55 protein-coding genes, 5 pseudogenes and 1 riboswitch (1 of these 61 running past the window's edge) are annotated in these 57,671 nt (G+C 45.9%); of the genes and pseudogenes, 40 read left to right on the top strand and 20 right to left on the bottom strand.

Annotated features, from left to right (window positions below; all coding sequences use genetic code 11):
• Nucleotides 1-220 (top strand): hypothetical protein (locus LIX84_RS09480; protein WP_226421155.1); only part of this gene is annotated, 220 nt, incomplete at its 5' end.
• A gap of 64 nt (nucleotides 221-284) precedes the next feature.
• Here the strand turns inward: LIX84_RS09480 and LIX84_RS09485 are convergent.
• Nucleotides 285-809 (bottom strand): DUF3087 domain-containing protein, encoded by a 525-nt coding sequence (locus tag LIX84_RS09485; RefSeq protein WP_046875566.1) that lies wholly within the window; start codon nucleotides 807-809, stop codon nucleotides 285-287.
• A 160-nt stretch (nucleotides 810-969) separates the two neighbouring features.
• Here LIX84_RS09485 and trmY point away from each other — a divergent pair, with 160 nt between their 5' ends.
• Nucleotides 970-1,569: a tRNA (pseudouridine(54)-N(1))-methyltransferase TrmY gene (gene trmY, locus LIX84_RS09490; protein ID WP_053809662.1), complete on the top strand. Its 600-nt coding sequence runs from the start codon at nucleotides 970-972 to the stop codon at nucleotides 1,567-1,569.
• Nucleotides 1,570-1,651: 82 nt separating this feature from the next.
• Here the strand turns inward: trmY and LIX84_RS09495 are convergent, their stop codons facing one another.
• Together LIX84_RS09495 and LIX84_RS09500 are read right to left on the bottom strand one after the other, a co-directional pair.
• Nucleotides 1,652-2,995 carry a TldD/PmbA family protein gene (locus LIX84_RS09495; RefSeq protein WP_226421156.1) on the bottom strand — a complete coding sequence of 448 codons (1,344 nt, stop codon included), beginning with the start codon at nucleotides 2,993-2,995 and terminating at the stop codon, nucleotides 1,652-1,654.
• Nucleotides 2,995-4,380, bottom strand: a complete 1,386-nt coding sequence (locus LIX84_RS09500) for a TldD/PmbA family protein (RefSeq protein WP_048625558.1) — start codon at nucleotides 4,378-4,380, stop codon at nucleotides 2,995-2,997. Before LIX84_RS09500 ends, LIX84_RS09495 begins: the two co-directional genes overlap by 1 nt.
• Nucleotides 4,381-4,692: 312 nt before the next feature.
• Nucleotides 4,693-4,800: riboswitch (TPP riboswitch) on the top strand.
• Nucleotides 4,801-4,896: 96 nt separating this feature from the next.
• Between LIX84_RS09500 and thiD the strand changes: the two genes are divergently transcribed.
• The 8 genes from thiD (at nucleotide 4,897) to LIX84_RS09540 (ending at nucleotide 11,383) form a co-directional block, all read left to right on the top strand.
• Nucleotides 4,897-5,757 carry a bifunctional hydroxymethylpyrimidine kinase/phosphomethylpyrimidine kinase gene (gene thiD / locus LIX84_RS09505; protein ID WP_226421157.1) on the top strand — a complete coding sequence of 287 codons (861 nt, stop codon included), beginning with the start codon at nucleotides 4,897-4,899 and terminating at the stop codon, nucleotides 5,755-5,757.
• Nucleotides 5,747-6,505, top strand: a complete 759-nt coding sequence (locus LIX84_RS09510; RefSeq protein WP_226421158.1) for an ABC transporter ATP-binding protein — start codon at nucleotides 5,747-5,749, stop codon at nucleotides 6,503-6,505. Before thiD ends, LIX84_RS09510 begins: the two co-directional genes overlap by 11 nt.
• On the top strand, nucleotides 6,498-7,298 hold the full coding sequence (locus LIX84_RS09515) for an ABC transporter permease (protein ID WP_005391855.1): 801 nt from the start codon (nucleotides 6,498-6,500) through the stop codon (nucleotides 7,296-7,298). The genes LIX84_RS09510 and LIX84_RS09515 overlap by 8 nt, the downstream gene beginning before the upstream one ends.
• A 22-nt stretch (nucleotides 7,299-7,320) precedes the next feature.
• Nucleotides 7,321-8,271 carry an ABC transporter substrate-binding protein gene (locus LIX84_RS09520; RefSeq protein ID WP_226421159.1) on the top strand — a complete coding sequence of 317 codons (951 nt, stop codon included), beginning with the start codon at nucleotides 7,321-7,323 and terminating at the stop codon, nucleotides 8,269-8,271.
• Between the two features lie 54 nt (nucleotides 8,272-8,325).
• Complete coding sequence (gene tenA, locus LIX84_RS09525; protein ID WP_226421160.1) at nucleotides 8,326-8,988, top strand: thiaminase II; 663 nt, start codon at nucleotides 8,326-8,328, stop codon at nucleotides 8,986-8,988.
• Between the two features lie 18 nt (nucleotides 8,989-9,006).
• The gene (gene thiM / locus LIX84_RS09530) at nucleotides 9,007-9,798 is read left to right on the top strand and encodes a hydroxyethylthiazole kinase (RefSeq protein WP_226421161.1); all 792 of its coding nucleotides are present in this window, start codon (nucleotides 9,007-9,009) and stop codon (nucleotides 9,796-9,798) included.
• A gap of 62 nt (nucleotides 9,799-9,860) precedes the next feature.
• On the top strand, nucleotides 9,861-10,475 hold the full coding sequence (thiE, locus tag LIX84_RS09535) for a thiamine phosphate synthase (RefSeq protein ID WP_226421162.1): 615 nt from the start codon (nucleotides 9,861-9,863) through the stop codon (nucleotides 10,473-10,475).
• Nucleotides 10,476-10,657: 182 nt separating this feature from the next.
• Entirely contained in the window at nucleotides 10,658-11,383 is a 726-nt protein-coding gene (locus LIX84_RS09540; RefSeq protein WP_005487073.1) for a phosphatase PAP2 family protein, read from the top strand.
• A 70-nt stretch (nucleotides 11,384-11,453) separates the two neighbouring features.
• On the opposite strand, the gene LIX84_RS09545 is transcribed toward LIX84_RS09540, so the two are convergent.
• Complete coding sequence (locus LIX84_RS09545) at nucleotides 11,454-13,901, bottom strand: trimethylamine-N-oxide reductase 2 (RefSeq protein ID WP_226421163.1); 2,448 nt, start codon at nucleotides 13,899-13,901, stop codon at nucleotides 11,454-11,456.
• A gap of 22 nt (nucleotides 13,902-13,923) precedes the next feature.
• Nucleotides 13,924-15,018 (bottom strand): NapC/NirT family cytochrome c, encoded by a 1,095-nt coding sequence (locus tag LIX84_RS09550; RefSeq protein WP_005391870.1) that lies wholly within the window; start codon nucleotides 15,016-15,018, stop codon nucleotides 13,924-13,926.
• Nucleotides 15,019-15,288: 270 nt separating this feature from the next.
• On the opposite strand from LIX84_RS09550, the gene LIX84_RS09555 reads away from it, so the two are divergent.
• The 5 genes from LIX84_RS09555 (at nucleotide 15,289) to LIX84_RS09575 (ending at nucleotide 18,149) form a co-directional block, all read left to right on the top strand.
• Complete coding sequence (locus LIX84_RS09555) at nucleotides 15,289-15,804, top strand: GNAT family N-acetyltransferase (protein ID WP_005391871.1); 516 nt, start codon at nucleotides 15,289-15,291, stop codon at nucleotides 15,802-15,804.
• A 9-nt stretch (nucleotides 15,805-15,813) separates the two neighbouring features.
• Nucleotides 15,814-16,545 (top strand): glucose 1-dehydrogenase, encoded by a 732-nt coding sequence (locus tag LIX84_RS09560; protein WP_006740993.1) that lies wholly within the window; start codon nucleotides 15,814-15,816, stop codon nucleotides 16,543-16,545.
• Between the two features lies 1 nt (nucleotide 16,546).
• On the top strand, nucleotides 16,547-17,017 hold the full coding sequence (locus LIX84_RS09565; RefSeq protein WP_074190227.1) for a GNAT family N-acetyltransferase: 471 nt from the start codon (nucleotides 16,547-16,549) through the stop codon (nucleotides 17,015-17,017).
• A gap of 118 nt (nucleotides 17,018-17,135) precedes the next feature.
• On the top strand, nucleotides 17,136-17,603 hold the full coding sequence (locus LIX84_RS09570) for an HAD family hydrolase (RefSeq protein WP_226421164.1): 468 nt from the start codon (nucleotides 17,136-17,138) through the stop codon (nucleotides 17,601-17,603).
• 33 nt (nucleotides 17,604-17,636) lie between these two features.
• Complete coding sequence (locus LIX84_RS09575) at nucleotides 17,637-18,149, top strand: GNAT family N-acetyltransferase (protein WP_074190229.1); 513 nt, start codon at nucleotides 17,637-17,639, stop codon at nucleotides 18,147-18,149.
• On the opposite strand, the gene LIX84_RS09580 is transcribed toward LIX84_RS09575, so the two are convergent.
• From LIX84_RS09580 to LIX84_RS09590, 3 genes are all read right to left on the bottom strand, one after another.
• Entirely contained in the window at nucleotides 18,133-18,660 is a 528-nt protein-coding gene (locus LIX84_RS09580; RefSeq protein WP_054866721.1) for a hypothetical protein, read from the bottom strand. The genes LIX84_RS09575 and LIX84_RS09580 overlap by 17 nt on opposite strands.
• Before the next feature lie 238 nt (nucleotides 18,661-18,898).
• Nucleotides 18,899-19,183 (bottom strand): hypothetical protein, encoded by a 285-nt coding sequence (locus LIX84_RS09585; RefSeq protein WP_226421165.1) that lies wholly within the window; start codon nucleotides 19,181-19,183, stop codon nucleotides 18,899-18,901.
• A 67-nt stretch (nucleotides 19,184-19,250) separates the two neighbouring features.
• Nucleotides 19,251-20,150 carry a DMT family transporter gene (locus LIX84_RS09590; protein WP_152813794.1) on the bottom strand — a complete coding sequence of 300 codons (900 nt, stop codon included), beginning with the start codon at nucleotides 20,148-20,150 and terminating at the stop codon, nucleotides 19,251-19,253.
• Nucleotides 20,151-20,242: 92 nt separating this feature from the next.
• On the opposite strand from LIX84_RS09590, the gene LIX84_RS09595 reads away from it, so the two are divergent.
• Nucleotides 20,243-21,679, top strand: coding sequence for an aminotransferase-like domain-containing protein (locus LIX84_RS09595; protein ID WP_226421166.1), 1,437 nt, complete (start codon nucleotides 20,243-20,245; stop codon nucleotides 21,677-21,679).
• Nucleotides 21,680-21,775: 96 nt separating this feature from the next.
• Here the strand turns inward: LIX84_RS09595 and LIX84_RS09600 are convergent, their stop codons facing one another.
• The 3 genes from LIX84_RS09600 to LIX84_RS09610 form a co-directional block, all read right to left on the bottom strand.
• The gene (locus LIX84_RS09600) at nucleotides 21,776-22,912 is read right to left on the bottom strand and encodes a glycerate kinase (protein ID WP_226421167.1); all 1,137 of its coding nucleotides are present in this window, start codon (nucleotides 22,910-22,912) and stop codon (nucleotides 21,776-21,778) included.
• 16 nt (nucleotides 22,913-22,928) lie between these two features.
• Complete coding sequence (locus LIX84_RS09605) at nucleotides 22,929-24,281, bottom strand: GntP family permease (RefSeq protein ID WP_006740985.1); 1,353 nt, start codon at nucleotides 24,279-24,281, stop codon at nucleotides 22,929-22,931.
• Between the two features lie 158 nt (nucleotides 24,282-24,439).
• Nucleotides 24,440-25,582 (bottom strand): sugar diacid recognition domain-containing protein, encoded by a 1,143-nt coding sequence (locus LIX84_RS09610; RefSeq protein ID WP_226421407.1) that lies wholly within the window; start codon nucleotides 25,580-25,582, stop codon nucleotides 24,440-24,442.
• A 234-nt stretch (nucleotides 25,583-25,816) separates the two neighbouring features.
• Between LIX84_RS09610 and LIX84_RS09615 the strand changes: the two genes are divergently transcribed.
• A complete protein-coding gene (locus tag LIX84_RS09615; protein ID WP_226421168.1) occupies nucleotides 25,817-25,990 on the top strand; it encodes a hypothetical protein in 174 nt (57 codons plus the stop codon).
• Between the two features lie 69 nt (nucleotides 25,991-26,059).
• On the opposite strand, the gene LIX84_RS09620 is transcribed toward LIX84_RS09615, so the two are convergent.
• Nucleotides 26,060-26,422: a hypothetical protein gene (locus LIX84_RS09620; RefSeq protein ID WP_047009761.1), complete on the bottom strand. Its 363-nt coding sequence runs from the start codon at nucleotides 26,420-26,422 to the stop codon at nucleotides 26,060-26,062.
• Nucleotides 26,423-26,705: 283 nt separating this feature from the next.
• Here LIX84_RS09620 and LIX84_RS09625 point away from each other — a divergent pair, with 283 nt between their 5' ends.
• The 5 genes from LIX84_RS09625 (at nucleotide 26,706) to LIX84_RS09645 (ending at nucleotide 30,929) form a co-directional block, all read left to right on the top strand.
• Entirely contained in the window at nucleotides 26,706-28,553 is a 1,848-nt protein-coding gene (locus LIX84_RS09625; RefSeq protein ID WP_226421169.1) for a M3 family metallopeptidase, read from the top strand.
• A gap of 65 nt (nucleotides 28,554-28,618) precedes the next feature.
• Nucleotides 28,619-29,155, top strand: a complete 537-nt coding sequence (locus LIX84_RS09630; RefSeq protein WP_104972182.1) for a DUF924 family protein — start codon at nucleotides 28,619-28,621, stop codon at nucleotides 29,153-29,155.
• 25 nt (nucleotides 29,156-29,180) lie between these two features.
• Complete coding sequence (locus tag LIX84_RS09635) at nucleotides 29,181-29,891, top strand: HAD family hydrolase (protein WP_031819196.1); 711 nt, start codon at nucleotides 29,181-29,183, stop codon at nucleotides 29,889-29,891.
• Between the two features lie 96 nt (nucleotides 29,892-29,987).
• Nucleotides 29,988-30,305, top strand: a complete 318-nt coding sequence (locus LIX84_RS09640; RefSeq protein WP_226421170.1) for a DUF4144 domain-containing protein — start codon at nucleotides 29,988-29,990, stop codon at nucleotides 30,303-30,305.
• A gap of 138 nt (nucleotides 30,306-30,443) precedes the next feature.
• Entirely contained in the window at nucleotides 30,444-30,929 is a 486-nt protein-coding gene (locus LIX84_RS09645) for a VOC family protein (RefSeq protein WP_226421171.1), read from the top strand.
• A 72-nt stretch (nucleotides 30,930-31,001) separates the two neighbouring features.
• On the opposite strand, the gene LIX84_RS09650 is transcribed toward LIX84_RS09645, so the two are convergent.
• Complete coding sequence (locus LIX84_RS09650) at nucleotides 31,002-31,916, bottom strand: LysR family transcriptional regulator (protein ID WP_180765796.1); 915 nt, start codon at nucleotides 31,914-31,916, stop codon at nucleotides 31,002-31,004.
• Nucleotides 31,917-32,057: 141 nt separating this feature from the next.
• Here LIX84_RS09650 and LIX84_RS09655 point away from each other — a divergent pair, with 141 nt between their 5' ends.
• The 6 genes and pseudogenes from LIX84_RS09655 to LIX84_RS09680 all read left to right on the top strand — a co-directional run.
• Entirely contained in the window at nucleotides 32,058-32,195 is a 138-nt protein-coding gene (locus LIX84_RS09655) for a hypothetical protein (RefSeq protein WP_226421172.1), read from the top strand.
• Nucleotides 32,196-32,332: 137 nt separating this feature from the next.
• The gene (locus LIX84_RS09660; RefSeq protein WP_226421173.1) at nucleotides 32,333-33,646 is read left to right on the top strand and encodes a site-specific integrase; all 1,314 of its coding nucleotides are present in this window, start codon (nucleotides 32,333-32,335) and stop codon (nucleotides 33,644-33,646) included.
• A 145-nt stretch (nucleotides 33,647-33,791) separates the two neighbouring features.
• A complete protein-coding gene (locus LIX84_RS09665) occupies nucleotides 33,792-35,279 on the top strand; it encodes a hypothetical protein (RefSeq protein ID WP_226421174.1) in 1,488 nt (495 codons plus the stop codon).
• Between the two features lie 4 nt (nucleotides 35,280-35,283).
• Complete coding sequence (locus tag LIX84_RS09670) at nucleotides 35,284-37,698, top strand: hypothetical protein (RefSeq protein WP_226421175.1); 2,415 nt, start codon at nucleotides 35,284-35,286, stop codon at nucleotides 37,696-37,698.
• The gene (locus tag LIX84_RS09675) at nucleotides 37,673-38,095 is read left to right on the top strand and encodes a hypothetical protein (protein ID WP_069546419.1); all 423 of its coding nucleotides are present in this window, start codon (nucleotides 37,673-37,675) and stop codon (nucleotides 38,093-38,095) included. The genes LIX84_RS09670 and LIX84_RS09675 overlap by 26 nt, the downstream gene beginning before the upstream one ends.
• A 136-nt stretch (nucleotides 38,096-38,231) precedes the next feature.
• Nucleotides 38,232-38,429: pseudogene (locus LIX84_RS09680) on the top strand (transposase); the annotation flags it as partial.
• 335 nt (nucleotides 38,430-38,764) lie between these two features.
• On the opposite strand, the pseudogene LIX84_RS09685 reads toward LIX84_RS09680, so the two are convergent.
• The 3 genes and pseudogenes from LIX84_RS09685 to LIX84_RS09695 form a co-directional block, all read right to left on the bottom strand.
• A pseudogene (locus tag LIX84_RS09685) lies at nucleotides 38,765-40,291 on the bottom strand (ISNCY family transposase).
• Nucleotides 40,292-40,661: 370 nt separating this feature from the next.
• Nucleotides 40,662-40,817 (bottom strand): hypothetical protein, encoded by a 156-nt coding sequence (locus tag LIX84_RS09690; protein ID WP_167394233.1) that lies wholly within the window; start codon nucleotides 40,815-40,817, stop codon nucleotides 40,662-40,664.
• Nucleotides 40,818-41,020: 203 nt separating this feature from the next.
• Complete coding sequence (locus tag LIX84_RS09695) at nucleotides 41,021-41,230, bottom strand: cold-shock protein (RefSeq protein ID WP_069543965.1); 210 nt, start codon at nucleotides 41,228-41,230, stop codon at nucleotides 41,021-41,023.
• A 366-nt stretch (nucleotides 41,231-41,596) separates the two neighbouring features.
• Between LIX84_RS09695 and LIX84_RS09700 the strand changes: the two are divergent.
• The 4 genes and pseudogenes from LIX84_RS09700 to nhaA form a co-directional block, all read left to right on the top strand.
• Nucleotides 41,597-41,899, top strand: a pseudogene (locus LIX84_RS09700) (integrase); the annotation flags it as partial.
• 416 nt (nucleotides 41,900-42,315) lie between these two features.
• Entirely contained in the window at nucleotides 42,316-43,374 is a 1,059-nt protein-coding gene (gene hflK, locus LIX84_RS09705) for an FtsH protease activity modulator HflK (protein ID WP_024703480.1), read from the top strand.
• Nucleotides 43,371-44,363 carry a protease modulator HflC gene (hflC, locus tag LIX84_RS09710; RefSeq protein WP_047009879.1) on the top strand — a complete coding sequence of 331 codons (993 nt, stop codon included), beginning with the start codon at nucleotides 43,371-43,373 and terminating at the stop codon, nucleotides 44,361-44,363. The genes hflK and hflC overlap by 4 nt, the downstream gene beginning before the upstream one ends.
• Nucleotides 44,356-45,699 (top strand): Na+/H+ antiporter NhaA, encoded by a 1,344-nt coding sequence (gene nhaA / locus LIX84_RS09715; protein ID WP_226421176.1) that lies wholly within the window; start codon nucleotides 44,356-44,358, stop codon nucleotides 45,697-45,699. The genes hflC and nhaA overlap by 8 nt, the downstream gene beginning before the upstream one ends.
• Before the next feature lie 76 nt (nucleotides 45,700-45,775).
• On the opposite strand, the gene acnA is transcribed toward nhaA, so the two are convergent.
• Together acnA and LIX84_RS09725 are read right to left on the bottom strand one after the other, a co-directional pair.
• Nucleotides 45,776-48,499, bottom strand: coding sequence for an aconitate hydratase AcnA (acnA, locus tag LIX84_RS09720; protein ID WP_031815845.1), 2,724 nt, complete (start codon nucleotides 48,497-48,499; stop codon nucleotides 45,776-45,778).
• Between the two features lie 243 nt (nucleotides 48,500-48,742).
• On the bottom strand, nucleotides 48,743-48,955 hold the full coding sequence (locus tag LIX84_RS09725; protein WP_005378997.1) for a cold-shock protein: 213 nt from the start codon (nucleotides 48,953-48,955) through the stop codon (nucleotides 48,743-48,745).
• 475 nt (nucleotides 48,956-49,430) lie between these two features.
• Between LIX84_RS09725 and LIX84_RS09730 the strand changes: the two genes are divergently transcribed.
• Nucleotides 49,431-49,595 carry a hypothetical protein gene (locus LIX84_RS09730; RefSeq protein ID WP_165603430.1) on the top strand — a complete coding sequence of 55 codons (165 nt, stop codon included), beginning with the start codon at nucleotides 49,431-49,433 and terminating at the stop codon, nucleotides 49,593-49,595.
• A 225-nt stretch (nucleotides 49,596-49,820) separates the two neighbouring features.
• Here LIX84_RS09730 and LIX84_RS09735 read toward each other — a convergent pair.
• Nucleotides 49,821-50,030, bottom strand: a pseudogene (locus LIX84_RS09735) (hypothetical protein).
• A 770-nt stretch (nucleotides 50,031-50,800) separates the two neighbouring features.
• Here LIX84_RS09735 and LIX84_RS09740 point away from each other — a divergent pair.
• From LIX84_RS09740 to LIX84_RS09770, 7 genes and pseudogenes are all read left to right on the top strand, one after another.
• The gene (locus tag LIX84_RS09740) at nucleotides 50,801-51,280 is read left to right on the top strand and encodes a DUF1456 family protein (RefSeq protein ID WP_226421177.1); all 480 of its coding nucleotides are present in this window, start codon (nucleotides 50,801-50,803) and stop codon (nucleotides 51,278-51,280) included.
• 631 nt (nucleotides 51,281-51,911) lie between these two features.
• Nucleotides 51,912-52,361, top strand: coding sequence for a hypothetical protein (locus LIX84_RS09745; protein WP_226421178.1), 450 nt, complete (start codon nucleotides 51,912-51,914; stop codon nucleotides 52,359-52,361).
• A gap of 404 nt (nucleotides 52,362-52,765) precedes the next feature.
• Nucleotides 52,766-53,956 (top strand): annotated as a pseudogene (locus LIX84_RS09750) (DUF1254 domain-containing protein); the annotation flags it as partial.
• A gap of 151 nt (nucleotides 53,957-54,107) precedes the next feature.
• On the top strand, nucleotides 54,108-54,659 hold the full coding sequence (locus LIX84_RS09755) for a LysR family transcriptional regulator (protein ID WP_226421179.1): 552 nt from the start codon (nucleotides 54,108-54,110) through the stop codon (nucleotides 54,657-54,659).
• Complete coding sequence (locus tag LIX84_RS09760) at nucleotides 54,631-54,951, top strand: hypothetical protein (RefSeq protein WP_226421180.1); 321 nt, start codon at nucleotides 54,631-54,633, stop codon at nucleotides 54,949-54,951. The genes LIX84_RS09755 and LIX84_RS09760 overlap by 29 nt, the downstream gene beginning before the upstream one ends.
• Before the next feature lie 154 nt (nucleotides 54,952-55,105).
• The gene (locus LIX84_RS09765; protein ID WP_005391937.1) at nucleotides 55,106-55,531 is read left to right on the top strand and encodes a VOC family protein; all 426 of its coding nucleotides are present in this window, start codon (nucleotides 55,106-55,108) and stop codon (nucleotides 55,529-55,531) included.
• A gap of 59 nt (nucleotides 55,532-55,590) precedes the next feature.
• Nucleotides 55,591-56,103: an O-acetyl-ADP-ribose deacetylase gene (locus tag LIX84_RS09770; protein WP_046875590.1), complete on the top strand. Its 513-nt coding sequence runs from the start codon at nucleotides 55,591-55,593 to the stop codon at nucleotides 56,101-56,103.
• 133 nt (nucleotides 56,104-56,236) lie between these two features.
• On the opposite strand, the gene ygjK is transcribed toward LIX84_RS09770, so the two are convergent.
• Nucleotides 56,237-57,671, bottom strand: partial view of an alpha-glucosidase gene (gene ygjK / locus LIX84_RS09775; RefSeq protein WP_226421181.1) — the 3' portion only. It continues 1,256 nt past the right edge of the window; the window shows 1,435 of its 2,691 coding nt (coding positions 1,257-2,691); its start codon lies off the right edge, out of view; it ends in the stop codon at nucleotides 56,237-56,239.

Below are 57,671 nucleotides of genomic sequence, written 5' to 3' on the forward strand. Positions count from 1 at the left end.
TTGCTTCGTAAGCTTTGCTATCGAAGCGGAGGCGTATTCTAAGGAATTAATTCTTAGTGTCAAACACTTTTTAAAATTAATTTTTAGAAGCTTTCTTTCGCCTTATTGCCAATTGCTTTTGCGTTTCCGCTTTGCCCTGACAACGGAGGCGCATTATAGGGAGATGATTTTTCTTAGCAACCCCTTTTTAGAAAAAAATTTAAAAAAAAGCGTCGAGTGATTAAATCTCACTCAAACGCTTATTTTTAGCACTCAGTTGTTAACTTCAAGTAGCAAATAAGCAATCAGTATGTGTCTACCCAGCGCTCTTTAAAGCTGGTGATATCAAGATCCAGTGATTGCTCCGCTTCGATTTGCTCAATTGCCTCTAATTCTTTATTTACACTACTCATCGTCAATGTGTTGTTGTCTAACTCAAACACTTGTTGTTGAGTTTTGTAATAGAACTTAAGCGTAGTGAGCGCTTTTACATCGTCATTGCTCGCGGCTGCTTTAATGCTTTTTAGTTTACGAAATATTTTGTTGTGCAGTTGCTTGAGCTTCCAAACGTACAACACCTCTTCCATGTATGGCCGAGTTTTAATTTGATTCAATAAAGAGAGGGAAGTTGCGACTGCGAGAACGACACCAATCAAATTCCAATGGAAGTTTCCCGTTGATTGTTCAGGTACGACTTCAGTGTTACCAAACAAAACAATAAGCAAGGTACTAAAGGCAAGAGATGAGATAGCGAGCAACGCAACAAAACCGCCAATCACCAGGTTTACTTTCTTTTTATAAATGTCTTTATTTATCTTTTTGATTTCCATATACCGCTCCTAACAGGGTTGCCTCCTATTCTAACCAGCACACTCCGCACGACAATCGAAGCTTTGTAAGTAAGTTCACATTTACTATTAAACTCGCATCCGTTCCCTGCTTGGGTATATACTTCCGCGCATTCACTCTTCCTACATAGAGGCTAAACTCATGCGCTCTTTTGTTTTACGAGCTCGCGCGGCGCCAACCACCAGCAAAGCACTATTAGAAGGTGTTGGTAACGAGGCGCATACCGAGATCCTTGCTCATACCATGATGAACACCATGTTCGTGGCACAATCTCACCGTGAAGATGTGGTTGTCCACTTGGTATTAGAGAGCACGAAGGATTACTCGCGCACAATTACCATTCGTTCAAACGACATTACCAATATTGGCGGTTTTCACGAGTCAACGTTGATCGCTGCCGTTGCCCGTGCGTTGGACGCATCTGTTGGTATGGGTAAAGAGCAGCTTCGTGAAGTCGAACCTGGTATCACCGTTCGTACAGTGAGCTTCGAACGCTTGGTTCAAGAACTAGCCGAAGATCACCAGCTTTATATGTTGGACAAGAAAGGCGAATTTGTTCGTGACACAGAAATTGGTGAAAACCCATGTTTCTTGCTAACCGATCACATCCCGATGCCGAAGAAGTCGTTCAACAGCTTGAAGCGCCTAGGTACTGAGAAGATCAGCTTAGGTCCTAAGATGCTTTTCGCTTCTCAGTGTGTGGTATTGATCCACAATGAGTTGGACATCCGCGAATTTTAGTTATTCGCGTACACGTTGCTAGATGATGAAAGAGGACTCGATTGAGTCCTCTTTTTTTTGTTTCTGACTTTCTATGCAACGCTTATTTACCACCAATGCTCAAACGAGCAAAGCGAACGTCTGGCGAGAAGAAAGTGCGGCTATCGTTGATTAGCTGAGTATCACCTACTGCCTCAACTTCTTGCAGCATCTTGTAGAAGTTACCCGCTACCGTGATCCCACGAACTGGTTGAACACGTTGACCATCACGGCACAAGAAGCCACTCGCACCAAATGAGAAATCACCACTCACTGCATCCGCACCAGAATGGACACCTTGAAGCTCGACTAACTCTAGGTACTCACCCGCTTTTACTTCTGACGCACTGCTGTTGCCTGTCGCAATCACTTTGTGATTGGCTGATACGTCTAAGCTCGATTTAGCACCGCGAGCTGCACTTGCTGTCGAGACTGCGCCCAAATAACTTGCAGTCTGGCTGTTGTGTAGCAAGGTTTTCAACTCACCATTAGCAATCATCACATTATCTTGAGTAGCGAAGCCTTCACTATCAAACCCTGCGATAGCCATACCATTGGGCATGTATGCCGCATCGGTAAAGGTGAGAAGTTCACTTGCTACGCTTTGACCAAGCTTATCACCCAGTGGCGTAATGCCTTTCATCGCGCTTACGCCAGAGAAAGCACTGCCGAAAGCACCGAATAAACTTGCTAGCGCATTAATGTGGAAAATAGCAGGGTAGTTACCCGTCGCAACCGGTACACCTTCAAGAAGATCACGAGCAAGGTTATAACCGCCTTCTATACAATAAGCTGGATCCAACTCATCAAAACGGCGACCTAGCGACATTCTACCTGCCATCGACTGTTTGCCGTCTTTTTCAAACAGGGTATACGCGTAACAAGTGAACGATCGCTCGAAATGTTGACATAACGTACCTTGAGTATTCGCGATGATGAGCTGAGTTTCACCGTCACTGTAACCATTGTATGGTGAGCTTGAAGCGTGAGGCAGAGCCACAACACCTTGCTCAAGCGCAAGGGACAGTTCAATTTTCTCATCGACCGATGTGGTATCGTCTTGCGCAATTTCTGCAATATCAGTGGTGATTTGGCTGTTCACGCAACTAATGCTCTGATGTTCATCTTGCTTGGAAAAGCGAGCACTTTGCAGCGCGTTTGTGAGCATCAAATCTAAACTTGGTTGCTCGAGTGATTCAGAATAACTTGTCGCGACACGAGCATCTTTAATAACTCGAACACCCAGCACTTGACTTGAGCTTACTTTGTACTCATCCAGCTTGCCTTGGTTTGCTTTCAGCGAAAAGCTGCTGTTGCAGTTTACAATGACGTCCGCTTCTGCGCCTTGACGCTTTGCTTCTGATAGTACGTAATCAACCGCATTAAGAAGTTGTTTTTCTTGGCTCATTAGTTACCGCCTCCTACCAGAATATTATCTACTTTCAGTGTTGGCTGACCGACTGTTGTTGGTACTGAACCACTTACTGAACCACACATGCCCGGCGCAAGCGCCATGTCTTTGCCGACCATGCTGATTTCTTTCAACACTTTTGGACCCGTGCTGATCAGCGTTGCTGTTTTCAGAGGTTTGGTGATTTTGCCATTTTCAATGAGGTAAGCTTCACGAACAGCAAAGTTAAACTCGCCCGTTCCCGGTTGAACCGAGCCGCCGCCCATCTTCTTCGCATAGATACCACGTTCGATACCTGCCAGCATGTCGTCAAGTGAATGCTCGCCTTCTTCGATAAAGGTGTTACGCATCCGCGAGGTTGGTGCGAACTTGTAGTTCTGACGACGACCAGAACCCGTAGGCTCATAACCTGTCTTCATGCCACCCATTTTATCGACCATAAAGCTGGTTAGCTTACCGTCTTTGATCAATTGAGTTCGCTGAGTCTTCATGCCTTCGTCATCAACATGAATCGAGCCCCATTCGTTGGTCATGGTGCCATCATCGACAGCATTCACTGCAGTGTGAGCAACCATTTCGCCCATTTTGTCGTGGAATACGGACGCTTTCTTCGCAACCGAAGTGGTTTCGAGTAAGTGACCACACGCTTCATGGAAGATAACGCCGCCAAAGCCGTTACCAATTACCACTGGCATTTCACCTGATGGACAAGCATCCGCGCCAAGTTTCACTAACGCTTGCTGCGCGATAGTTTGACCCAGCTCTTTCGCATCAAGCTGTTCGCTGAACTCCCAACCAGCAAGAGCGCCAGGACCTTCCATACCAGAAGACTGCTCATTACCTTTTTGAGCAACGGTGTTACCCGCCACACGAATGTAGTGACGCGTATCGTCTACATGCAAACCTTCTGAGTTGAAGATAGACACTTGCTGCTCGCGCTGAAGCACACTACCAATGAACTGGCTGATGTACTCACTTTCTGCACGCGCAGCTTGGTCAACTTTCAATAGAAACGCGATTTTTGAATCTAAGTTGGCATCCTGACTTAACGGCATGCGGCAACCGTGTTGGATTGGGTAGCGGTTCAAATTCAAAGAACCTGCTGACGCGATTTGTTCACGCTTGTCTTTTGCCGCAAGCAATGACGTTACGCGTTTTAGCTCGGCTTCGTCCGTGCTATTGGTGTATCCATAAAGCACTTTGTGACCGAAGAAGAGGCGAATGCCGATACCAAAATCAATCCCCGAATTGATCTTATCCACCTCACCAGATGCGATCTGGACGGTGTTAGTTTGATGATGTTCAACGAATAGTTCAGCGAAATCAGCCCCTAAAAAGAGAGCGTGATCGATCACTGACTTCGCTGTTGCAGAATTAAGCATGAAGTCTCCTTGCTCGATGATCGTCTTAGCCTTCCTAATTAACTGTCGAAAAGTTCAACACAGTTAAATTGGCAACGCGTTAAATTTTAACAGTTTTTTAACCTTGTTTTGTGCTAATCCTTGCTTAGCGAGACCACGATTATTTATTAAATATTCCAGGTTCAGCTCTTTCACCAGAGCGTTGCACTAGTAAATTCCACACGACGAACCATTTAGATGCTTACTCTATCACTCACCTCGCATAATTGAATACTCAATAATAATTACTCTCAAAAAACGTATCTCTTCTACAAGGGTCCTGCTATCATCCGAGCGAAATAGTCGGGGGGCCACGCGATAAGCGTTGGCTGAGATCGAGATTCGAGACCCGTTGAACCTGATTCAGTTAGCACTGACGTAGGGAACTATGCGCACTTTGCCTTTCGCCGCTCCTCTTTGGCGAGCGAAACGATCGAACAATCGATCTATCCACAACGGTCAAAGTTAGTTCCTATACGTCTTGTAGTAGGAGCGACCATGACGCAGCAATCACAGCCATCGTTACACCAGGCACAATCACCTATAACCACCCCTGTTGTCTTAACCATCGCAGGCTCCGACAGCGGCGGCGGCGCAGGCATCCAAGCCGATATCAAAGCGATGTCCGCAACTGGCAGCTTTGCCTGCTCAGTGATTACCGCCATCACTTCGCAAAACACGCAAGGCGTTTCTGCCATTTTCCCTATCCCACTTGATCACGTTGAAAGCCAACTCGATGCGGTGTTTACCGACCTCAACATCGTTGCAGTCAAAGTGGGCATGCTGGCAGATTCCAACATCATCAAAGTCGTTGCAGACAAGATTAAGCAATACCAACCTAAACATCTTGTGATTGATCCCGTCATGGTCGCCACCAGCGGCGATTTGCTACTTGAGCAATCAGCAATCAGCACATTAAAAGAAGAGTTAATTCCACTGGCAGACATCATCACCCCTAACCTGCCAGAAGGTGCAGCATTGACGGGTAAGCCAGTGCCTCAATCAGAATCTGAAATGAACGATATGATTACCGACCTTCGTGCACTTGGTGCCAAAGCTATTCTGCTCAAAGGCGGTCATCTTGAAGAAAATGAAAACAGCAACGATCTGCTAATCATGCAAGACTGTGCCGAGTTAATCAGCGCCAAGCGTTTTCCGACCAAAAACACCCACGGTACGGGCTGTACACTGTCTTCCGCCATTGCGTCTTACCTTAGCCAAGGCAACAACCTACACAAAGCGGTGCACCTTGGTAAGCAGTACATCAGCCAAGCTATCGCACACGCTGATGAATTGGATGTCGGTAAAGGTCACGGCCCTGTGAATCACTTTTTTTCGGGTCATACTTATGTTCGCTAACGCGATTGGCATTCAGCTTTCCGACGCCAGTTTGCAATACAAAGACAGCCAAACACCGACTTTAGCGGGAGTGAACATGACCATTCCTGTCGGTCAATGGACGGTATTACTCGGACGAAGTGGCTGCGGGAAAACCACAATATTGCGTTACTTAGCAGGCCTACTGGATGACCAAGTTGACTGGCATGGCGAACTCATCACAACCGATGGCGCTGCACTGCATGACCGTATCGCTTACATGGCTCAGCAGGATTTATTGCTACCGTGGCTTAACGTGCTGGATAACGTCTGCCTCAGCTCGCGCTTTTCTCACGCCAATTCAAATCCAGCGGATGAGAAACAACGCGCTCTCAACTTGTTAGAGCACGTTGGGTTGGCAGATTACGCTTACGCCAAACCCGCTCAACTCTCCGGAGGTATGCGACAGCGCGTAGCCCTTGCTCGCACTCTGATGCAAGACAAACCTTTGGTTTTGATGGATGAACCTTTCTCGGCATTGGACGCCGTGACTCGCCACAAATTGCAAACTCTCTCTGCCGAGCTACTAAAGGACAAAACCGTTGTCTTGATTACGCACGACCCACAAGAAGCGGTGCGATTGTCACACCAACTCTATGTGTTGCAAGGCACGCCTGCTCAAGCGCAGCACTTGGTTGTTCCGGACTCCAAGCCACCAAGATCTCTCGATGGAGAGTGCGCAGCGCTACAGCAGGCGATTTTGGATCAGTTGGAGAAAGACTATGAGTGATATGACTCAGTACAACTCCGTTTCGGCGCGTATTAGTAAAAAGGAACGCGTAACTCATCCGGCGTTGCGTCTGCTGATCAGCGCAGCCGTGATCTTAGGTTTGTGGCAACTCATTGTAGTGGTGTTTGACATGCCAAGCTTCATCTTGCCTTCGCCAATTGAAGTATTGGATAGATTAGTCACTCGATACGACGTGCTACTCAAACACACTTGGGTAACGGCACAAGAGATCCTACTTGGCCTCGCACTCGGCTTATCGATGGGTTTGCTATTCGCTTTGCAAATGCTGATGTTCGAGCCGCTCAAACGCTGGCTATTGCCGATTCTTATCGCTAGCCAAGCCATTCCAGTATTTGCTATCGCGCCCGTGTTGATGCTGTGGCTCGGTTACGGCATCGCATCGAAAGTAGTAATGGCGGCGATCATCATCTTTTTCCCCGTCACGACATGTTGCTACGACGGTTTACGCAATACACCAACTGGTTACCTCGATCTTGCCAAAACCATGGGCGCATCGAAATGGCAATTACTGCGCCATATTCAACTCCCTGCCGCCCTACCAACGTTAGCGTCTGGTATTCGTGTTGCCGTGGTTATTGCGCCGATTGGTGCCGTGGTAGGTGAATGGGTCGGCTCAAGTGAGGGCTTGGGCTATCTGATGCTGCAAGCCAACGCTCGCATGATCATCGATGAGATGTTCGCGGCACTGTTTATTCTCGCCGCGCTGTCTATCGCACTCTATTTCACCACTGACAAATTACTGAAAAAAGCCATTCCCTGGGAAAACAAATAGGGAAAGAAAAAGGAAGAACCCCGTGAATAAAAACAAACTTATGAGCGCTGCTGCTCTGCTCGCTTCAATGGTTTCAACTAACGTACTTGCTGCCGAAAAAGAGCTGACTTTAATGCTGGATTGGTTCGTTAACCCGAACCATGGCCCTATCGTGATCGCACAAGAGCGCGGCTACTTTAAACAGCAAGGTTTGAAGGTAGATATCCAAGAACCCGCCGACCCAAGCACACCACCCAAACTAGTTGCGGCTGGCAAAGTCGATATGGCGATTTCATACCAGCCGAGCTTAACCATCGACGTAGCGGCTGGCTTGCCATTAATTCGCTCTGCGACCTTGATTGCTACTCCCCTCAACACATTGATGGTGTTGGATAACGGCAAGAACGATAACCTTGGCGACCTCAAAGGCAAGAAAATCGGTATTGCTATCGCAGGTAACGAAGAGGCGACAATCGGCACCATGCTTGCACAGGAGAACGTGAAGTTTTCTGACGTGCAAATCATCAACGTCGGTTGGGCACTCTCTTCCTCTCTCGCATCCGGTAAAGTAGACGCTATTTGGGGCGGCTTGCGTAACTTCGAAACCAACCAACTTGCGCTAGAAGGCTACAAAGCCAAAGCCTTCTTCCCAGAGGAACACGGCGTACCAGCGTATGACGAACTGGTGTTTGTGGCGAATGCAAAAACCTACGACAAAGCGGCTATTAAAGCGTTCAACAAAGCGCTGGAGCAAGCAACCACTTACATTGTTAACCATCCAAAAGAATCTTGGAAAGAGTTTGTGGCTTATTCACCAGACACACTCAACAACGAGCTTAACCAACGCGCTTGGAATGACACGCTAACTCGTTTCGCGCTTCGTCCATCAGCAGTCGATCTAAAACGCTACGATGATTATGCCGAATTCATGTATTCACAAAACATCATCGAAACACTGCCAAAAGCGAAAGATTACGTACCGAACTTTGACTAATTCTACTGACCTTAGGATCTAAGCCTAGGGTCTTTTGATAACGAGATACCCATAATGAAATACCAAGATTTGATCGACGCTTGCCGCCAAGATTGGCAAGAATACACAGAACATGCCTTCGTGCAGCAATTGGCCAAAGGCACACTGGCTCAACCTTATTTTCTACATTACTTGAAGCAAGATTTCTTATTCCTAAAACAGTACGCGCGAGCTTATGCGCTGGCAATCTACAAAGCGCGTACGTTAGACGACATGCGCCGCGCACTACCAAGCGTACATGCGCTTTTAGATTCAGAGATTGCCCACCATGTTACCTACTGCGGTCAGTGGGGATTGACGGAATCTGTTCTCGAAAACGAGCCGGAAGATTTTGGTACGGTGGCTTACACGCGCTACGTATTGGATGCGGGCATGACGGGCGACTTAGTTGACTTGTATGCCGCGCTCGCCCCTTGCTCCATCGGCTACGCCGTCATTGGTAAAATGCTGATTGAAGATGAAAACACGGTATTCGAAGGCAATCCTTACGCAAGTTGGATTAACTTGTACGGCGGTGAAGAATTCCAATCAGGCGTGGCAAGTGGGGCCGAACACTTTAACCAGCTGCTGGCTGAAATCGACATCCACAGCCAGCGCGGTCAAAACCTAATTCAGGTCTTCAAAACCGCAACGCGTATGGAAGTGGCGTTTTGGCAACAAGGTCTAAACGCGCAATAAGGTTAATTGGAGAATCTCATGTTAATAGAACAAATCACTCAAGCATTAACCGCAGTGCGTCAGCAAAAGCCTTTAGTCGTGAACATTACCAACTACGTGGTGATGAACAACACGGCGAACGCTTTATTGGCTATCGGTGCTTCGCCTATCATGGCGCATTCAAAGCAAGAAATGGCAGAAATGATGTCGTTTGCTGGCGCTTTGGTGATCAACATCGGCACCCTAGACAGCGTTTGGACACCGCGCATGAGCTACGCCGTAGAGCAAGCCAACTCGAACGGTAAAATCGTTGTGCTCGACCCTGTCGGTTGCGGCGCAAGTTCACTGCGCACCGAAACCTCGCGCGAAATCGCCCGCCTTGCAAACAAGTTAATCATTCGTGGTAATGCTTCCGAAATCATTGCTCTCGCTGGTGAGCAAGCGCAAAGCAAAGGTGTAGATGCACTCGACAGTAGTGATGCGGCCCTTGGGGCGGCTCACTTCTTAGTTGAAGAATACGGAGCGAGCGTGGTGATCTCCGGCGAAACTGACTACATAGTGACAAAAGAGCAAACCGTCCAGCTGAATAATGGTCACGAGATGATGCCATACGTAACGGGCATGGGTTGCACACTGACGGCACTGACTGGCGCTTTCGCAGCAATCGGCGACGAAACAGGCCTTGCTGCGGCAGCGGTGCTTGGCGTTGTGGGTGAAATTGCGGCTGAGCAAGCGCGAGGGCCAGGTAGCTTGCAAATGCATCTTTTGGATGAGCTTTACCAACTGGATGAAGAAACGCTGGCAAAACGCTTAAAGCTGCAAGTGAGCTAAGCTTTTCTCTAACAAATACCGGCGTCTCATTCCATCTAGGAGAGAGGCCCAAAGGAAACACAATGAACGCCTATCGTTTGTATTTGGTCACCGACGACCAACAAGATTTACCCACTCTCAAACACGTTGTAAGAATGGCGGTAGAAGGTGGCGTGACCATGGTGCAAGTTCGCGAAAAGCACGGTGATGTACGTGCGTTTATCGAACGTGCTCAAGCCGTCAAGACGATCCTTGAAGGCACTGGAGTCCCGTTAATCATCAATGATCGTGTTGATGTTGCCCTTGCTGTTGATGCTGATGGTGTTCACCTCGGACAGTCAGACATGCCAGCAGAGATCGCTCGTCAATTGATTGGCCCAAACAAGATTCTCGGCTTATCGATTGAGACTGAAGAGCAGCTGGCAGAGGCGGATTCTCTGCCCATTGATTACATCGGTTTGAGTGCCCTCTTCGCTACGCCGACCAAAACCAACACCAAAAAACACTGGGGTATTGGAGGTTTGAAGATGGCGTTGAACACCACGTCCTTACCAATCGTCGCTATTGGTGGCATCAACGAAACCAACATTCCTGCCCTGAGTGCGACAGGTGTACATGGTTTGGCTTTGGTTTCTGCCATTTGTCATGCAGAAAACCCAACCAAAGCAGCAGAATACTTACTTTCTCTGATGGATTAAGACCCCAGCGCTTAAGGATGAGCGCCTTTACCTTCCGGATAAATGTCATCAATTCATCACTCAACCTTCATTCTCTCGTCAAATTGACAAAGCGTTGATAAGTTTTTCACGCCAGATAACGTAAGATAAGTCCCTTATTTTCACGTGGTTGAATAACCCTCAATAAAAACAAAACGCTCTCAATGAAAACCAAAAAATATGGATTGATGATGCTCGCCTTGTTTGTTCTTGGCATCATCCCAATGTCGCTGTTTGGCTCTTATCACGATCTCACTTCACAGGTGCCTGAAAGTCTGGGTATTACTTTTACTTTGCTCACTGACTCTGCTGGCAGCAAAGGCTTTTTAATTACCTTAACACTGCTACTGCTTTCTTTATTTCGCTTTAAGCCAAGTCGCACTGAGTGGATGCAAAAACTCTCAATGTTAGGGCTGTTACTTGTGATTGGCTTTGCCAGCAAAACGGGGCTAAAACTGATGACAGAAAGCCCTCGCCCGTACACGGAATTGCTCGCAGCAGAACAATTAATTGAAACACCAGAAACGTTTTATCAGTTAGATACAAAGCAACAAGCCAACGTAATTAACCAGATTTCTGAACACGTCAGTGATTGGCGGACACGCCATTGGCAAGGCGAGAAAGACTATTCTTTCCCGTCGGGCCATACGATTTTCGTTTCGATTTGTTTGGCTTTCTTTGGTGGGTTGTTCTTACAGAACAAGTGCTATATCTCTGCACTGTCATTGTGGATGTGGGGAATGAGCGTCGCATATAGCCGCTTATGGCTGGGCATGCATCGCCCTGAAGATTTAATAGGTTCGGTCTTGTTTGTCGCGATTGTATTTACTTTACTCCCGACATTTCAGATTAAGAAACAGATGCCGTTTGTTTCTCTCGCTTCGCGCTAATGTGAACGATGACTAGATAAAAAAGAAGCCAGCGATTCGCTGGCTTCTTGCTTTCAAGCGCTACTTTTTTCTAGCCATTTTTTGGTGGTTCAAACGCTGTTAGTTCTAATTCTGGGCCAGTGTATTTTTCAATACGAACCAGTGCCGAGTTCGCCGCACAGCCGTTTGCAAGTCGAGAGGTCGGAATATCCAACGTTAACACGTTACAACCGCCGTTCTTACAAATGCCGGTTTTCGGATCCAAATCCGGCCAACCACCTTCATGAATACACACTGAACCTTGCTTGATTCGGTCAGTCACTTCTGCGCCAACCAATACTTGGCCACGGTTGTTAAACGCACGAACTAGATCGCCCGTTTTAATACCACGCGCTTTCGCATCTTCAGGGTGAATCCAAATAGGCTCACGGTTTGCAATTGCGTACTCTTCGCGAATCTTCGCGTAGTTAAACTGGCTGTGTAGACGATGCGCTGCGTGCGCGGTCATTAGCTGCAACTCGCCATCTTTTGCATTGCCAGTGTACTCGGTTGGAGCCATCCACGTTGGGTGTGGAGGACAGTCTTCCAACTGGTAACCTTCAATCGTTTTCGAGAAGATTTCGATCTTACCACTTGGCGTACCTAGCGGATTCATGATCGGGTCTTCACGGAAATCCGCGTAACGAACAAACTGTGCGTTCTTCTCGTTCCACTTCATCTCGATCAGTTGGTTATCTTCCCAGAACTTGCTGAAGTTCGGCATTGCTACGCGAGAGCCACGGCCACCTTGTTGCGCCGCCTTGTAGAAGCCGTACAGCCATTCCATTTCGGTTTTGCCTTCGGTGTACACATCACGGCCACCCGGTGCTAGCATCTCCGCCATGTCCGCGAATACGTCGAAGTCATTACGCGCTTCACCTTGCGGCTCAACCACTTTCTTCATTGGCACCAAGTGTTGGTTACTGTAGTCGCCTGTCATCGTTAAGTCATTACGCTCGAACGATGTGGTGATTGGCAGAACGACATCCGCATGCTTCGCCGCTGCTGTCCAATAAGGTTCTGAAATCACGATCAGCTCAGGCTTTTGCCACGCTTTAATCAAGCGGTTGGTGTCTTGGTGGTGAGTAAAGTTCGCACCACCTGCCCACCAAATCATCTTGATATCTGGGAACGTCAGTTCATGACCGTTGTGATGGTAGGATTGACCTGGGTTTTCCAACGCCTCGACAATACGCGCCACAGGGAAGCTTTGCACCGCGCCAGATACCGCCCAGTCGTTACCCGCAGAAGAGCCGCCACCCAGTGATGCTGAAATCGCAGGAAGCACGCCAGCGTCACGAGCAGGGTTACCACCGTTTGAGTAGTGGTAAGAGAAACCAAAACCACCGCCCGGTAAACCGATTTGACCCAACATCGTTGCCAGTGTAACCAGCATCCAGTGACGCTGTTCACCGTATTGTTGGCGCTGCATGCCCCAACCCGCCATCAGCATGGTGCGGTTTTTACTGAAGATGTCAGCCAATAGCTCAAGTTGCTTCGCAGGTACGCCACAGATTTGTGATGCCCATTCTGCTGATTTTTCTACGCCATCTTCTTCGCCCATCAGGTACGCTTCAAACTTGTCGTAACCTGCGGTGTATTTATCGAGGAAGGCTTTATCGTGCTTACCTTGTTTCACCAAGGTGTGTGCGATACCCATCATCATTGCCACGTCGGTCATTGGGTGAGGAGCAATCCACTCCGCATTCTCGCCAAAGAACTCGATGGTTTCAGAACGAATAGGGTCAATCGCAATAATCGTCTTGCCTGATTTTTTCAATTGATGGAAGAACTCAAGACCAGCACAGTCTGTTGAGCTCCACGCGATTTTTAGAGTGTTAATTGGGTTTAAGCCCCAAAGAACCACTACATCACTATGCTCTAGCACCACTGGGTACGTGGTTTGTTGTTCGTACACTTCGATAGAGCCCACAACGTGCGGCATGATGATCTGCGCAGCACCCGTTGAGTAGTCACCCAAGTGGCCTGAATAGCCACCCGCCATGCTCATGTAACGTTGCAGCAAGGTTTGTGCTTTGTGCAGTACGCCACTTGAACGCCAGCCGTAAGAGCCTGCAAACACAGAAGCCGGGCCATATTCTTTGCGAATTCGCATGTGCTGTTCGTGGATCAGCTTGTAAGCCTCATCCCAAGACACACGCACAAACTCATCACTACCGCGCACACCTTCTGGCGACGATGGGTTTGCCAAGTAGCCTTTACGTACCATTGGGTACTTCACACGCGCCTTGGTATGCACTTGGTCAGGCCCAGTAGTTTGTAGACTATTTGGTACAGTTTGTGGCAGAGCATTAGTAGTCGATACTAGCTTGCCATCTTTCACTTCACATAACATTGGGCCCATGCGGCCCGCTGTCAAAATGCCCTTACCACGCTGGTTTGAAGACGCAACAGACATAGGTGCAAAAGAAGTAAATGCCATGGCGCCAGCCGCCATACCTGTGCCTTTTAGAAATCCACGACGGGTTAAATTAGTCATAATCTTATCCTTCTATTTATCGTTAGTGACCAACCACATCTTTCGCGTGGTGCTGGAAGAACTTAGTAAGAATTTCTAGGTTTTCGGCAGTGATGTCTGTTCGATCACCCATACTCTTCGCCACTGGTCCCCAAGCGTTCACTGTGAAGTGATTTGAAGGAATTTTCGCGTGACAAGTTGCACAATAAACGTTGTCTAGCTCTTCTGCGTATGACCAAACTGGGTCAAGTGTATCCACAACCGGAGAATCGATCGTGCCTGTTAGTGACACTGCGCGCCATTCGTTGCCGTAAACGTCGGCCTTAAACTCACCGCCCTCAAGAGCTTGCTGACCTTGCTCGGTTAGCGTTGCTACGATGGCACGTTGACCTTCACCCATGTACAGCACTTGCTCTGCGCCTTTCATTTGGAATGCGTCCAACTTAACAGTACGCTCATCACCTTCAGAGCTGATTACTTCTAACTTCGTCGTTGGGTTAATTTTACCCATCTCACCCATTGCGATTTCAGTCACAGGGTAAACGACTTTGGCACCAGGTGATGTTTTTGTAGTGAAGCTCATCAACGTTTCAAATGCCTTGCTGTCTAGCTCAGCTTCTGGTGCAAAGTGAGCAACGCCTTTGTGACAATCGATACACGTTTGATCGTTCGCTTTTGCGTACTCGTGCATTTTCGCTGCATCGCGAGATTGCTCAAATTCTTCCATCGCGTCAAAGTCGTGGCAAGAACGGCACGTTGCAGAGTCGTTTTCACGGAACTGCTCCCACACCATCTCCGCAAGCTCTTTGCGGTGCGCTTCGTATTTTTCTGGCGTGTCGATCTTGCCAGTCACGAACTCATGGTAGATGTCTTTCGATGCACGAATCTTCGTGATCAGGTAGTCCATCGGTTCTTGTGGGATGTGGCAATCAGAACACTCGGCACGAATGCCTTTCGCATTACTGAAGTGCACTGAGCCTTGGTACTCTTTGTAAGGGATTTCCATAGAGTGGCACGAGAGACAGAACTCAGTATCAGAGGTGTAATGCATTACCGCTGCAGTACCACCTAATGTTAACCAGCCCACACCAATGCCGGCAGCAACCAGCAGTGCAACATATCGTTTTTTTATTGACATAATTAGCAACACTTCCAAATAAAATGTAATTATAGATCGCAAAATACTACTTTATGGGTAGTTCTCTCTTGATCCACATCATTTCCGTGTTGCTCTATGTGTCTCAAGTATGAAATTTCGTTATTTTCATCCCACAAATGAATATTCAGTAAGAATTCATTCCCCAACCAAGCATTCACCACACAAATCACTTTTGTAAGTGCAACCGTTTGATTAAAGAGATAAGAGGATGAGAAACTGGCTCTCTACATAAATGCTGTAAGGACACGCATGTCAGTTTATATTGAGACTCACCGAAGCCGATTAAGACCTATCGAAGCCAGCGATTGGGAACTATTTCAGCGATTACATTCCGAACCAGAGATCATTGAGCTCTGTTTTGATCGCCCGAGCGAAAAACAAATAAAAGAAAAATTTGCTTCGCGATTATTACCATGGACACCAGACAGTCCGCACTGGCTTTGCCTCGTCATACTCGATAAGCAATCTGAACAACCGATTGGCGTCACTGGCCTTGCCATTGAAGAAGGTAACGCAGAGGTGGGTTACTTACTTTTGCCTGAATTTCATGGCCGACAGTTTGGAACAGAAACCCTTCAAGCGCTTCTAAATTGGGCGAGAGCAACACATGACATCGACCGCTTTTCCGCTACGGTCACTGAAGGGAATATTGCTTCAGAGCGTGTTCTCATGAAGTGCGGATTCGAGCTATCTGAAGTCATTCCTGACGCATACCAAATTGGCGACAAGCGTTACGCCGACAAAATCTACTCGCTACAAAAATAAGGATGTATTTTGAATAAAGTAGTCATCGTTACTGGCGCAAGCCGAGGCATTGGAGCCGCAACAGCGAAAAAACTGGCCGAGCAAGGCTATGCCGTGTGTGTTAATTACCGTGCGCAAAGTGAAGCAGCTCACCAAGTGGTCAGAGACATACAAGCAAATGGCGGAAAAGCGATCGCCGTTCAAGCAGATGTATCGGACGAGCAACAAGTGCTCAATCTTTTCGATGCAACAGAAAACGCACTAGGCTCAGTCACCCATTTGGTCAACAACGTTGGCATTCTATTTACTCAGTCACCGTTGGCGGAAATCAGCTTGGAACGCTTTCAGAAAGTAATGAACACTAATGTGAATAGCTGCTTTCTCTGTTGTAGAGAAGCGGCGAAGCGATTCAGTACTGGTGGCGCAATTGTGAATGTTTCTTCTGGGGCATCACGCTCAGGCGCGCCATTCGAATATGTCGATTACGCCACATCAAAAGGCGCAATGGATACCTTAACCAAAGGGCTATCGCTTGAATTGGCAGACCGAAATATTCGCGTCAATGGCGTTCGACCTGGTTTCATTTATACCGATATGCACGCCGATGGTGGAGAACCAAACCGAGTGGATAGGCTCAGCCCTCAAATTCCACTGAAACGGGGCGGTACGGTAGAAGAAGTGGCGAATGCGATCGCTTGGCTACTCAGTGATGAAGCTTCTTATGTTACAGGCTCTTTTATCGATCTTTCAGGCGGTAAGTAAAATGGAAGTCAACATTCGACAAGCAACTCCTGACGATTTGGATGCAATTTTTGAATTAAACCTACAAATCAACGCACTGCATTTTGCCAACGCGCCTGAAGCTTTTGTAGCACCTTCGGAAGACGACCGAGCGTTCCTCACTCAGGCTCTCGAGAATGATGAACGCTTGTTTTTAGTCGCAGAACATGAAAAGGAGGTAGTCGGCTTTTTAACCGCGATGATCACTCAGAATGAAACCGTCAGCTTTCTGATCAAAGATCCAATTTGTCGAGTAGGAACGATTGTCGTCAATGAAGAACAAAAGCAGCAGGGCATCGGTCGCCAACTGCTTGAGGCTTGTGAGCAATGGGCTCGCGATGCCAATGCTACACAAGTTCGATTAGAAGTGATGGAATTCAATCAATCAGCACAGCGGTTTTACGACAAGCAAGGTTTTAAAACTAACTCACGCATTATGCTGAAACATTTGTAACGATAACGACAATTAAGCGCTTTTCACGACTAAAGCCACCTAAATCGCATTTATCGATGCAATTTATCCCCTGATTTTAGAAAAGACGATATGATGTGCGGATAAAGGAGATTCGAACATGATTTATCTTTTCGATTGGGGGAACACCTTAATGGTGGATTTCCCTCACGCACAAGGAAAAATGTGCGATTGGGAACACGTAGAAACGATTCCTCTGGCCAAAAAAACACTGGCAACACTTTCCCAAAATCATGCTATTTACATCGCGACCAGTGCGTCTGATTCCAACATGGAAGAGGTTCAGCGTGCGTTCGTCCGCGTCGACTTAGACCAGTACTTAAATGGCTACTTTTGTTTTGCCAATCTCGGCATCGCTAAAAACCAACCTGAGTTTTATCTTACTATCGCAAAACAGCTAGGGGTTAACGTGAGTGAGTTAACCATGGTTGGCGACTTGCCTCATAAAGACATTTATCCTGCAATGCAAGCTGGCGTAAATACGATTTGGTTTAATCCAACAGGAGCCAATGCGCCAGCCGAGCCCATTCCGAACCAAATTCGCTGTTTATCTGAACTCGTACCTTAACCATCACTAACCTGCACTAATCAAGGAAGATGAATGCAAATCAGACCCATCCAGGTAAGCGATATCGAGCGCTTTACCGAACTGTGGAACCGAGTCTATGCCGAAGGTAAATACCTGCGCAGTCCGGCTCCAGATAAAGACACCCTGACCAATATTTTACGTCGCGTAGAACTTGAATCGATTCCTCAATTTGTTGCTTTGGACCATCACGTTCTGATTGGTAGTGTAGAGATTTTTCCTGCCGAACTGTGCGGTTATGAAGGCGGTCAACTCACTAGCACAGGCATTTTAGGTATTCATATCGATAGAACATTCAGAGGAAAAGGGCTAGGTAAGCAGCTATTGTCTGTCGCACTTAAAAGTGCCTGGGAATATGGTTACGACACCATTGTACTTAATGTTTATAAGGACAACCTTGCCGCGATAGCGTTGTACGAGCGATTTGGATTTGAGCACCATGGTGAACTAGGAGAAGTCACTCTCCCCAATGGCGAAGTGTTGATGAGTCAGAAGATGATGTTAAGCGCGCCTAACAACCCTCAGTAACGTGCCCTCGGACGATAGACTCTGTGGATGCTTGATTTACATAATAGAAATAGCATGCCTCTTCTGCCAAGGTATACCCTTGCGGCCAAATGTACACCACCCGATCAAGACCTGACTGGTCGACAAATTGATAATCGGGAATAGACACAAAGTGGGTACTGTTTGGGTGTTGCTGACCAATAATACAAAAGTCACTGCCTTTGCAGGGAACATCAATTTTGGACACGCCACTCTGCGGCAAATCGATTTCTAATAACGCGCCAATGCTATTGGCGCTCGCTTCTGGCATACCGCTTAAGGTTTTTACGTTCCTATCAATATAGTGGACTTGGTTTTGCTCGGCGGCATTGTCTATCGCCACTCGGGCGTTGAAAAATTTAAGCGCGGTACCCAATGACGAATTGGAACTGTGTAACATCGACGCATAGGCTTGGCGATGAATGTGGAGTAGTGTTGGCAACGCAGCCAAAGCGATGAAAGCCAAAGTGGCGAGCACTATGGTGATTTCCATCAGCGTAAATCCCTTTAATCTCACTTTTTTATCTCAGCAGAATGAATGGTCGTTTGCCTCACATCCATGTGAGACCTTGCCAATATATCGCTGATTTAAAAGGTTTAAAGCTCTAGTAGATGACAAACAAGAGTCATGGGCCAAAGTTGAGACCGCTCGCCAAGTTACTATGCAAACGCACACATTTATGTGTCAGTTTTAGGACTTTATTTATCAATCACTTATTTACTGAAGTAGATTACCCGAGTAGTGGAACGTTATTACGCACAAGTCCGCGACGTACGTTAGTGCACATCTTCCCGAAACGACGGATCTCATCAAACTGCGGAATCACACCCCGCTCCATTGCCGACTCCCAATAAGTAACCTCTGAATCGACCATTTCTAATAATTTCTTTGGACAACCGATGCACTGCCCTTCCGGCACACACACAAAAGTTTCCGGTTCGTAAATCGGTAGCTCAGCTTTTACTTGCTCGATGATATTACGCATCGCGGTCATTCGATCTGGCTTTAACGTCATCACTCTGCTCCACGGATTAAGATGAAGCAGAATTGTACTCACTGGCACGTGAATGTCCCTACCCAATTTAGGTATATTCTGTTTGAACCGATTTTTTTATCGTCAGCTCTGGCTTTTTAACCACTAGATAGACCGCCGTGGCCGCCAATGCAAAACCAGAAATGCCCATCCAATCAAACGACTCACCAAACGCGAGCCAAGCTTGAATCGCGGTTGTTGGCGGCACCAGGTAAAACACAGACGCCACACTCGAAGACGCGCCATTTCTCACCATGTACAGCAGCAGCAGGATAGCCACACAAGAGAGCACGACGACCAACCACAACACGGTCAAAATAAACTCCAGTTCCCACTGAACTTGCATGGTTTCAAACTGCATCGCAACAGGCAGAAACATGATGAGTGCGGCCAAATATTGCACCGTCGCACCACCAACCATATCCACCTGTTGGCAATGTTTTTTCTGATAAAGCGTCCCTAACGTTATACCAACCAAAGACAGTAAACAGACTCCAATGGCTAAGAACTTATGTTGCTCAGACTGCCACTCCATGTTTCCCATCAGCACCATGGCGATGCCGACAAAGCCAAGAGCCAAACCCAGCCATTGCGAGGGTTTAAATTCCTCACGAACAAACACCACCAGCAAAGCCGCGGTTAAAATCGGCTGAATGCCCACCAACAACGAACTCAGCCCTGCAGGCATACCCAAATCAATAGCAAAATAAGTGCCGCCTAAATAGAAGCCATGGATCAACACACCCACCACACAGCTGTGCCAAAAATCGCTTCCTGTCGGCAACCTTCTACGCAATACCGCCACAAGAACCAAAAACAGTAAGACATTGAATGCCATACGGATAGAAAGTAGTGTCGCTGGCTCGGCATATTGCAAACCAAAACGCGCACCAACAAATCCAGAAGCCCAAAGGATGACAAATACAAAAGGGATGGCTCGGATTAACATGATCGCCTCACTCACACTTGTTTTATGTTTTGAGATGCTGCTAATGTAATTAGGTACAGTGTTTTCAAAAAGTGACAGATGGAAGTGTTTTTATGGGTACAGATTTATTGGGAAGCGGTGAAGGGAATAAGTACCTCGTGGTGGAAAAACACCTCAAACAAGCCATCAATGGTGGCGTTTATCAAGCGGATGAACGACTGCCCTCCATTCGCTCGTTGAGCCAAGAATTAAGCGTCAGCAAAAACACCGTGATTCGTGCGTATCAAGAGTTGGAAGCGCAAAACTTGGTGTACTCGGTTCCCAAATCGGGTTATCGAGTGAAAATCGCCTTGCCGACCTCTCGCTCAATTCCGGATCCGACTCGCGTGGATTTGCTCTCGATCTGTAAAGAAATCCTCACGTACCCTGAATACCAAGAGCGTTTGCCCGCTGGCTCTGCCCATCCAAACATTGATTCCCCCGCGATCAAAAGCTTGTACGCCGAGATTGGCCGTCACAGCCGCCAGCAAACGCATGTACCGAGCCATTACCAGTTGCCACCCGGTGATCACCTCTTAATTAAACAACTGGCGAAAATCACGCAAGATTTGGGCACGCCAGCCAAGTTGGATGAAATCATGGTGACGCACGGCGCGCAACAAGCAATAAGCCTAGCGCTGCGCGCAACGACACAAAAAGGCGATATCGTCGCGGTGGAGTCTCCTTGTTATTTTGGCAACTTATTGATGCTCGAATCACTCGGCCTCAAAGTGGTGGAGATCCCGAGTTGCCCACGAGACTGTATGTGCCCCGAAGCCTTAGCAAAAGCAATGGCGACATGGGACATAAGAGCGATCATCGTAACACCAAACTTCACCAACCCTACAGGTGCCATGATGCCGTTAGAAAAGCGCCAGCAATTGCTCTTGGCGTCCGGCAATGTTCCTATTATCGAAGACGATGTGTTTGGCGGGTTAAGTTATGATAAGCCGTTGCCAAGCTTGAGCTTGCTCGATGACAAGCAACGCGTGATTTACGTGAATTCGTTATCCAAAACACTCGATTCGCGTTTGAGAATTGGTTGGATGTTGGCGGGGCGATATCGAGATCAAATTGAGCAATATCTATTGTGTGAGAACATGGGCAGTTTGAACCTAATGCAATCTGCCGTGGCAACGTTTCTAACGTCAGGCAAGTATCGAACGCATACTGCGCGAATGGGTCGGGTTTATCAAAACAACATGCGCCGATTTATCCAGATGCTTAATCAATACTTGGATGAATACGAATCTCTAAAAAATCGATACCAGATCAACGCCGTGCAAGGCTCGTTCTTGCTTTGGTTGCGCCTGCCCGAAGACACGGACAGTTATGCGTTGTATCAAGCGTGCAATAAGCACAGAATCAGCCTACTTCCCGGCACCGTATTTGGCACTCAAGAGCAATATCGACATTGCGTGCGCATCAGCGTGGCAAACTTTGGTCATGAAACCGATTGGAGTCACGCGATGCAAACACTGGCAAAGTTGATAGCAAAGCATGTCTGTTAACTCGCTCTTGCTAAATGAACTTATGCCCACACACGCAAACAGGTAACAACAAAAAACTCCACGCAAAGGTGGAGTTTTCTCGTATCGTTATCGCCCTCAGTGCGACTTAATTTGCCACATTCTCGCGACGTTTTCGGCTAAATTGGCAACGTTGACGTCGGCCTCTTTCATGGCCTCAGATAAGCTCATCGCCCTTGGTACGCAAGCAAACACCGCATCAATACCGCACTCATAAACCGCCTGATAGTTGTCGCCCACACAGCCTGCTAATGCAATGACTGGTAAATTAAACTGCTTGGCCACCTTAGCAACGCCCATCGGCGTTTTGCCATGTGCGGTTTGATGATCGATGCGACCCTCGCCTGTGAATACGATATCCGCATCCGCAACGTGCTCAGCTAGTTTGACCGTTTCGAGCACAATTTCAATTCCCGGTTGCAAACGTGCTGGCGTGTACCCGAGCAAGGCCGCTCCCATACCACCAGCAGCACCCGCCCCTTCACGAGTCAGTACGTGCTTACCCGTCGCTTGTTCCGTCAACTCGCCAAACTTGCGCAATGCGTTATCGAGCAGAGTGACGTCTGACGCTGTCGCCCCCTTTTGCGGGCCAAAGATAGCCGACGCGCCTTTGTCGCCACAGAGTGGGTTATCAACATCGCACGCTACCAACATTTCGCAAGCAGCTAAGCGCGAGTCAAGACCAGAAATATCGATGGACGCAAGCGTCGCTAACCCGCCTCCATTTGGGGTAATTGCATGACCAGATTCATCAAGAAACACTACCCCCAACGCGGTCAACATGCCCACGCCACCATCATTGGTAGCGCTGCCGCCCAAACCAATGATTAAGCGTTGAATACCTCGGTCTAGCGCGTGTTTGATCAGCTGTCCGGTACCGATGCTGCTGGTCAGTTTTGGGTCGCGAGCGTCACTCGGTACAAGGTGCAGCCCACTGGCCTCCGCCATTTCAATAACCGCTGTTTCGCCATCACCGAGGATGCCATAAAACGCTTCAACATCATTCCCTAATGGCGCGGTCACCGTTGTAAAGACTTGTTCGCCTTGAGTTGCATCTATCAAAGATTGAACCGTGCCTTCGCCACCGTCTGCGACCGGAACCGTAACAAACTCGGCATCATGCCATACGCGAGCAAGACCCGTTTTGATCGCCTCGCTCACTTGTTTGGCGGTTAAGCTTTCTTTAAATGAATCAGGTGCAATTACCACTTTCATACGTATTTCCAGAGACTTATAAGAGAACGAGACTCAAAATGTACACCAATGCCATTGCCGTGACACCTTGAACGAGCGTAGCCATGGTTTGCGCGCGGTACGCTAAGCCCACCGACATGCGGCTAAACTGCGAAACTACCCAGAAGAAGCTGTCGTTTGCATGAGAAACCGTCATCGCACCTGCACCGATCGCCATCACCGTTAATACGCGGCCCATTTCTGAATCTAGCCCCAATTGGGTAAGCATAGGCGCAACCAAAGCCGATGTGGTCACCAGTGCAACCGTTGACGACCCTTGCGCCGATTTTAGCGCAGCCGCAACGATAAATGGCATGAAAATACCCACGCCCAGCGCCGATAACGTCGTACCCAAGTATTCACCTAGCGGCGTTGCTTTTAATACCGCGCCAAATGCACCACCCGCACCGGTAATCAAAAGAATAGGCGCAGCAGCCGTAATACCTTGGCTGATTCGCTCGCCAAATTCTTCAATCTTGTTGTCTGATTTGAGTAGGCGAACAGAAAGGAACAGGCCAATCACCAACGCCGTTAGTGGCTGTCCTAAGAAAGTCAGAACATCAAACACAAAACCTTCGCCCAGCGGTAAGCTTGGGAATTTCGCGATAGAGCCAAAACAGATCAATAAGATTGGAACAAAAATAGGAGCAAATGCTTGGCTTGCCGTTGGTAATTTGCCGTAAGACGCTTTGAGTGCTTGCCAGTCATGCTGAATTTCCTCTGCGGCTTCAATGCCATCTGGTTCTACATGCTGGAATCGGTTCGACCACAACATACCCGCTAACGCCGCAACCGCTGCAACAAACACACCCACACCAATCACTAAACCAAGGTTAGATTCCAGGCCTAAGTTACCCGCAGCGGCAATCGGGCCAGGAGTTGGCGGCACAAACGTGTGCGTCGCGTATAGGCCAGTAGCCAACGCCACACTCATCGCAACGCTTGAGGTTTTTAAACGCTTCGCGAGTGATTCTTTGAGCGAGTTCAGAATGACAAAGCCTGAATCACAAAATACCGGAACAGAAACGATGTAACCGATGATGCTCATGGTCAATGTTGGGAAACGCTCACCCAGCACTTTGATGACCGTATCAGCCATGGTGATCGCCGCACCACTTTTTTCCAAAATAACACCGATGATGGTACCTAAAACGATAACCAAGCCAATGTAACCAAGGATGCCGCCAAAGCCAGAAGCAATGGTTTTGGCAATGCTATCTGCCGGTAAACCGTAAGCAAATGCCGCAAGGAACGCAGCGATGATCAGCGCTAAAAAGGGATGTAGTTTGAATTTGGTGGTAGTGAGCACAATAAATGCGATCACCCCGAGCAGGATTAATATAAGGTTCATGATAACTCCATTTATTCTTATTTTTCTGAGCGAGTCCGTGTTGGCTCACTCAACATGTAGGGACGCATGAATTATTAATCGTTTGCTTTCGAATTCCTTTAGGCGGAGTGACAAATGATGTGGTCAAAAAATGACGCGTATTGTGCAAATGCACAATATCAAGCCATTTTTGAGAGCCGAGTCGCAATATAAAGCTCCGCTAACCCCACAAAATTGGTAGTTGGCAGCCCTGTTATTTCGGTAATTTTTTCTAACCGATAGCGCAGTGTGTTCCGGTGAATAAACAGCATTTTAGAGCACTCCGTCACATTGCCATTGCATTCAAACAATGCATCTAGGGTTTTCAGTAATTGCCCGGATTTGTCTTTCTCTTTCAACCGTTTCACGCCATCAATAATTTGTTCACCTTGCCAAATATCCGCCAACGGCGCCAACAGCACAGGCAAACGAAGTTCGTCGAACAGGTACTTACGTTTCTCTGGGTAGAACTGCTTGCCAATGGCTAATACCTGCTTCGCGCTTTGGTATGACAACGCGACATCTTTAGGCTCATTAAACAACTGCCCTAGCGCAATGTGAAACGTATGCGAATCGTGCTCACTTAAACGCGACATCAACTTATCAATACGCTCACTTTCAATTTGGCTATCCCACTGCTTGGCGGAATGACACGGTTTCAACACCACAATTTCATTCACCGATACAATCGCAACCAGGTTGTTACGCTCTGGGTATTCAAGCAACTCAACAATATTGCGCACGCTCTTCATGCTTTTTGAAGCGGACGGCGTCGAGACTTCAATCACCGTTGCCACCCGTGGTTGAGTAATATCGATAGAAAGACGCATCGCCCAATCTTTCAGCTCTTCATCGGTCAATTTGCCATTGATCCAAGCCAGAATAAATTCTTCGCGATGACGTCTGTCCCACTGAAATTTTTCCACCAGCGCGGCTTGCTCGATTGTCAGTTCAGCAGTCATTTTAACCAGTTTGGCAAAATCTCGGATTTTCTCCGGCTCGCCTGTGACTCCAACAATACCGACCACGTCGCCATGCAATTTCAACAGCATATTGATTCCGGGTTTGACACCCTGCAACGTCAAACATTGCTGCTCATTCAGCTCTAGCGAATCGCCGTGATTCAACGCCAATACCGCGCCATCATGCACTTGCCCAACGCGTTTTGGATCGCCACTACCAATGATGATGCCCGCTGAGTTCATCACATTTACGTTGTGACCAATGATGGACATGGTTCGATCGACAATTTGCTGTGCTAAGGAGTGGTCGAGAATAACCATTTCGATTTTCCAGATTGACAATTTAATCATTCAATAAATCACAAATAGCCAACTATCGCGACGATACAGTTAAAAATAACTGAAGCAGCTCAAAGCATCACTCAATTAACCACACGATAAAAATGGATTAAACCCTCATTTTGAGCTGAGAGTTATATACTTAGAACAAAGGTCACCGATGCATTCGTCACTGTGCATCGATACCGCTCGTCTACCTACAGAGGAGGAAACAACATGGAATTACGTAATAAATCGGGTGAAGTCGCAAAAATTGCAGATAACCTCACATTAAAGGAAATCACAGAAATGGGCTACACCGTAGATTTATGCGATGAAGCATTTGACCCCGGTGAGCATTGGAAAGCGGAAGGTAAAACGCAAGGTATAGGCGAGTACCCAGAGGAGTAAACGTCCTGACGGGCCAGCGCACAAAGCGCTCCATAAACAGAAAAACCGAGCGACTTAACGCTCGGTTTTTTACTTTTGAACTTCTTGAATAAACAAGCCCATCTCTTCAAGATAATTGCCGTTTGAGCATCCCCAATCGGTGACTTCAATCAGCTCGGTAACTAACTGTCCAGATTCATCATTTTGTACTCGCTGCACAAACGCTTCAAAGCGTTCTAACTGCGCCTGAGTTTTAATGCCATGCACAGCATATTCTACAAGCAAGCCGTTGTATGTCTGCCAGCGCTGTTCACCTGAAACATCACTGCTTAAAATTACAGAGCACTTTTGTTGAATGTTCTCAACCGCATCATTTCTTGGCGGCGTGACTGAAGAGCATCCAACCAAAATCGTACCTAGCGCCAATAGCGTAACTTTTGTCTTATTTATCATATCGTTTCCATATGTACTGCCGCGATATAGAAATATTATTACACATGACAAAGATCATCGAGAGCGCCTCGCAGATTAATTAACTGATGAACTGTAAAACCCGTGCCAGCCTTAACACTGCGCACTCCGAACGCGTAACAACTCTCGCTAACTCATTAAAATGTAAACAAATAGTAAAATCACGTTTACGCAGTACACTACCAGCAAATTAATTTGTCCCTCCTTTATTATCAACAAGCGTGCAATAATTAGGGGTCTACTCCCAACCATTTGAAGGATCAAAATGACCGCAACGGATTATCTCAACGACCTCAATCAACGTTACCTCGCGATTCACCGCACCAAAGAAGATTTCTTTTGGGAAACTTACATGGGGATCAGCGATGACCATGATGGCTCGACGCAAGCACAAACCGCATGGACAAGCTTTTTAAGCAACGCCGAGCAAATTACTGCCATCAAACAACAGCTTGAAGCCGCGGACTCAATTACCGACCCACAAGAGAAACAGCAAACCATTACGGGTCTTTCTGGTTGGCTGGCAATGTTTGAATCTCACGCAATCGAGGGCGAAAAAGCACAAGCGTTGAAAAATCAGCTCATTGCCTTTGAAGCTGAGCTATTCGAGAAAAAACAGAACCACGTACAAACGTTTACCGATGAAAACGGCGAGCAAGCAGAAGGTTCACTGCCAGTATTGAGCTCAACCATTCGCACCAGCAATCATGAAGAAGTTCGCCAATCGGCTCATCAAGCGTTGCTGAACCTTGAACAATGGCTACTGCAAAACGGCTTTATAGAACTGATCAAACTGCGCAACCAGTTCGCTCGCTCACTTGGTTATGCGACCTTCTTTGATTACTCCGTGCAAAAAACGGAAAAGATGAGCTCTGAGCAGCTGTTCGAGATTTTGGAAGATTTCGAACAACGCACGCGAGATGCGCACCTAAACAGCTTAGAAAACTTGGCGAAAGAGAAAGGTGCAAGCGCGCTAACAGGCTTCAACTTTGTTTACTCGTTCGCGGGTGACGTCATGCGTGACCTTGACCCATACGTGCCGTTCTCAAAATCTCTGAGACGCTGGGTAGAATCGTTTGGTCGTCTGAATATTGATTACTCTGGCGCGACGCTAACGCTGGATTTGTTAGACCGCAAAGGTAAGTACCCGAACGGGTTCTGCCACGGCCCTATCCCTTCTTTCTACAATCAAGGCGAATGGGTCGCAGCACAGGTGAACTTCACCAGCAATGCCAAACCAGACCAAGTGGGCAGCGGCTACGATGGCATTAACACGCTGTTCCACGAAGGTGGCCACGCAGCACACTTTGCGAACGTAAAAATGAACGCACCTTGTTTCTCGCAGGAGTTTGCGCCGACTTCAATGGCTTATGCAGAAACTCAGTCGATGTTCTGTGACAGCCTGTTAACCGATGCCGATTGGCTAAAACAATACGCACTGGATGATGAAGGGAATCCGGTTCCTGATGAGATCATTCAAGCGATGATCAACAGTCGTCAGCCATTCAAAGCTTATGAAGAACGTAGCATCTTGGTTGTGCCGTACTTTGAACGCGCGTTATATCAACTTAGCGATGACGAGTTAACGCCAGAGCGCATCACTAAGCTGGCTCGCGATTGTGAAAAACAGATCCTTGGTTTGGAATGCAGCCCTCGCCCACTGATGGCGATTCCACATTTGCTATCCGACGAAGCAGCTTGTGCGTATCAAGGTTACCTACTCGCGCACATGGCGGTGTACCAGACCCGTGCATACTTCCTTGAGAAGTTTGGCTATCTGACGGATAACCCAGAAATTGGCCCACTGCTGGCAAAACACTACTGGCACGCGGGCAATCATTTGTCACACAACGAAACCATTTTCAGCCTAACTGGCGAGGGGTTCAATGCTAAGTACTTGGCAGATGTATGTAATCTATCGCCAGAGCAAGCGTGGGAAGTACAGCAGAAGAAAATAGACTCACTTGCAACACGAGGACGAGCACCAGTTGCTTCACTGAACGCGACGATTAAAGTCGTCGACGGCAGTAAAGAACTGGCAAGCAACGTCATCTCTGACGAACAAATGTGTGACGATTTTGAACGTTACATCGTAGAGACTTACGGTCGATAACACGCCAAGAGCCAGAAGCCACGCTTCTGGCTTTTTACTATTAAGGCACAACAAAAGGAAGCGCCATGCATCAACAAATCATCAAGTTCTGGTTCGAAGAGCTAACGCCTCAAAACTGGTTTGAAAACAACCCAGAACTGGACAAACATATTGCGTCACGATTTGCCTCGGTACTAGAACAGGCCGCTCGTTGTGAACTGTTTAATTGGCGTGACAGCGCACAAGGACGATTGGCCGAAATCATCGTCCTCGACCAGTTTTCACGTAATGTGTATCGCAACACCCCAAAAGCGTTTGCGCAAGACCCGCTCGCATTAGCATTGGCTCAAGAAGCAATTCGGTTAGGACACGATCAAGAATTAGTGCCTGAGCAGCTAAGCTTTTTGTACATGCCTTTTATGCACAGCGAATCTCGCCTCATTCATGTCGAAGCTGAGAAATTGTTTCGCGCATCAGGGCTTGAAAATAACTACGATTTTGAGCTAAAACACAAAGCCATCATCGACCAATTTGGACGTTACCCACATCGCAACGCCATCTTGGGTAGAGAAAGCACTCCTAAAGAGTTAGCATTTTTGCAGCAACCCGGCTCCAGCTTTTAACCATCAATAACAACGAGAACGTTGAATGAAATTAGACGCCATATTGTGGGATTACGATGGGACACTCGTAAACTCTGTACCGAAAAACATCGACATCACCAAAGCGATCTTAGCCATCGTTGCCCCGCATTTAACCGGCGATAATTTACCGAAATATCTTCATTCAGAAGCCAACTATCACTACGCAAACCACGCGGCGAAAAACTGGCAAGAGCTCTACGTGGATTACTACGGCATGTCCCATGATGAAATGCTAAAAGCTGGCGGTTTATGGGCAGAGCATCAAGAGAAAAACCAAACACCAGTAACCCTGTTTGAAGGCATTGATGGCGTTATTAAAGAGTTTGCGCAGCTGCCTCACGGCATTTGCTCTCAAAACTCACAAAGCAATATTCGTCGAGTGCTGTCCGACAACGGCATCAGTGCGCCGTTTAAATCCATCGTCGGGTATGATGACGTCTCGAACGGACACCAAAAGCCCGATGCGTACAGTGGCATCAAATGCGTTGAGTCGATTTTTGGTCACGCAGAAAATCGACAGCTGATGTACATCGGTGACCATGAAGCCGACACGCAATTCGCACGCAACATCGAACAGCAGTTGGGTGGCCAAAGTAAAGTGATTGCCGTTGCAGCAGCGTACAGCGGCGCAATGCCAGAGCATTGGAGCGTGCAACCAGATTACGTGGCAAGAACGGTTGACGAGCTGTTTTCGATTATTGCTCAACACACGTAATTTTTGACTGCGGTTTAAGGCCAACACCTTGAATGCCAGCGCTCACCTTGCCCTTTCAGACATTGAAACAATTTTAGCCACTACACTGGAGGCCCCATGGTTACATGGCCATGTTTATTGAAACTCGATGGCGACGATGAACTTATCTATTTGCGTTCTCATGCCGATCTTGATTCCGAATGCGAAGCGCTCATTTGGGGGCCAGATGATTACGTAATTGACTCAAATGACAGCACGTTCGGGTTGCAATACAACGATTCGAACGCCACCGTTTTACAACCGGAAGAACGCACTCTGTCCGTCGAGGAAGTTACGTCACTCATCCAGTCGCATGAGTTTAGTCTCGCACAAAGGTGCATCATCAAAATTCACTTCACCTCGGTACAGCAAGCTGTTGAGGCATTAGCCAATTAACTCGAACTGCGCCCATACTGATTACATAAATTTATTATTTTTATAATTTATGATAATTTCATGTAATTAACACCGCACCATATACTCTCCCACATCGAAACAAGACAACGTTTAAGTACACATGTTGGGAGCAAACAAATGAAAATGAATCATGTCGGTATTATGGTCGGAGATATGGATAAAGCGGTTGAGTTTTACACGCAAGCGCTTGGTCTAAAAGTCGTTATGGGCAACACGAAAGTGATTGAAGAACGCGAAACCGCAATTGGCAGAATGTGTATTGCGGTCTTTGGTGAGGGCTTTAAAGGCTTCAACATTGCGCATCTATTGACAAGCGATGGCATCGGACTTGAGTTATTTGAAATGAAAGAGCGTCAAGCGCGCCATGAAGTAGATTTTTCTCGCATCGGAATCTTCCATTTCTGTTTGCAGACGGACGACTTTGAAGGTGCAATCAAGCGCACTGAAGCGTTGGGTGGTAAAGTTCGTATGGACATCATGCGTTACCACCCAGAAGACGATAACAAGCCTGCGAAAATGGTCTACCTAGAAGACCCATTCGGCAACCTGTTCGAGCTTTACTCACACACTTATGAAGAAACTTACGCTTCTGAATACGAGTAATTGCATCAAGCAACACAACCGGGATCAGTACGTTATCGAACCCGGTTGTTCAAACCGTTTCACCAACTATTGTTACGACTCAATGCCTAACGACTTCATCAACGATTCAACGGTATTGTTAACCCACAATATCAACGGATCATTGCGGCGCTTTACGCTGTAAACGTAACCGAAGTTACCTTCTAATTTCGGCAGCGCGTCATCAAATTCGATAAAAGAAAAACGCTTATCTAACTGATTGATCAAGTGACGCGAACAAGGAAACAGAACATCGCTATCCGCAACCAAATTCAAAATGGTGTTGATGTGCGTGGTACGCAGTTGAATTCTTGGGACAACTGAAAAAGGCTGTAATAAGCGCGAGATATGATCTTCTTTTTCATTCCAATGTTGGATGATGTGAACCGCGTACGCGTACTCTGAAATGTCATCCAAGTACATGCGTTTACCACCATGCGGATGCGTCGCGCTGCAGGCCAGAGCAAAGTCGTCCCGCCCGCCTTTTTTCTGAACCAGATGCTTCGGCAATTCCATAGGGAAATAGTTGATGCCAAAAGCGATTTCACCCGCATCGATTTTGTCTGGCGTGGTTTCCGTCCAGTCTTCGATCACCAAGTTCATAAACGGCGCTTCTTTGGCTAGCAGCTGAGTAAACGCGGCAGAAAACCATTGCGCAATGGACGAGTTAATCGCAACACGCAGAACACTGCTTTCGGTCGCGGGATCAAAACTATGAGAAACATTCACTAGCTTGTCGATGTCATTGATGATCCCAGAAAGCTGCGCTTTGATCTCTTCGGCTTTCGGCGTGAGCTCCATATTGGTGCCCTTACGCACTAAAATGTCGTCGTTAAACAAATCCCGAATTTTACGCAAGCTTCGGCTCACAGCAGGCTGGCTGGTGCACAAACGCTCCGCAGCCGTTGTGGTGTTGCGTGTTTCAAGAATCACCGCAAGCACCTTGAGCAAATTGTAATCAAAGTTCATCAACGTTATCTCTTTAGCTTTTCTCAAAGCATATCACTTTTGATATAGACTAAATACTCACAATTCATTTCTGTAATAAACGGGTGAACGACTAAGCTTAGCTGGAAACATATCCTCACAAACAAATGGATGAAACCAGCCATGAAACAAAAATTACTCGTTACTCTATTGGGATTATCAGCGCTAGGAGCCAGCTCTGTATTTGCGGCTAACACCAATGTTGATCTTGCAGAAGGTGCTTATATCTACGGCTACTCTATCGATTTATGGCTACCATAGGTTTCTGTAAAGCACTATATTCATAAAAAGCACCTAACACCCTATAATAAAAAGAGTTTAGCCATGGTGATTTTTTGAACTAACATTGTAAAGATGTGCCGCAATAATTTGTAAAACATAAAAAAGGTGACGCTTGCATGTTTGTAAAAAAATTTCATGATCCTCTTTCTCTTGGCAAGCAGTGCGTGACCCTGGTAGATGAAGATGACATTCCGTTGGATTACCCCGGTTTGTTCATCAGTCAGGTAATTAGTCGCTCTCGTTACTCAATCAATACCCAAGAACGGATGGTCAGAGACTTGCAGTTTTTTCTCTTATGGTGGCAAGAGCGAAATATGAATGGCGGTAATCTCTTAGAGAGAATCCAAGCCGGTGAATATTTGACACAGGATGAGATCGAGAGGTTCTCAGATGCGGCACGACTGAAACGAGAAGAAGCCTTTCGTGAACCTAATGTTGCGCCGTTGCACCCTGAAATCCAGCAACGAATCGTAATGGAAGCCGTTTATGCTGGTCAAGTGAAGAGGTCGTTAGTAAAGGCCCAAACAACGAACTACCGCCTCGTAATGGCACGGCGCTATATTAATCACCTGATTCAGTTAATCCATGGTCTAAATGTGTCCTGGGAGCTTCGTCAGGCCGGTGAGGATATGTTTCGCGCTCTTGAATTAGAGATGCGCCCAGTATCCTCGGACGAACAGGCTAATCCAGATAACCCAAAAGGTAGCGAGCCTGAGATCAGCGATACTGCTATGACTCGACTGGGGCACCTCATTGAAAATGATACCAGTTCAATGTACTTCAAACGTATTTGGAAGAACTCCACTATTCAAGAACGCAACTGCCTCATTATTGATCTATTACGAACCACCGGTATACGACGTTCAGAGCTATGCGGCATCAAGCTTGACGATATAGATTTCAGCACGCACAAGCTTCGGATCATTCGCCGACCAAATGACAAGGCAGACCGCCGAGCGCTCACTTCTGAAGTCAAAACGCTCAGTCACACCTCTGTATTGCCTGCTCATTTGCGCCGCCGGATTAAAGATTACATTGTAGACATCCGCAGCAAGGTACCTGGCGTACAAGAAACCGAGTATTTATTTGTCGCACATCAGGGAGAGACTTGTGGTCGAGAGCTCTCTCTTAAAACGGTATCAAAAATTTTTATACCATTTAGCCGGACGCTTGGTGAGCCGATATCGGCGCACAAATTGCGGCATAGATTTGTTCAAGACCTGAAGTCGCTGATGGATGAGCTTAAGATCGAGGCCGAAGAACAAGCCCAAATAATGCGTCAATTGCTTGGCTGGGGCCCGAACTCGGACATGCCGGCAAAGGTATACGACGTCTATAACATAAATCAAAAAGCCGTGCGAGCTATAACCAAACTGAATGAAAAGCGCTTTGTGCCGAGGAGAGCATATGACAACAGCATCAACTTCTAATGGTCTGGCTAACCTGCACACTCGCCCCTGCGCAAATGAAGATTCAAATACCGGGTTGAGGGTCGCAAAAACTGGTCTAAAGTTCGACCCCGAAGCCGACATTTGGCATCTAAAACACGGGGTCACGCCGGTAAAGGTTCAGTGGTTGAGATTATTGAAAGACGCGACCTTAGCTGCTGAGTTGCGTGAGGGGTTGGCTTCAGCGGCACGGAAACTTTCTATCGCCAGAATCACTCCAGCCAGCAAAGACTGGAGTGAATACCTGTCCCAGAGTAACGAGAAGGTCACTAAGAGCAGCCTCATGGCATATATCGCCTATGTACGGACTAATATGGGTTCTGATGTCAAGTTGTCAGTAATTAGCGGTACTCTGAAATTCCTTCTCCCGTTGAATCGTGAACGATACCAACCTTTAGTTGATCACTTCAAAACAGTGACCTTTCGCAATAGTAACAGAAAAGACTTCCTCAACCCAGAAACTGGTGCGCTCAGTAGCACAGAGGACGGCAACCTTGTAGATGCTCTCCGACAGCATTATCAGGGCTTATTGCAAATAACAAGTGACTCTGATGATTCAGGCCTGACTTATGCCGCATGGTCAGGTTACTTTGGAATTCGCCTACCGCATTTTACGAGCCGACGCTACGATACCCTATCCCAGATGAAATGGAAGGATATAATGAGTATCCATGTACAGGATGGCGATATTACGCTAATTCGGCACGAGGCTCGTTTTCCTAGAGCGAAAACTCAGGATGGAGGTTTTCGTAAACAATGGGAAGGTTACCGCATTGAGCTTGATAAGGAGATAGTTGAGGAACTCACTGAGTTTCGGAACGTAACAGAACGTTGCATACGCCGCATGCTTCGCGAAAACGAGATAAAGCTAAGCGAAAGTGCTTTCGCCTCACTCACTAAGGAATGGCCACTGTTTGGCCGCTCCGATGCATTTTCTGGTTGCCATACCACTATGAAGCCGATGAGATGGCAAGATCGGATGTCATTGTTTAACGCAGCGACGGGGCCAGGTTTACACATGAATGCAAATACATTCGGTTCACAGACCCGGAAAGTGTTTAAAATCATGGATATAAAGAGCGAACGAGTGTCGAAGTTCAGTTACGGCCCTCGTCGTCAACGTCATACGTTGGGGACTTCAATGGCTATTGAAGGACATGAAGACGCAGTGATTGCAAAAGCGTTAGGTGTAATTGACATGTCCACAGTAAGGGCATACAAGGATATGACACCGGAAGCAATGGATGTTATCGACCGCCTTATGAGTCCCATTCTGGGCCCACTCGTCGATGTTGCCATGGGCCGCGTGGTTATAAGACGTGACCAAGCGGATGACCAGGTGACTTCCAATGGCGTCGATGAGATAGGAGCGTGTAAGCATTGCCAACATCAGTGTAAAAGCAAGGAGCTGTCAGCACCATTTGCCTGCTATCCATGTGATCTGTTCCGACCAATCGCGTCTGCAGATCACAGTCTGGTGCTGAATGAAGCAGTACAGCATTACCAACGTGAAGTGAAGCGCGGCGCACGCCCATTTCAACTACGAGGTTGGTCAAGAGTTATCCGTTACATCCAGTTAACTATCGTTGCTTGTCACAAATTCAATCAGGAGTAACCTGATGACTAAAACCATTCACCTTGACAGGTTACAGGTCAATGCAGAGCAGTTCATCGCAGAGATGAAATTAGTCGCCTTTCCCTTTGATTCATTCGGCAAAACATGGACGGATAACAACTGGCCGCACTTGACCTTTTCACGCCATGGGGTTAAACCAAAAGGCATTCAGAACTACACTTCGGATGAGCTATTGCCCCAGCCGATACGAGATTTTACCAAGGCTTGGGCCGTTTGGTGTATAACTCAATATGGCAACAATGCGCCACAATATGCATTGCATGCGGCACCTATAAAATTGATTGAACTAGCGCTTCGAGAGGAAGGTCTGCCGTTAAAAATTAGCAGTTTTACCGAGGCAGTGTATGATCGCTGTCTTAGCTTGATCAAAAATCACCATCATGGCTTGGGGCGGCGAACAACTCAAGATCGCCTAAACAAATTCGTAAAGTGGCTAAATTCACGCACCGGGTCTGAACAATTGATCCCTCGCTACATTATGACACGGCAACCTTATCGTGGTAATACTCCGAACTATGTGGATAACATTGCTGAAGAGCGACGCAAGTCAAAGGTTCCGAGCAGTGACATAATGCTAGCGACTGCCGAAATTTTCTCGACTGTGATGCCATCAATGGCAGAAATGGCTAAGGAAGAAGGTGGCTTAAGACTCGACGGTTTCGAAGAACGCTTCGTTGCTTCATGTTGCGCGATACTCATGGTAGAGCCTGCTCGGTACGGCGATATTTTCTTGCTGGAGCGTGATTGCCTCGTTGAGAAAACGGATAACAAGGGGAAAACTTACGTCGCGCTGCGGTATCGTGGTAGCAAAGGCCATCCAGACTTCCATAAGGTGATACCTGAAACTGCAGTCCCCTTGCTGAAACGTGCCGTTACTTGGTTGCAGCACATAAGTGAACCAGGCTTGATCTTGTCTCGTTTCTATTCCAATCCCAACTCAGCGTTGAAAAATCTTCTTGCTGGAACCGGGTACTCAGAGCCAAAGCATCTTGAACGCTCGAAACCTGTCTCTTTATGGCAACTCGGAGCGATCATCGGTGTTTATGATAGTACGCCCAAAGGTGGAAAACTGAATGACGCCTGGGATTTATGGAGGGCGTCAAACAACAAGAGTCCAGGGAGCCAATACACCGAGATATCCGTCGAAATGGCTGCGGTGGCACTAAATGTGTCGTTATTCACTGCAAAGAAACTTAATTTGCCATCGCCGCTGACATTAAAGTCATTACAGGACTTCTGGGTCAAGCGGCAACAAGATGCCTGGGATGATGGTTACCGCTACCACCTCGGCGCAGAGCATAAAGGTAATGGCAAACGCGTACCACTCTGTTCAGCTCTAATAGTGCCAACCGGTGCAATGACTGGTGCCGGAAAACCCCAGAAAAATTCAAGTTCAAGGACATCTGGGGGAGGCTACGGATCAATGTTGTCGTTATCTTACGTCAATGTGGGGCAGTGGTTTACCCATCGTTTAACAGGCAGTCACTCAAGTAGTTCCATCTTCAGTAAAATGGGTTACCCATTGCACTACTCCTTGAATAGCCATGGGTTTCGTCACTGGCTGAACACCGCCGCTCAAGAACAGGGAATGAGTGATTCGCTGCTTGCGCTTTGGTCTGGTCGAGCCAACAAGAAAACCAATTTTGTTTATGACAACAAAACTGAAGATGGGCGTCACGAACACAGCCTAAGTGTGCTAGGGGACACTGATGAGGCGGTTAACATTATTGTTGTTCCTGCAAATACAACAGAGTTTCGAGAGAAAACTGGGCGTAATGGCTTGACACCCACCTTGGCGCTACCCGACGAGGTTGATGAAAATGGTGAGCCAATCACATCATTTATCTTCAAGACAGCCCATCGTATGCCTACAGGTTACTGCATCCAACCTCTTGAATTAGTTCCTTGCAGGAAGCTAGAAGGACTGGACTGTGTGGGTTGCAATAAAAGCTGTCATGTCAAGGGAGATCTGGACGACCTGCATGTACTGCAAGAGGATCACGCAATACAGGCATACCGACTGCATTCTGTGATTCTGCGCCGGGCAACAGGCGCTCATGTTGATGACAGGTGGCTAAAAACACATGAGCGTCGATACGTAAAACGCGCTGCTCTCTTAGCACTTCTAACCGATGACAACATTGAAGATGGCGCAGTGATCCGCCCACTCAGTGATGAGAATAACCAATACCTTGTAACAAATGCAGCGATGACTCAATCGGTCACGATGGTCCCTCGCCTGCCGGATTTGCGGGAAGAGATAGAAGCTGAAGAACTCGCCACACAGCCGATTCAACAGGTAAATGAGGATGACGAAACTGCTAATGAGTTCTGTCCGGAGACGTTTTTAGCTGAATTAATGGAGTCGCCAGATGGCAGCAAAACTAAACCTAAATAACCAACAGGTATCGGCAATCTGCAAGATCATCGTTACCTGGTCAGACGACGAGAAACTGACTTGGCTACGCTTGACTAAGGAAATCAAAGCCCGAGTATCTCTTAGTGTGACACGGCAGACATTGTGTAAATATTTTTCCATCAAACATGAATACGATCTTAGGAAAGAGTCACAACGTGCAGGTGAACCGGCTGGGCGCAATCCACCAACCTCTGCTACAGAGAGCGATTTACGAAAAGAAATCGCACGATTACAACGAGAAGTCAGTCAGCTAGAACGTAAGAATAATGCTCAGATCGTCGCACTTAATCGTGCCAAAATGAACGCTGCAAAGCATCATCCCCCGATCCTGCCTCATGTTCTCTTTAGAGCTCCTGTTGAAGAAGACCGAGAATAGGAGGCAGTACAAGTCGGGAGTTTCCCCTGGCTTTGTTGCATGATTTTGTGGAACTAAACTGAGAAGTCACAATCTGAACGATTACATTCTTTGCTTTATGTAGCACGTCAAAACCTCGCTACAGTACAACCAAGCTCTGATTAACCATGGTTCTTTCACCTTCTGGATTGATGAAGAAACAATAAGAGAGTGGGATCAAGTTAAACAGAGCAAACGTTGCAGGCCTCGCCACTTCAGCGACTTAGCGATTGCTACAGCAAGGATCTGCTCTATGCCATGCAGGGCGCAACAAGGGCTTATAGGCTCACTATTCGCTCTCGTAAAAATTCCTCTTACTCGTCTTACTATTTTTCAGGGGCTAGTATTTCTGAGCTGCAAATACGGCGATTACCCTTTGTTTAAAAAGCCCAAGTCTTATCTCATCCAAAGTGCAGCTTAGGGTTTGAGAAGAACTCTGGTTTTGAAGATTCTCCCCCCCCCCACCGAACTCGAGTCTCTTCTCTAAGCACCCCTTCATCAAGTGGTTGAGTTCCTGAAGTCTTAGTTGTAGTAGCCACGTCGGTCGTCACAGAATTCAGATGGAGAGGGAAACTGCATGTGATTACCAAGGGAGCCTGACGGGATAAATCCCAAGCGACTTTGTCGTTCACCTTTAATCTAGCCCACAGGCTAGACTTCTTTATTTAATGCCGCTGAGCGTTGTATTCTCAGCGCTCTGGTATTCAGTGCCTCGCGCTTCCAGATATTTCGTATCGTGCAACTGCTGACGGTGATGTTGTACTCCTTCTTTAGCATGGTTCTCAACTGTACTGAGGTTTGATACGGATTGTTTAAGGTCAGCTCGATAATTTTGTGTTCGGTTTCTTCAGGTATGCTGTTTTTGCTGCGGTGCAGCGGTTTGTTAATGCGCTTAAGGCCAAGGGGGCCTTCCTCGGCTAATACCTTTTGATAGTTGTAGATACTTCGGCGCGAGCAACCAGTGAGCCGAGCGGCTTCCGTCGCATTACCCAGGCGGTCGGCAAGCTCGATGACTTCCAACTTGCGCTGGACTTCCACCCCATACTCACTCGCTCTTGGTGGCTCTTCTAACTCGGTAATATGCAGTTTTCGGTGACCAAAATAGGCTGAGAATGCACCATCGAACTGACAGCGTATTTCCAGTTTCTGATTGACGATGGAGTGCCTTATGGGCGAGTCGATGAGATTACATTTTATTGTTATAACTGAAGGTATGATCTCGGCGAACCTTGCGATATTCCTTGTGAACACAGACCGTATCAAGGTTGATGTGTTCAGGTACAACCTTGAATGCCGACCTCGGGTTCTTCGCCTGCACCGCGATTTTCTGTTGCCAGTACAGTGGAATGAATTGGTTTTGAAGATACTCGTTGGCGCTTTGAATATCGGTAATATGGTGCAGCCGAAGCTCTGGAACCAGCCTGTCTTGGAACGTATCGAATGCCCGTTCGACCCGTCCTTTGCCTTGGGGCGAATTCGCAAAGATGATTTCGATCCCTAGCTCTTCACAAGCGCGTTGCATCTGAGAGAAGTTACTGCGTTTTGGACCACCGAATATACCCGCTCTATCGACGTAGAGCATCTTAAACAGACCTCGCTTTTCGATATACGCCTTCATGACTTTCATACAGCCTTCCGTGGTTTCGGAAGGGAAGAACTCGGCATGGATATCACTGGTCGCATCGTCGATGATGGCAATCAAGCATGAGCGATGCTCACCAAACCATTGATGCGGACTGCCGTCCATTTGCAACATCAGTCCAGGCTGCTCCATTCGTTCCCTGTACTTTCTTACTCGGCTACGACGACGCTTGGCTCGCTTCACATGGTGGATAGCGTGCGCCCACTTTCGCAAAGTTTCCCGCTTGATGGTCAAGCCTTCGTTGACCGTGAGCAACTCGGCCAGATGCTGCAAATTGAAATCGAAGTACTTAGTTTGGATCAGTTGCTGAACCTATCTTTTCAGTGAATCAGGGGTTTTATTGACAGGCTCACGACCTTTATTGCCATGGACAACAAAGCGTATGCCTTCACGAGACGGTAGCGGTGGAGGTAACGCTCTATGGTACGACGGGACTTATTGAGGAGTTTGGAAGCACTGTGAATGCTGATCCTACCTTGAGTGACTTTAGCGATCACATCAACAGTAAGCTGGGAGCGAGAGTCCATGATGATCATCCTTACTAACCCCTGAATGGTGAGTTGACCTATTCAAAGGGTTAGGTATAGAAATGGAGCCGTCATTTTCCCTTGGTAATTAGTTCACCGACAAAATCGGTTGGTAGTTAAGGTACGACAGAATCGCTTGGTGATCACATGGAGAGGGAAACTGCAGCTAAAACAGTTATGCCCCTAAGTTTGTTAGAAGCTTAGGTATAGGCCTCTATGCTAACTAATCTCTAGTTAAACAATTTGGCTATAGCATAAAACGAGAAAGGGCTACCAGATGGCAACCCTTTACAAACAGGATAATCATTTTAATTAGTTTTTTTAGTGTTTGATTCGAACTTTTTCAACTTAAACCAGATCTTCTTTCGACCATTATTTCTCAAAGTATTTCCTCCAAAACAACACCACTTTCACCATTGGCAATTCTTTGGAGAAGGCTATTAACTTGTGTTTTTTTATTGATTGAAGTTTCGGTATTTTGAATAGTATTATTTTTATTAATTCTATTCTCATTATTAACTATTTGATTAGACATATTATGCCCCTTAGAAATTTAAAATTAAGGTGCACTGAACATAGGTATTATTTTTAGGATAGAGAATTAAGGGAGATTACAGAGAGAAACTTGCTAGGGATGACGCTGGAAAAATTTCTTTATATTTTATCTTGAAACAACTCTTTGTCAGAGCAACTACCTTGCCACAAACATGACAAGGTAGTTAAAATTCAACTGTAAGACTAAATAGTCGCTACATTTTCTGCTTGAAGACCTTTTGGCCCTTTACCTACAGTAAAAGAAACCTTATCACCTTCAACAAGCTTCTTAAAACCATCGCCTAAAATGCTTCGGAAATGAACAAATAAATCATCGCCATTTTGTTGAGAAATAAAACCGAAACCTTTAGTTTCGTTAAACCACTTTACTGTACCAATTACTTGATTAGACATATTATGCCCCTTATAAATTAAAAATTAAGGTGCACTGAACATAGGTATTATTTTAGGATAGCGAATTAAGGGAGATTACAGAGAGAAACTTGCTAGGAATGACGCTGGAAGACTTTCTTTATACTTTATCTTGAAACAACTCTTTGTCAGAACAAGAAACACTATACAGACTTATTTAATTAAAGATACCTTTATTTTAATTTAGTTAATCCCTACAAGTTTAAAGTTGTAGTAACAATCTAGCCCAGAATCCGTGGATGGAAGAGTATGTCCAAAAACTTCTAAGGCGCATCGTTTTGTATCAGCCCCTTATTAAATATGACTGCCAAACTTAATGTTGACCAACAACATTGAGAGGAGGTCATCATGAGAAAGTTATCTTGTACAAAGTGCAGTGGCATAAAAAGGCAATTTAAGCTTGAAGAAATCTGGCGAATCAGAACCAGGCTTGAGCTTGAAAACGACCTAATGCAACTTGCTCTGCTAAACCTAGCCATTGATAGTAAGTTGAGAGCGAGTGATTTACGAAAACTACACGTATACGATGTCTCTTCGCAAGGAGTGATTTATGAGAGGGTTCAATGCATCCAGCAAAAAACGGGCACTGATGTGCACTATGAAATCACTCCTAGAACTCAGCAGTGTATCAGTCAATGGATCTACTCTGCTTTATCTTATCCCGATTTTTGCTAGAACGGCCGCTCTCTTAGTTTTTTCGAGTCATACTTTTCTACAAGGCTTGTTCCGTTGTAGAAAAATCGCCAAATCTGTCCTTATGCGGACATAAATAACCTATAATAATAGTTAAAGATGTATGCTCTCACATAACTACACGTCGCATAACGCTAGCGATAAAAAGAGCCTAGTAATTAGGGGTTACTGTAGAGCTTGAGATATAGTTAGAAATCATACTAGCTAATAATTTCTGATTATATTAGAAGTTTAAATAGACCGTCCCTATCCTAAGGCAACACTTAGTAACTAATCGTAAACTGCACACAATTTACTCTAGTTGATTAAGCGCTACCTACCTCATTCAATTTTGCATAGGTCAAATTCCTTACCTATAGCCGGAGGGCATGCTCATGCTCCCAAGTAACAATTCTTCAGGAAACCCCTGGGGCGGAGGTCAGCAAGATCCTCCACATTTGAAAAAAGCTTTTCATACTATTCTTCAGCACTTCAAGAAAATTCTTATCGGTGGCGGACCGTCGAGCTTTTTTTCTCCATTTATTATTTTATTTTTAGCTCTCATTTTATGGTCAACATTTTATACCGTTCCAAGTGATTCTGTCGCTGTCATACAACGCTTTGGTAAGTATGTAAATAATGTTCCTGCGGGGCTCCATATCAAGGTTCCACTTGGTATTGACACGGTAAAAATAGTTCCAGTTAAACGTCAGCTGAAACAAGAGTTTGGTTTTACGACGCCAGGAGCTAATGATCCTCACCAAAGTCCCAGAGTGAACGATCGTCGCCAAGAGACACAAATGGTCACTGGTGATTTAAATGCTGCCCTTGTGGAGTGGGTAGTTCAATATCGAATTTCTGAACCTATTAAGTTTTTGTTCGAAGTCCGGGAACCTAGTGAAACGCTTCGATATGTTTCTGAGTCCGTAATGCGTGAAGTTGTCGGGGATAGAACTGTGGATGAAGTGATCACAATAGGCCGACAAGAAATTGAATATGAAGCGCTTTCAAAAATGCAGGCGCTCTCAACGAAATATGCCTTAGGGATAAGCATTGACCAAGTGCAATTGAAAAACATCAACCCTCCTCAACCTGTTCAGGCATCATTTAACGAAGTGAACCAAGCCCAACAGGAAAAAGAAAAGCTTATTAATGAAGCTCGTCGAGATTACAACAAAGTGATCCCTTTAGCTTTAGGAGAAAAAGATCAAAGGATCAGAGAGGCTGATGGTTATCGTTTAAAAAGAGTGAATGAAGCCGAGGGGGATACAGCGCGATTTAATGCACTATTGTTTGAGTACGTTAAAGCTCCAGAAGTGACCAAACGAAGAATCTACTTAGAAACCATGCAAGCTGTATTACCGAATATTCGGGCCAAAATTATCATTGATGAGCGAGCAAACAATATCTTACCTTTACTTAATCTCAATAAGACACAAGGAGATGCACAATGAAACCGAAAAAAATAGGAGTCATAACCGCATTAGTTTTATGTGTCTCTCTTGGTATATACAACGCACTTTACACCGTGAGTGAAGTACAACAGGTCATTATTACTCAGTTTGGGAAGCCAATAGGAGAACCTGTTGTGGATGCCGGGTTAAAGATAAAAATGCCATTCATTCATGAGATTAACACTATAGACAAAAGAGTGTTGGAGTGGGATGGCAACCCTTCCGATATGCCCACAAAAGATAAGCTGTATATTTCAGTTGATTTATTCGCTCGGTGGCGAATAATCGACCCACTTCAATACTTTTTAAGAATCAAAGATGAGCGTAGTGCACAATCTCGTCTTGACGATATTTTGGGAAGTGAGACGCGAAATGCTGTCGCAAAGCATGAACTAATCGAAATAATTCGTACCAACAAAAACAGAAAACCGTTACGAGATGCCTTATTAAGTGACACTGAAGGAGAGTTAAAAATTGGCACCCTTGTTCCTATTAAAAAAGGGCGTCAACTAGTAGAACAAGAAATATTCTCTGCTGCGTCAGAAAAAATAAAGATATTTGGTATTGAATTGCTCGATATTCGCTTCAAACGTATTAATTACAATGAAAGTGTTCGCCCTAAAATTTACGAGCGAATGATTAGTGAGCGTCGGCAAATCGCGGAACGTTTTTTATCCGAAGGGAATGGGGAAGCTGCGAGGATTCGTGGCGACCGCATCAGAGATTTGAATAAAATCCAGTCTGAAGCCTATCGTGAAGTCGAAGAGATTCGCGGACAAGCTGATGCCAAAGCCGCCGAAATTTATTCGTTAGCTTACAATAAAAGCCCTCAAGCGAGAGACCTTTATGAGTTCACGCGAACAATGCAGTCTTACTCAACTATCATTTCAGAAAATACAACGCTTGTTTTATCTACTAACAGTGACATATTCAGGTTTCTCAATAGCATTGAAGGTAACTTAATACCTACAGTTGAAAACAATGAGTAAAAAAATCCCAATAGTACCAACTAATCCGACTCGATTACCAAAAGAGTACATTGATTGGGTTGCTCAACCAGTAAACCGTTTTATACATATTGAATCCGCAGCAGGCATTGTTCTATTTGTTTCAGCAGTACTTGCTGTTTTACTTGCCAATTCAAATCTAAGTGAAGAGCTTGCTCATTTTTGGCAGATTTCGGTAGGGATTACTTTCGGTGATTTAGTCTTTGAGCGTTCTTTACACAAATGGATAAACGATGCTGGAATGACTTTGTTTTTCTTTCTCATTGCCTTAGAACTTAAGCGTGAATTGGTGCTGGGTGAACTTCGTAATCCAAAATTAGCTGTACTTTCCATTGCTGCCGCTCTTGGTGGGATGTTGTTACCTCCTCTTTTCTATTTATTTATCCAATTTGGTGAGCCAGGGCATCATGGTTGGGGGACTGTGATGGCGACGGATACCGCATTTGTAATCGGGTGCCTAGCGCTCTTAGGACGAAGTATTCCGAGTAGCTTACGAATATTCATGTTATCAATGGCCGTAGTCGATGATATTGGCGCAATCTTTGTTGTGGCTATTGGTTATGGTAATGACATTGAATGGCGGCCCGTGGTTTATGCATTGATAGGTTTTATTATTGTTCGAGGTATGAGCTTCTTGGGAGTTCGCAGTATTGTACTCTTCTCTCTTGTTGGAGGAATGATATGGTTGTCGGTCGACATGTCTGGTATACATCCGACAATTACTGGTGTGATTCTAGGCTTATTAACCCCCACAAATAAGTGGGTCAGCAAGCAACACCTCTCCACTATTGTGGACTCAATAGTGGCATCATCTCCTATGAAGCAATGGAGCGGAGATAAGATTGAAGGAGAGACTTTAAGGACAGCTGCGGCGGCGGCCCGTGAAACGCTTTCACCGGTCGAGCGCTTAGAAATGTTACTTCATCCTTGGGTCGGGTTTATCATCTTACCACTATTCGCCTTTGCTAATGCTGGGATTTCACTAACCAGTACGAACGCAACGTCTCCAATTACTTTTGCTGTCTTTTGGGGTTTTGTTTTTGGCAAGCCTATAGGTATTGTGCTGTTCAGTTGGATATCCGTAAGACTCCGGTTAGCCATGCTTCCAGAAAATATGAATTGGGGAATGATTTTGGGGGGTGGGATGTTGGCTGGCATTGGCTTTACGATGGCCTTGTTTATCTCAGAGTTAGCCTATAGCCCTGATCAAATTAATGCAGCAAAACTTGGAATTTTCTCAGCTTCCATCTGTTCAGCTTTACTCGGTCTCACTTTTTTACGGTATTTCTCTGTAAGAGAAAAACAGAACAACATCTGAATCTGAAATGTATAGACAGTCTGCGGTGAAAAACTACCGCAGACTGCTACCCCGTAATCTAAGACGCGAGACTTCACTATGACATTTTAGGAATATTAGCTGTCAGCTGCTTCAGAACATATTGAAGAATACCCCCCGAGTTAAAATACTCCAGTTCCTTAGGGTTATCTATACGAGCAGTAACAGGTATGGTGAGCTCAGCACCTTGCGCTGTTACTACGATAATATTGAGCTCCAATAACGGCTTAATAGGTTCGTGGGGGGCAATAAAAACAGTCTCATTACCCTCTAAAGTCAGTGAATTTAATTCATCTGGTCGCATCAGTTGAAGAGGCAGTATGCCCATACCGACTAAATTACTACGATGAATTCGCTCAAACGATTCCGCGATGACCGCTTTCACATTCAATAACAAACAACCTTTTGCCGCCCAGTCACGACTAGAGCCTGAACCATAGTCTTTGCCAGCAAATATTACCAACGGAACGTTAAGTTCGATTGACCTCCTGCTGGCGTCGTAAATAGGAATGATGGGAGGCGCTTTCTCAGTGGTTGACATGTTACAGTCATCCAGTTTGGTATCGCCGTAACATCGCGTGACACCGCCTATCGTCGGGGAGGCGATTTTGTTTTCCAAACGTACATTTGAAAAAGTCCCACGAACCATGATGTGATGATTTCCTCGGCGTGAACCATAGCTATTAAACTCTTCGGGTGTGATGTTTTTTGAAAGTAGATATTGACCCGCCGGACTATGTTCTGAAATGCGGCCTGCTGGTGAAATATGGTCGGTCGTAATTGAATCCCCCAAAATGGCTAATACACGCGCTGATTCAACAGGAAAAGTCGGCGGTGGTATTTCCAAAAAAGGAGGGCGTTGTATGTAAGTAGAGCCTTCGTCCCAAGGGTAGCAGGGGCTATCTTTCATTGACAATTGTTCCCACTCTTCATCACCTTCAGTAATGTCGCTGTAGCTCAATCTAAAGTGGCTCTCATGGACTTGATTTAGCATTTCATCCAGCATGGCTTGGCTTGGCCACAGATCTTTTAGATAGACGGGCTCGTTGTTACTATTGAGCGCAATTGGGTCTTTTTCTAAGTCAATACAGGTCGTACCCGCTAACGCAAATGCGACGACTAAAGGTGGCGAGGCAAGCCAGTTTAGGCTAACAGAGGGGTGTACTCTACCTTCAAAGTTGCGATTACCTGATAATACCGCCGATACATTCAGGCCGTTTTCCGAGATCTCAGTTTCAAGATTGTTTTTTAATGGGCCAGAGTTACCAATGCATGTTGTGCAACCGTATCCAACTCGATGAAATCCCAATAGGTCGAGGTAGTCTTGCAAACCCGTATCATTGAGATATCGAGCGACAGCTAATGAACCGGGTGCGAGAGAAGTTTTGACGTAGCTAGGAACGGTTAACCCTTTTTTAACTGCTGCCTTAGCCACCAAACCCGCAGTCAGCATAACAGCGGGGTTTGACGTGTTAGTGCACGAGGTGATAGCTGCAATGACGACATCACCATGATGTAAGGGTCTGGATGAGCCTGGCTGGCTTGAGTTTGCGGCACCTTCAATAGCACATTGGTCAAGAGTCGCTTGCTTAATGGCGCTGATATTAAGTCTGTCTTGAGGTCGTTTGGGCCCTGCTATTGAGGTACCGATAGCAGATAAATCGACTACAACATTTTCGTCATACTCTGGTGAAGGGCGGTTTGTATCCCACCATAGCTCTTGCTCTAGAGCGTACGCCCGAACTCTATCAATCAGTGAAGAAGGGCGGTTTGTCAGGGTTAAATAGGCGATCGTATTTTCATCAATTGGGAAAAATCCGCAAGTGGCTCCATACTCTGGTGCCATATTGGCAAGCGTTGCTCGGTCTGCCACAGATAGAGTGCCTAAGCCGTCACCATAGTACTCAACGAACTTACCAACCACGCCATGAGACCTTAATCTTTCTGTGATCGTCAAAACCAAATCGGTCGCAGTCACACCGGGACGCAATTGCCCATCAAGACGTACTCCGACAACTCGTGGGATAGCGATATTTAGTGGCTGACCAAGCATTGCAGCTTCGGCTTCTATGCCTCCCACTCCCCAACCCAACACTCCTAACCCGTTTATCATAGTGGTGTGGCTATCGGTTCCTATTACCGTGTCTGGTGTTAACACTCTTTTTTCGTCTTCGCGCACAACTTGAGATAGATATTCCAGATTAACTTGATGGCATATCCCCTTACCGGGAGGGATCACTGTCAAGTTACGGAAGTTTTTTTGTGCCCATTTTAGAAATGTATAACGCTCTCTATTTCGTGCCATTTCATGTGCGCGATTTGTTTGTATCGAAGATTCTGAACCTGATTGATAAACAATTAACGAATGATCAATGACAAGATCAACCGGACATTTGGGTGTTACATAACTCGGATCTCCGCCTTCTTGAGCTACTGCATCTCTTATTGCGGCTAAATCGACTAAAGCAGGTATCCCAGTATAGTCCTGCATCAGTACTCTACTAGGATAGAAACTTAATTCTGATGAATTACCATTGCTCTCTGAGCCCATAGCCTTATTTTTAAAGAGCAATGCTTCAATAATTTGAGATGACTCTTTTAAATCAGAGGTTTGTCGCATTACATTTTCAATAAGCAGACGTTTAGTTACGGGAATTTTGGACAGGTTTACTTGATAATCTTGGGCAAGTTTTTTTAATGACCAGTATCTATATTCTGTACCTTTTAAATTCAGTGAACTTAGATATGTTTGGCGCCATGTTTTCTCGTTGGTGGGTATCATGATTTGTTTCCTTTCAATGATGGTTGACCTTTATAAAAGGCACCTCCTTGTCATAGACTGTTTTCTGGGACACTTTTATATTTCCCATATCCAAATAGCTTTGATCAGCTGAAAATCTATAACCTGAAAGGATCAGAGTTGAATTTCGAAAAGAAGGAAGAAGTTGGAATGGACTTTTACCATCAAACAATAACTAGACAAAAATGAAGGCAAAGCTTTCGATTGCTATGCCTTCAGCCGTATCTAGATGAGAGCCACGTTTGTTGCGTGCGGTCCTTTCTCACCTGGTTCAACTTCAAAACTTACTTTTTGCCCTTCCAACAGGGTCTTAAATCCATCAGACGAAATCGAACGGAAATGGACAAAAATATCCTTGCCATCACTATCTTTGGTGATAAATCCAAAGCCTTTATTCTCGTTAAACCATTTTACTGATCCAGTTTCTCTGTCAGACATATATACCTCGACTAATCCTATAGGTTAAGGCTCTGGTAACTAGAGCTATTTCATAGTCACTCAAGAGGGCTGTCGCAGAAGTTAAACGAAAAATTTCGAAAATAACTGTGAAAGGAAACTTGTTTTATAATGAAAAAATAACTCAAATTCGCGGAGCTACTTTAAGTATAAGCCTTAAATTGAAAATAGTTAGTTTAGTCTTCGGTCATATTTTAATTAGGTCGTAAGGTTATGATTTTAAAAAATATTAGTAAGTTTCTAATGCGTTAGCTAACAAAAAATGACTTTATGCCGACTGCGAGCAAATAGCCGAAGTTGCAACTAGCTGGTTTTTGCGATACTTACAATGCTAATTTAACTAGTGCTGTTACTCACTTTTGTCTATTTTATGCTGACTTGTGTAGTATCATTGTTTCTTTCATAGCCAACGTGGATGCGGTGCGAAATTCAGTCAATCATCAAAATAGGATTATATGTGAGCAAGTTACCTAAACCGACACAAAAGCAGAAACAACTTGGTCTTAATCCGAAAGGAAAAAGGATTAAGCGGATACCAGAAGAGTTGAAGAGAAAGGATGTCCGCAAACGAATAGAAGATATTGAGGAACAAAAGAAGTGGGATAAGGAATGGGGATTGTGAGTTCAAGAAACCTCTCTGAACTTATCAATACGACACTCCTCATGCATTCTGAAAAACTGAGTAACTTGGAAAGAGACATGCTTGCAGGTTTACTCGACCAACTCTACTGTGAACAGGCTTTGACAGACAAACAAATTAAACTGTGTCAAAGGCTAATACGAAAAACTAATCAAGCCTGTGTATTTATTGATGACACTCCAAACGAACCGTGATTGCTAGGCAATGTCAGTCTTCGATGTTATCAACCCAGCCTTGCTCAAGCGTCAACCGAGTCAGAACTTGATCCATTCAATCTTTGATTTCAATTTGGTCAGTCCCCTCTGGCGCATGATGCTCTGCTGAGCGCTTTGCGTTCGTTAGGTTTTTCATGAAGATAGCTTCGCTATCCATCACGGCGTGTCTCACGTTGAAGTAAGTGACCTGGTAGGTCGGCATAGTATTATTCCTTCTGTGGGGGCGTGAAGATGTGATGCTTTCAATATAGCACTTTTTCATGCTATAGCGTTCTAACTGACTTAGCCTTCTTGATTAAAATTGACTAGTCAAATCACTGATTATCAAGAAATATGAACGCAAAGCCTACTTCTCTACCTTCCAATATGATGATGCGAGTTCGACTCTCGCTGTACGCTCCAAATCCACAAACCAATGCGCACTATGACTGACATTTATCATCGCCCACCATTGTTTAAGCAACATAACGCCGCTCTCGCTATGATGTCCCTCCCAGACATGTCGTGGGTGCTAATGATGCTTAGAGATTATCTATTGAAGAGCACGGTCTTTCAATGGGCAAATATTGAGCATGCATTAAGGGGAATAGTGCAGCCCCCATACTTTTCCTAACACCTAATAGTCTAAATAGAGTAAATTTCCTAACCAACTTTTGTCCAGAGGTGTGCTGAAACCGATCACAGTAAACACACCTTTGCCCCATTCCTTGCCAGTAACGTTCAACCTCACAACTCACAGTGAGGTGGTTTGACCTACTTCTTTCTAATCAGCATAGTGTCTATGAAAGTGGGGTCTTATCAACTTAGCCAACTAGTTCGAATAGGCCGTCTTATTTCTATTTTTTAACCTACCGAAGAAACGTGTTCTCTGTTAGAGTCACCGTCAACTACGCTATTGAATAAAGACACCCACAGATCGCATGTCATTGATGGATTTTTATTCACCCTTAGAGCTCATTTTAGGAATCCCTAGTGACTAACAACGAAATTTTACGTCGTATCCAACACGCATTAAACCTTAAAAACGCGCAGATAATGAAAGCTTTCGGGCAGGCCGAAGTCACTGTGACTCACGATAAAGTGGCAAACTGGTTAAAAGATGAAAGCGACAAATCTTGCGTTAAGATGAAGGATCAAGAGTTAGCGGTATTCTTAAATGGCTTTATTAACCTCAAGCGAGGAAAAAAAGACGGCGAGCAACCTAAGCCAGAAGTCACGTTGACCAACAACATGATTCTCATGAAGCTGCGTATTGCGCTAGACATGAAAGCAGAAGATGTGTTGGACGTATTAGAAGTGGTTGGTATTAGTTTAAGTAAATACGAAATTGGTGCGTATTTCCGCAAGCCAAACAACAAAAACTACAAACAGTGTGAAGACCAACTGCTGTGCGACTTCTTAAATGGTGTGCAGTTTACCAATCGTCCCGATTCTGAAGAGTTTACTGGGTAATTTTTATCTCGAATCGAACGTGGTAATTGATTAAAAAAGCGAGAACCATTTTATTTGGCTACTCGCTTTTATCATGCTAAAGACCGATATTAGAGCTTCACAATCACGTCTACTCTTTGTCTTTCTTCAGCAAATACCTATCAAACCACGCTGAAATCTGGTCGGCTTTTAGAATCCAGACACACACCGCCCCCCTATGACCCTACCAAGATAAACCCAAGCTAAAACCTTAAGCCAGTTAGGGGGCACTATTCTGGTCAAGATGTTCCAGATATCTTGTAGTCGGATAGTGCAAAAAGAATTGCAAAATATAGGCTTGCGCTTGCTGATAAATTAAAAGCATCTATAGATCGTAGGCTATCTGGATTAAATAGTGAAATGCAGGTTCAAAATCTTCGATTCAATAGGAAATATTCATTGCTTGTTGGGGTTTTGATTATAGTTCAGATCTTACTGGCAGCGCTAACGATTGACTGGGGTGGCTTAGAAGAAAGAGTTAATTCTAGCTTTCGTAGGCATGAGGACGTTGGTCTGAAACAAAGCTCAACGGAGACAGACGAACATAACAAACCAATGTTGCCGGCCGCTAACGCGTCACTGAGTAGGGCGTTAGCTATAAAAGGAGGTTTAGATGTTCGAATCAATAGAATCATTTATATCAACCGATTCAGGGAAAGTGGTTATTCCTGCTCTCATTGGTGCTGTGACTGCAATATTAATAATGGTTTTTAAAGATTTCATTCTTTACGAAATTAGAGAGTCGAAGAAGGAAAAGAGAGCTTTAATCGATAAAAAGCTTTCGGTATTGTATGGTCCTCTGTATACGGTAGTAGTTTCTGCAAATCAAACTTTACCAACATTCTTCATGGATCAATCTAACCTTAAAAATTTCGTTGCTCACCAGCATCTGCTTAGTCCTGAGCTTCAGAGTATGATTGATGAATGCCTTGCGCTAGGTAATGGTACTTTTGAAAATCCAACAGCCAAAACGAATGACATCCCTAGAATCATAGAGATAAGTGAAGAATTCAAGCAGCAACTGAAAAAAGAGATGGATATTTTGCGGAAAAATTATAGCTAACACATATGAGCCCGTCTCCGGTCAATAGGCAATAGCATTCTTTTGGCTGCGCCAGCAGCCAATGCTCTCAAACAACAAATTCGTCAACTTCGCTTAGCCTAAACTCAGCTTATCCGAAGTGGCTCGTCACGAACACAATTCCTAACTCGAAAGAGTCCACCAACATTTCAGATCTTTCTGAGGCCTAAATAGATGTAATTTAATTACACCTAAACCCTCTTGGTAGCGAAAATATTCTACCTTTTTTTGATTCAATCTGGTCGATTATTGAGCAATTGTGGGTCCATGTCACTGTTCATTTACAATTAATGGATTTTTGTAAAGCACCATTAATACATAAGATGCTGTTTAAATTTACGTTTTAACTAATTAATATCATGAAGATCTACAAAAGGTAGCCATAAATTGATGAAGCGTACAAGTTTTTCTATCACACGGCGGTAGAAAACAACTATCCACTCAACCGCTTTCAGAATATTCGTGCTCTAGCTGATGACTCTTACACCGCTCACCCAACCATTAATAACGATACGCTTCACCTTATGGGCTGGTTAGATGTTGCTGCAGAACCTGTCATTGTGAGCGTGCCTGATATGGATGAAGGCCGTTACTGGATCTTGCACACAATGGACATGGGCCACTACACCAACGCAGCGTTCAGTTCTCGTACTCGCGGCACAAAAGGCGGCCAGTTCATGTTTGCAGCACAAGATTGGCAAGGTGAAGTGCCAGCGTCTGTCGACGAAGTGGTTCGCGTAGACAGCAATCTTGTGAAGCTGATGGGTCGCATCATGGCAGTGAATGACGAAGACGCAAAAGTCGCGCTTAACTACATGGACCAATGGAACATTCGTACCCTATCGGAATATTTAGGTAAGAACGGGCCAAAACCAGTACAAAGAACGTATCCAGATCCAAAAAATTCAACATGGCTTGAACGCGTGAACTTCGTGCTATGTGATGGCTCGATGGGCAATGCAGACAAACAGTGGTTGGACAAATACCAATCTATCGGCGTTGAACCATGCAAAACTGACTTCACACCTGAGCAGCTAAAACTGGCAAAAGTTGGTGAGAAGAAAGGCATGGAACACCTCGTCGAACTTGCACCTAAAATGACAGATGCTCGTACGTTGCTTGGTACACGCGATACCTTGGGTGATGCGCCACGCGATATTTTTGCAGAAGGTACTTACCTTGGTCAGTGGGGTTTACCACCTATCGAAGCGTCTTACCGTAAATCAGATTTCGACAGCACTGGTCAAAAACTGGATGGTTCGAAGCATGATTACGTGATGCGCTTTAAAGCGCCGAACGTCAGCGAATTCTGGTCTGTTACTATTTACGGCAACGACAACCGTTTGATGGCGAAAAACGACCTAAACCGTCACAGCCGTGGCGACCGAACCATGAAAGCGGACAAAGACGGTTACTACACCATTTACATGAGTGCGAACGAGAAAGGCCGAGCAGACGATCCAAACTTCTTGCCAGTACCTGAAAAACCGTTCTACGCCATCATGCGTTTTTACGGCGCAGACGATGCAATCCAAAGTGGTGAGTATCAAATGCCTGAAATCAAAGTAGTTAAATAATTCGTTTTAACGAACCACTACTCTGTCGCCTCCTTAGCTCGTAAGTGCGTTAAGGAGGCTTATTTCAAGGTGGGTGCCTAGGGCGAACATCTAGCCCAAAAATCAAAGAGACGCCCACTGAATCTAGTGATTATTTTTATTTAGGTATCGTATGGATTTTAATCTAATCCAAACCTTTTTAATTGTTGCTGAATATCAATCTTACTCTCGCGCCGCAGAGCACCTAGGGCTAACTCAGCCAGCGATTAGCGCATCCATGAAGCGTTTGGAAAAAGAAACCAACAAATCGTTATTTGTGAAGGATGGGCGACAAATCAAACTCACTTCTGTAGCGCATCAGTTGCTACCTAAATTTCATCAGGCGTTTGCGATGATCAATGATGCCATTTCCGATCAAAGCACTTTCCGCCTGAGCTGTAACGAAGCGCTGCTCCACCGCATCACACCAACCAACACGATCAGCATTTGCGCCGATACGGATTTACCTTCGTTATTGAACGATCTACGACTTAAACAGATCGATTTGATTATTAGCCCAACGACCATTCATGACCCATCATTTATCAGTGAGTCAATTTTTGAAGAGCCAATGGTGGTGATTTGTCGTCAAGATCACCCACGTATCGCAGGAAAAATCGAACAAGAACAGTTTTATTCTGAAAAGCACTGTCGGTTTGTCCGGAGACGAAGACTTCCCAGTTAGCAACACCGAAATTCACCAGCCAGGGCTGCAAGAGCGTGATGTGGAAATGATGACAACATCGCTCTCTGGCATGATGCTTTATGTGGCGAAACACGATTGCTTAGGCGTGCTTCCCCTGTCTTTGGCGCAGAAATGGCAATCGGCTTTGAATCTGCAAGTCATTCAAACTCCAATGTTTTCCGAGCCAGTCAGCTATAAGCTGATTTTCCATAAACGAGATGAATCCAGCACTTCCCATCAATGTTTGCGAGCTTGGGCGCGTGACCAATTTGCTACAGGCCTAAACGCCTGACTCGGTCGCACATCAAGGCGTTTCGCCAAAAACTCTTTCTCTCTTCTTAAACGCACTCTTTATGACTAAATGCGCATATGTTAAAAATGGCTTAACGATCAATATGGACGTTCAGGTCGTATACTTTTCCATAACCGCACAAAAGGAGTGAAGCATGCCCACCAACAACCCAATCGCAATCCAAGCCCTTGATCATGTCGTGTTAAGAACGTGCAACCTCGACGCCATGTTGCATTTCTATCGAGATATTTTGGGCTGCCCTGTCGAGCGCGAAGTAATGGAGCTTGGTTTAACCCAGCTCAGGGCTGGTAACGCATTGATTGATGTGGTGACGGTGGACAGCGAGTTAGGGCAACTTGGCGGAAAGCCACCAGTTCAAAATGGTCGTAATATTGACCATTTTTGCCTGCAACTAGCGCCTTTTTCCGAAAATGAAATACTGGAATATCTGCGTTCGAACGGCATTGAAACCGAAGAGTTTGCGAAGCGGTATGGCGCACAAGGGTTCGGTAGATCACTCTATATACATGATCCGGAAGGAAATGTCGTCGAGTTAAAACCTCAAGTGATTGATGAGTAAGCTACACTTAACTGTGTTACTGACCATTTGTTTCTCATCATTGTAGAAGGCTCAAAAAAATGAACGCGATCTCGTTAGTCCAAGGCGACATTACCACCGCACATGTCGATGCCATCGTGAATGCAGCAAACCCGAGAATGCTCGGCGGAGGTGGCGTCGATGGTGCCATTCATCGCGCAGCAGGGCCTGCGCTTATCAATGCGTGTTATGCCGTTGATGATGTCGACGGTATTCGATGCCCGTTTGGTGACGCACGCATTACTGAGGCTGGCAATTTAAACGCGCGTTACGTCATTCATGCCGTTGGCCCGATTTACGATAAATTCGCCGATCCAAAAGCGGTGTTGGAATCTGCATATCAACGTTCGCTGGATCTCGCGCTCGACAAGCATTGCCAAAGTGTGGCACTGCCTGCGATTTCTTGCGGAGTGTATGGTTACCCGCCCCAAGAAGCAGCAGAAGTCGCGATGGCCGTTTGCCAAAGACCGGAATACGCGGCACTCGACATGCGCTTTTACTTGTTTAGTGAAGAGATGCTTTCGATTTGGCAACGCGCCCTGACCCAGCACTAAAATCTGTGTGACAAGAGACATAAAAAAACCGGACTGCCAATACAGTCCGGTTTGTCTTATTTATCACTGAATTATCGTTCGTTAAGCGCTACGAATACTAGGGGGGTCATCCAAAGCGCCTAATGTGTGCGATCTAGTTTTTGAAGAATCCGTTGTACATCATGTACAAATGCGCCGCAGACCAAGAGAAGTTCGACGCACCTTGTACCGCGCCCGTCTCTGGGTTGTAGTTTTCACGGATTGGCATGTCACCCGTCATACCTTCTGCGTTGTTAAACAGCTCATTCGCCATCGCAATCGCTTCTTCTTTGTAGCCGTAGTTTTCCATCGCACGGAAGCCAAAGTACACTTGGTCTAGCCACACGCGACCACGCCAGTACACATCTTTACCGTAAGCAGGGTTAGTTTGCGATGCGGTCGGCAAAGGCACACCCGTTCCTTGGAATTTATCTGGCGTGTTGAACTCGTCTTGATCTCGCATCACCGCGATCACTTTATCGGCATGCTCTTGCGTTGCTGCACCATTAAACAGCGGCGACCAACCTTCAGGGCCACGTCCACGCTCTACAATCGGCAAACCCGCACAGCCATTTGCAAGAGGTGCAGGAGTAGTGCCGTCTTCAGCCACATTTAAGTGAATGTCGTAGAAGAATCCTGTGCTTTCATCAAACATACATTGGTTAATGTAAGTCTTGATTTTTTCTGCGCCGTTAAGGAATTCTTGCGCACGATCTTTACCTTCTACGCCATCGGACACCAACTTCGCCATTTCCGCTAAGTATTTGTTGTCTGAGTACATGTAAGAGGCTTGATCCACCGATTCTTGCAGCATAGAGAAGCCAAGCAGCTCGCCGTCCGCAGCATTATTGTTGGTGCGATTTTCTGCAAAACGAACTTCCCAATCTTTCTTCGCAAGATCGAGTTTCGCTAAGTTTTCCGCTGACGTATTGCTGTACACCCACTCTTCGCCTTCCAGCTTGATGCTGTTATCAAAGCCGTACGCACTTGCCGCGTAGCGACCAAGTTGATCCACATTTTTGTCTGGATTGCTGATGTCTTCAGCTTGCGAATTCATGTTGTGGATGTTGTAGATAAAGCCAAAACGAGCCGCGTTATCCATGCCCGATTCCCAGCCCGCCGCTTCTTGTGCGCCGACGTGAATCGTCATGTAATCCACTTCATCGAGAATCTTATTGTAAGACGCCATGCCTTTTACTTTATAAGAATTGCCGTTTTGCTCGATGATGTCTTCTGCCGGAATAATGGTCGTGAAGTTAGGATCGCGCGTTTCTACCCAAACGTACATCACGCCTTCTTCCGTGTTGTGTGCTGGGTCCACTGCCGCGCCGTATTCAGGCACACCATTTTGGTTGTGGTCGCGGTTTGATAGCCACCAATCGTGGTATGCCACCAACTTCGGATACATTTCATCAATGAATTTTTGCGCGTCTTCTGGGCGATCAAACTGGTTCACGAGAGCGTGATACACCTCCATCACAGACCATGCCGCCAACGATGGTTTCGTATTGCGTTCGTTCCAGTTTTCAGAGCCAGCACCACCACGACTA

The organism is Vibrio sp. E14 (assembly GCF_020515785.1).
Taxonomy (GTDB): domain Bacteria; phylum Pseudomonadota; class Gammaproteobacteria; order Enterobacterales; family Vibrionaceae; genus Vibrio; species Vibrio diabolicus.

Coding starts and splice junctions, on each gene's coding strand:
- LIX84_RS09485 (WP_046875566.1), bottom strand. CDS start 809: ATGGAAATCAAAAAGATAAATAAAGACATTTATAAAAAGAAAGTAAAC.
- trmY (WP_053809662.1), top strand. CDS start 970: ATGCGCTCTTTTGTTTTACGAGCTCGCGCGGCGCCAACCACCAGCAAA.
- LIX84_RS09495 (WP_226421156.1), bottom strand. CDS start 2,995: ATGAGCCAAGAAAAACAACTTCTTAATGCGGTTGATTACGTACTATCA.
- LIX84_RS09500 (WP_048625558.1), bottom strand. CDS start 4,380: ATGCTTAATTCTGCAACAGCGAAGTCAGTGATCGATCACGCTCTCTTT.
- thiD (WP_226421157.1), top strand. CDS start 4,897: ATGACGCAGCAATCACAGCCATCGTTACACCAGGCACAATCACCTATA.
- LIX84_RS09510 (WP_226421158.1), top strand. CDS start 5,747: ATGTTCGCTAACGCGATTGGCATTCAGCTTTCCGACGCCAGTTTGCAA.
- LIX84_RS09515 (WP_005391855.1), top strand. CDS start 6,498: ATGAGTGATATGACTCAGTACAACTCCGTTTCGGCGCGTATTAGTAAA.
- tenA (WP_226421160.1), top strand. CDS start 8,326: ATGAAATACCAAGATTTGATCGACGCTTGCCGCCAAGATTGGCAAGAA.
- thiM (WP_226421161.1), top strand. CDS start 9,007: ATGTTAATAGAACAAATCACTCAAGCATTAACCGCAGTGCGTCAGCAA.
- thiE (WP_226421162.1), top strand. CDS start 9,861: ATGAACGCCTATCGTTTGTATTTGGTCACCGACGACCAACAAGATTTA.
- LIX84_RS09540 (WP_005487073.1), top strand. CDS start 10,658: ATGAAAACCAAAAAATATGGATTGATGATGCTCGCCTTGTTTGTTCTT.
- LIX84_RS09545 (WP_226421163.1), bottom strand. CDS start 13,901: ATGACTAATTTAACCCGTCGTGGATTTCTAAAAGGCACAGGTATGGCG.
- LIX84_RS09550 (WP_005391870.1), bottom strand. CDS start 15,018: ATGTCAATAAAAAAACGATATGTTGCACTGCTGGTTGCTGCCGGCATT.
- LIX84_RS09555 (WP_005391871.1), top strand. CDS start 15,289: ATGTCAGTTTATATTGAGACTCACCGAAGCCGATTAAGACCTATCGAA.
- LIX84_RS09565 (WP_074190227.1), top strand. CDS start 16,547: ATGGAAGTCAACATTCGACAAGCAACTCCTGACGATTTGGATGCAATT.
- LIX84_RS09570 (WP_226421164.1), top strand. CDS start 17,136: ATGATTTATCTTTTCGATTGGGGGAACACCTTAATGGTGGATTTCCCT.
- LIX84_RS09575 (WP_074190229.1), top strand. CDS start 17,637: ATGCAAATCAGACCCATCCAGGTAAGCGATATCGAGCGCTTTACCGAA.
- LIX84_RS09580 (WP_054866721.1), bottom strand. CDS start 18,660: ATGGAAATCACCATAGTGCTCGCCACTTTGGCTTTCATCGCTTTGGCT.
- LIX84_RS09585 (WP_226421165.1), bottom strand. CDS start 19,183: ATGACGTTAAAGCCAGATCGAATGACCGCGATGCGTAATATCATCGAG.
- LIX84_RS09590 (WP_152813794.1), bottom strand. CDS start 20,150: ATGTTAATCCGAGCCATCCCTTTTGTATTTGTCATCCTTTGGGCTTCT.
- LIX84_RS09595 (WP_226421166.1), top strand. CDS start 20,243: ATGGGTACAGATTTATTGGGAAGCGGTGAAGGGAATAAGTACCTCGTG.
- LIX84_RS09600 (WP_226421167.1), bottom strand. CDS start 22,912: ATGAAAGTGGTAATTGCACCTGATTCATTTAAAGAAAGCTTAACCGCC.
- LIX84_RS09605 (WP_006740985.1), bottom strand. CDS start 24,281: ATGAACCTTATATTAATCCTGCTCGGGGTGATCGCATTTATTGTGCTC.
- LIX84_RS09610 (WP_226421407.1), bottom strand. CDS start 25,582: ATGGTTATTCTCGACCACTCCTTAGCACAGCAAATTGTCGATCGAACC.
- LIX84_RS09615 (WP_226421168.1), top strand. CDS start 25,817: ATGGAATTACGTAATAAATCGGGTGAAGTCGCAAAAATTGCAGATAAC.
- LIX84_RS09620 (WP_047009761.1), bottom strand. CDS start 26,422: ATGATAAATAAGACAAAAGTTACGCTATTGGCGCTAGGTACGATTTTG.
- LIX84_RS09625 (WP_226421169.1), top strand. CDS start 26,706: ATGACCGCAACGGATTATCTCAACGACCTCAATCAACGTTACCTCGCG.
- LIX84_RS09630 (WP_104972182.1), top strand. CDS start 28,619: ATGCATCAACAAATCATCAAGTTCTGGTTCGAAGAGCTAACGCCTCAA.
- LIX84_RS09635 (WP_031819196.1), top strand. CDS start 29,181: ATGAAATTAGACGCCATATTGTGGGATTACGATGGGACACTCGTAAAC.
- LIX84_RS09640 (WP_226421170.1), top strand. CDS start 29,988: ATGGTTACATGGCCATGTTTATTGAAACTCGATGGCGACGATGAACTT.
- LIX84_RS09645 (WP_226421171.1), top strand. CDS start 30,444: ATGAAAATGAATCATGTCGGTATTATGGTCGGAGATATGGATAAAGCG.
- LIX84_RS09650 (WP_180765796.1), bottom strand. CDS start 31,916: ATGAACTTTGATTACAATTTGCTCAAGGTGCTTGCGGTGATTCTTGAA.
- LIX84_RS09655 (WP_226421172.1), top strand. CDS start 32,058: ATGAAACAAAAATTACTCGTTACTCTATTGGGATTATCAGCGCTAGGA.
- LIX84_RS09660 (WP_226421173.1), top strand. CDS start 32,333: ATGTTTGTAAAAAAATTTCATGATCCTCTTTCTCTTGGCAAGCAGTGC.
- LIX84_RS09670 (WP_226421175.1), top strand. CDS start 35,284: ATGACTAAAACCATTCACCTTGACAGGTTACAGGTCAATGCAGAGCAG.
- LIX84_RS09675 (WP_069546419.1), top strand. CDS start 37,673: ATGGCAGCAAAACTAAACCTAAATAACCAACAGGTATCGGCAATCTGC.
- LIX84_RS09690 (WP_167394233.1), bottom strand. CDS start 40,817: ATGTCTAATCAAATAGTTAATAATGAGAATAGAATTAATAAAAATAAT.
- LIX84_RS09695 (WP_069543965.1), bottom strand. CDS start 41,230: ATGTCTAATCAAGTAATTGGTACAGTAAAGTGGTTTAACGAAACTAAA.
- hflK (WP_024703480.1), top strand. CDS start 42,316: ATGCTCCCAAGTAACAATTCTTCAGGAAACCCCTGGGGCGGAGGTCAG.
- hflC (WP_047009879.1), top strand. CDS start 43,371: ATGAAACCGAAAAAAATAGGAGTCATAACCGCATTAGTTTTATGTGTC.
- nhaA (WP_226421176.1), top strand. CDS start 44,356: ATGAGTAAAAAAATCCCAATAGTACCAACTAATCCGACTCGATTACCA.
- acnA (WP_031815845.1), bottom strand. CDS start 48,499: ATGATACCCACCAACGAGAAAACATGGCGCCAAACATATCTAAGTTCA.
- LIX84_RS09725 (WP_005378997.1), bottom strand. CDS start 48,955: ATGTCTGACAGAGAAACTGGATCAGTAAAATGGTTTAACGAGAATAAA.
- LIX84_RS09745 (WP_226421178.1), top strand. CDS start 51,912: ATGTTCGAATCAATAGAATCATTTATATCAACCGATTCAGGGAAAGTG.
- LIX84_RS09755 (WP_226421179.1), top strand. CDS start 54,108: ATGGATTTTAATCTAATCCAAACCTTTTTAATTGTTGCTGAATATCAA.
- LIX84_RS09765 (WP_005391937.1), top strand. CDS start 55,106: ATGCCCACCAACAACCCAATCGCAATCCAAGCCCTTGATCATGTCGTG.
- LIX84_RS09770 (WP_046875590.1), top strand. CDS start 55,591: ATGAACGCGATCTCGTTAGTCCAAGGCGACATTACCACCGCACATGTC.